Source organism: Pseudomonas sp. NPDC087612, assembly GCF_044743505.1.
Taxonomy (GTDB): domain Bacteria; phylum Pseudomonadota; class Gammaproteobacteria; order Pseudomonadales; family Pseudomonadaceae; genus Aquipseudomonas.
On record NZ_JBIUWO010000001.1, the window covers coordinates 489,451 to 543,977 of the forward strand.

General features: G+C 63.3%; 58 protein-coding genes and 1 tRNA gene (2 of these 59 only partly in view). 26 read left to right on the top strand and 33 right to left on the bottom strand.

The features are described 5' to 3' along the window. The 3 genes from ACIOVF_RS02075 to ACIOVF_RS02085 all read left to right on the top strand — a co-directional run. On the top strand, positions 1–17 hold the final stretch of the coding sequence (locus ACIOVF_RS02075) for a low molecular weight protein tyrosine phosphatase family protein (RefSeq protein WP_401287090.1). The gene continues 316 nt to the left of window position 1, outside the view; 17 of the gene's 333 nt are visible here — the last part of the coding sequence; the start codon falls outside the window, past its left edge; its stop codon occupies positions 15–17. Positions 18–106: 89 nt separating this feature from the next. After that, on the top strand, positions 107–997 hold the full coding sequence (locus tag ACIOVF_RS02080; protein WP_401287093.1) for a diguanylate cyclase domain-containing protein: 891 nt from the start codon (positions 107–109) through the stop codon (positions 995–997). A gap of 4 nt (positions 998–1,001) precedes the next feature. Continuing rightward, entirely contained in the window at positions 1,002–1,160 is a 159-nt protein-coding gene (locus ACIOVF_RS02085; protein WP_082075383.1) for a DUF2986 domain-containing protein, read from the top strand. 44 nt (positions 1,161–1,204) lie between these two features. Here the strand turns inward: ACIOVF_RS02085 and ACIOVF_RS02090 are convergent, their stop codons facing one another. Further along, positions 1,205–1,684 (bottom strand): isochorismatase family protein, encoded by a 480-nt coding sequence (locus ACIOVF_RS02090; RefSeq protein WP_045194144.1) that lies wholly within the window; start codon positions 1,682–1,684, stop codon positions 1,205–1,207. 16 nt (positions 1,685–1,700) lie between these two features. Then, positions 1,701–2,168, bottom strand: a complete 468-nt coding sequence (locus ACIOVF_RS02095) for an NUDIX domain-containing protein (RefSeq protein ID WP_093381448.1) — start codon at positions 2,166–2,168, stop codon at positions 1,701–1,703. 131 nt (positions 2,169–2,299) lie between these two features. On the opposite strand from ACIOVF_RS02095, the gene ACIOVF_RS02100 reads away from it, so the two are divergent. The 3 genes from ACIOVF_RS02100 to ACIOVF_RS02110 all read left to right on the top strand — a co-directional run bounded on the left by ACIOVF_RS02100 (position 2,300) and on the right by ACIOVF_RS02110 (position 5,466). Next, entirely contained in the window at positions 2,300–2,686 is a 387-nt protein-coding gene (locus ACIOVF_RS02100) for a hypothetical protein (protein ID WP_123566267.1), read from the top strand. Between the two features lie 115 nt (positions 2,687–2,801). After that, positions 2,802–4,388 (top strand): hypothetical protein, encoded by a 1,587-nt coding sequence (locus ACIOVF_RS02105; RefSeq protein WP_401287098.1) that lies wholly within the window; start codon positions 2,802–2,804, stop codon positions 4,386–4,388. 169 nt (positions 4,389–4,557) lie between these two features. Continuing rightward, positions 4,558–5,466 (top strand): YncE family protein, encoded by a 909-nt coding sequence (locus ACIOVF_RS02110; protein WP_401287101.1) that lies wholly within the window; start codon positions 4,558–4,560, stop codon positions 5,464–5,466. Between the two features lie 7 nt (positions 5,467–5,473). Here the strand turns inward: ACIOVF_RS02110 and ACIOVF_RS02115 are convergent, their stop codons facing one another. The 8 genes from ACIOVF_RS02115 to ACIOVF_RS02150 all read right to left on the bottom strand — a co-directional run bounded on the left by ACIOVF_RS02115 (position 5,474) and on the right by ACIOVF_RS02150 (position 15,022). Further along, the gene (locus ACIOVF_RS02115) at positions 5,474–7,909 is read right to left on the bottom strand and encodes a TonB-dependent siderophore receptor (protein WP_401287105.1); all 2,436 of its coding nucleotides are present in this window, start codon (positions 7,907–7,909) and stop codon (positions 5,474–5,476) included. A 108-nt stretch (positions 7,910–8,017) separates the two neighbouring features. Then, positions 8,018–8,986, bottom strand: a complete 969-nt coding sequence (locus ACIOVF_RS02120) for a DUF4880 domain-containing protein (RefSeq protein WP_401287108.1) — start codon at positions 8,984–8,986, stop codon at positions 8,018–8,020. Beyond that, positions 8,983–9,486: a sigma-70 family RNA polymerase sigma factor gene (locus ACIOVF_RS02125; protein WP_045194157.1), complete on the bottom strand. Its 504-nt coding sequence runs from the start codon at positions 9,484–9,486 to the stop codon at positions 8,983–8,985. The genes ACIOVF_RS02120 and ACIOVF_RS02125 overlap by 4 nt, the downstream gene beginning before the upstream one ends. A gap of 160 nt (positions 9,487–9,646) precedes the next feature. Next, positions 9,647–10,459, bottom strand: coding sequence for a class I SAM-dependent methyltransferase (locus ACIOVF_RS02130; RefSeq protein WP_045194159.1), 813 nt, complete (start codon positions 10,457–10,459; stop codon positions 9,647–9,649). A 164-nt stretch (positions 10,460–10,623) separates the two neighbouring features. Then, complete coding sequence (locus tag ACIOVF_RS02135; RefSeq protein WP_045194161.1) at positions 10,624–12,828, bottom strand: OsmC domain/YcaO domain-containing protein; 2,205 nt, start codon at positions 12,826–12,828, stop codon at positions 10,624–10,626. 149 nt (positions 12,829–12,977) lie between these two features. Further along, on the bottom strand, positions 12,978–13,808 hold the full coding sequence (gene dapF, locus ACIOVF_RS02140) for a diaminopimelate epimerase (protein ID WP_045194163.1): 831 nt from the start codon (positions 13,806–13,808) through the stop codon (positions 12,978–12,980). Between the two features lie 115 nt (positions 13,809–13,923). Then, the gene (locus tag ACIOVF_RS02145; RefSeq protein WP_052676466.1) at positions 13,924–14,403 is read right to left on the bottom strand and encodes a DUF1842 domain-containing protein; all 480 of its coding nucleotides are present in this window, start codon (positions 14,401–14,403) and stop codon (positions 13,924–13,926) included. Positions 14,404–14,422: 19 nt separating this feature from the next. Beyond that, the gene (locus tag ACIOVF_RS02150; RefSeq protein ID WP_045194165.1) at positions 14,423–15,022 is read right to left on the bottom strand and encodes a DUF1842 domain-containing protein; all 600 of its coding nucleotides are present in this window, start codon (positions 15,020–15,022) and stop codon (positions 14,423–14,425) included. A gap of 449 nt (positions 15,023–15,471) precedes the next feature. On the opposite strand from ACIOVF_RS02150, the gene ACIOVF_RS02155 reads away from it, so the two are divergent. Further along, positions 15,472–16,467 carry an AraC family transcriptional regulator gene (locus tag ACIOVF_RS02155; protein ID WP_401287115.1) on the top strand — a complete coding sequence of 332 codons (996 nt, stop codon included), beginning with the start codon at positions 15,472–15,474 and terminating at the stop codon, positions 16,465–16,467. On the opposite strand, the gene ACIOVF_RS02160 is transcribed toward ACIOVF_RS02155, so the two are convergent. Further along, on the bottom strand, positions 16,455–18,374 hold the full coding sequence (locus ACIOVF_RS02160; RefSeq protein WP_401287118.1) for a tyrosine-protein phosphatase: 1,920 nt from the start codon (positions 18,372–18,374) through the stop codon (positions 16,455–16,457). The two genes, ACIOVF_RS02155 and ACIOVF_RS02160, sit on opposite strands and share 13 nt — an antisense overlap. A gap of 11 nt (positions 18,375–18,385) precedes the next feature. Here ACIOVF_RS02160 and ACIOVF_RS02165 point away from each other — a divergent pair, with 11 nt between their 5' ends. From ACIOVF_RS02165 to ACIOVF_RS02205, 9 genes are all read left to right on the top strand, one after another. Beyond that, entirely contained in the window at positions 18,386–19,216 is an 831-nt protein-coding gene (locus ACIOVF_RS02165; RefSeq protein WP_401287120.1) for a histidine phosphatase family protein, read from the top strand. Between the two features lie 135 nt (positions 19,217–19,351). Further along, positions 19,352–20,416, top strand: coding sequence for a hypothetical protein (locus ACIOVF_RS02170; protein ID WP_401287123.1), 1,065 nt, complete (start codon positions 19,352–19,354; stop codon positions 20,414–20,416). Beyond that, the gene (locus ACIOVF_RS02175) at positions 20,413–20,814 is read left to right on the top strand and encodes a hypothetical protein (protein ID WP_195884497.1); all 402 of its coding nucleotides are present in this window, start codon (positions 20,413–20,415) and stop codon (positions 20,812–20,814) included. The genes ACIOVF_RS02170 and ACIOVF_RS02175 overlap by 4 nt, the downstream gene beginning before the upstream one ends. Before the next feature lie 54 nt (positions 20,815–20,868). Beyond that, positions 20,869–21,282: a hypothetical protein gene (locus tag ACIOVF_RS02180; RefSeq protein WP_401287126.1), complete on the top strand. Its 414-nt coding sequence runs from the start codon at positions 20,869–20,871 to the stop codon at positions 21,280–21,282. 11 nt (positions 21,283–21,293) lie between these two features. Continuing rightward, positions 21,294–21,566 carry a barstar family protein gene (locus tag ACIOVF_RS02185; RefSeq protein WP_309475670.1) on the top strand — a complete coding sequence of 91 codons (273 nt, stop codon included), beginning with the start codon at positions 21,294–21,296 and terminating at the stop codon, positions 21,564–21,566. A 193-nt stretch (positions 21,567–21,759) separates the two neighbouring features. Beyond that, complete coding sequence (locus ACIOVF_RS02190) at positions 21,760–23,436, top strand: MFS transporter (protein WP_093381417.1); 1,677 nt, start codon at positions 21,760–21,762, stop codon at positions 23,434–23,436. A 149-nt stretch (positions 23,437–23,585) separates the two neighbouring features. Continuing rightward, positions 23,586–26,003 (top strand): glucose/quinate/shikimate family membrane-bound PQQ-dependent dehydrogenase, encoded by a 2,418-nt coding sequence (locus ACIOVF_RS02195; RefSeq protein WP_401287131.1) that lies wholly within the window; start codon positions 23,586–23,588, stop codon positions 26,001–26,003. Positions 26,004–26,107: 104 nt separating this feature from the next. Further along, complete coding sequence (locus tag ACIOVF_RS02200) at positions 26,108–27,373, top strand: carbohydrate porin (protein ID WP_401287134.1); 1,266 nt, start codon at positions 26,108–26,110, stop codon at positions 27,371–27,373. A gap of 89 nt (positions 27,374–27,462) precedes the next feature. Then, the gene (locus ACIOVF_RS02205; protein ID WP_045194187.1) at positions 27,463–27,894 is read left to right on the top strand and encodes an MAPEG family protein; all 432 of its coding nucleotides are present in this window, start codon (positions 27,463–27,465) and stop codon (positions 27,892–27,894) included. Positions 27,895–27,943: 49 nt separating this feature from the next. On the opposite strand, the gene ACIOVF_RS02210 is transcribed toward ACIOVF_RS02205, so the two are convergent. The 4 genes from ACIOVF_RS02210 to ACIOVF_RS02225 form a co-directional block, all read right to left on the bottom strand. Next, positions 27,944–28,018, bottom strand: a tRNA-Gln gene (locus ACIOVF_RS02210). A gap of 270 nt (positions 28,019–28,288) precedes the next feature. Then, positions 28,289–29,524, bottom strand: coding sequence for a saccharopine dehydrogenase family protein (locus ACIOVF_RS02215; RefSeq protein WP_045194188.1), 1,236 nt, complete (start codon positions 29,522–29,524; stop codon positions 28,289–28,291). Positions 29,525–29,551: 27 nt separating this feature from the next. Continuing rightward, positions 29,552–30,649, bottom strand: a complete 1,098-nt coding sequence (gene nspC / locus ACIOVF_RS02220; RefSeq protein ID WP_045195650.1) for a carboxynorspermidine decarboxylase — start codon at positions 30,647–30,649, stop codon at positions 29,552–29,554. A 114-nt stretch (positions 30,650–30,763) separates the two neighbouring features. Further along, the gene (locus ACIOVF_RS02225) at positions 30,764–31,387 is read right to left on the bottom strand and encodes a LysE family translocator (protein ID WP_401287139.1); all 624 of its coding nucleotides are present in this window, start codon (positions 31,385–31,387) and stop codon (positions 30,764–30,766) included. A 154-nt stretch (positions 31,388–31,541) separates the two neighbouring features. On the opposite strand from ACIOVF_RS02225, the gene ACIOVF_RS02230 reads away from it, so the two are divergent. Both ACIOVF_RS02230 and ACIOVF_RS02235 read left to right on the top strand, forming a co-directional pair. Next, positions 31,542–31,997, top strand: a complete 456-nt coding sequence (locus tag ACIOVF_RS02230; protein WP_045194191.1) for an Lrp/AsnC family transcriptional regulator — start codon at positions 31,542–31,544, stop codon at positions 31,995–31,997. 196 nt (positions 31,998–32,193) lie between these two features. Further along, on the top strand, positions 32,194–34,029 hold the full coding sequence (locus tag ACIOVF_RS02235) for a di-heme-cytochrome C peroxidase (RefSeq protein WP_401287143.1): 1,836 nt from the start codon (positions 32,194–32,196) through the stop codon (positions 34,027–34,029). 39 nt (positions 34,030–34,068) lie between these two features. Here ACIOVF_RS02235 and gltS read toward each other — a convergent pair whose 3' ends face one another. The 7 genes from gltS to ACIOVF_RS02270 form a co-directional block, all read right to left on the bottom strand. Further along, complete coding sequence (gene gltS / locus ACIOVF_RS02240) at positions 34,069–35,277, bottom strand: sodium/glutamate symporter (protein ID WP_401287145.1); 1,209 nt, start codon at positions 35,275–35,277, stop codon at positions 34,069–34,071. 43 nt (positions 35,278–35,320) lie between these two features. After that, positions 35,321–36,259, bottom strand: coding sequence for a formimidoylglutamase (gene hutG / locus ACIOVF_RS02245; protein ID WP_401287148.1), 939 nt, complete (start codon positions 36,257–36,259; stop codon positions 35,321–35,323). A gap of 18 nt (positions 36,260–36,277) precedes the next feature. Further along, positions 36,278–37,003: an IclR family transcriptional regulator gene (locus ACIOVF_RS02250; protein WP_038995818.1), complete on the bottom strand. Its 726-nt coding sequence runs from the start codon at positions 37,001–37,003 to the stop codon at positions 36,278–36,280. A 78-nt stretch (positions 37,004–37,081) separates the two neighbouring features. Continuing rightward, a complete protein-coding gene (locus tag ACIOVF_RS02255) occupies positions 37,082–37,990 on the bottom strand; it encodes a LysR family transcriptional regulator (protein ID WP_401287151.1) in 909 nt (302 codons plus the stop codon). Then, positions 37,990–38,301 carry an NIPSNAP family protein gene (locus ACIOVF_RS02260; RefSeq protein WP_038995821.1) on the bottom strand — a complete coding sequence of 104 codons (312 nt, stop codon included), beginning with the start codon at positions 38,299–38,301 and terminating at the stop codon, positions 37,990–37,992. Before ACIOVF_RS02260 ends, ACIOVF_RS02255 begins: the two co-directional genes overlap by 1 nt. A gap of 60 nt (positions 38,302–38,361) precedes the next feature. Continuing rightward, the gene (locus tag ACIOVF_RS02265) at positions 38,362–39,021 is read right to left on the bottom strand and encodes an HD domain-containing protein (RefSeq protein ID WP_401287155.1); all 660 of its coding nucleotides are present in this window, start codon (positions 39,019–39,021) and stop codon (positions 38,362–38,364) included. A gap of 112 nt (positions 39,022–39,133) precedes the next feature. Continuing rightward, positions 39,134–39,706, bottom strand: coding sequence for a TetR/AcrR family transcriptional regulator (locus tag ACIOVF_RS02270; RefSeq protein WP_045194206.1), 573 nt, complete (start codon positions 39,704–39,706; stop codon positions 39,134–39,136). A 147-nt stretch (positions 39,707–39,853) separates the two neighbouring features. Between ACIOVF_RS02270 and ACIOVF_RS02275 the strand changes: the two genes are divergently transcribed. Both ACIOVF_RS02275 and ACIOVF_RS02280 read left to right on the top strand, forming a co-directional pair. Continuing rightward, positions 39,854–40,651 carry a crotonase/enoyl-CoA hydratase family protein gene (locus ACIOVF_RS02275; protein WP_045194208.1) on the top strand — a complete coding sequence of 266 codons (798 nt, stop codon included), beginning with the start codon at positions 39,854–39,856 and terminating at the stop codon, positions 40,649–40,651. A 14-nt stretch (positions 40,652–40,665) separates the two neighbouring features. Next, on the top strand, positions 40,666–41,526 hold the full coding sequence (locus ACIOVF_RS02280; protein ID WP_401287582.1) for an alpha/beta fold hydrolase: 861 nt from the start codon (positions 40,666–40,668) through the stop codon (positions 41,524–41,526). Here the strand turns inward: ACIOVF_RS02280 and ACIOVF_RS02285 are convergent. The 3 genes from ACIOVF_RS02285 to ACIOVF_RS02295 all read right to left on the bottom strand — a co-directional run bounded on the left by ACIOVF_RS02285 (position 41,511) and on the right by ACIOVF_RS02295 (position 42,863). Continuing rightward, positions 41,511–42,059: a hypothetical protein gene (locus ACIOVF_RS02285; protein WP_195884509.1), complete on the bottom strand. Its 549-nt coding sequence runs from the start codon at positions 42,057–42,059 to the stop codon at positions 41,511–41,513. The genes ACIOVF_RS02280 and ACIOVF_RS02285 overlap by 16 nt on opposite strands. Then, entirely contained in the window at positions 42,056–42,577 is a 522-nt protein-coding gene (locus tag ACIOVF_RS02290; protein WP_401287160.1) for a GNAT family N-acetyltransferase, read from the bottom strand. Before ACIOVF_RS02290 ends, ACIOVF_RS02285 begins: the two co-directional genes overlap by 4 nt. Before the next feature lie 73 nt (positions 42,578–42,650). Then, positions 42,651–42,863 (bottom strand): PLD nuclease N-terminal domain-containing protein, encoded by a 213-nt coding sequence (locus ACIOVF_RS02295; RefSeq protein WP_038995826.1) that lies wholly within the window; start codon positions 42,861–42,863, stop codon positions 42,651–42,653. Positions 42,864–42,990: 127 nt separating this feature from the next. On the opposite strand from ACIOVF_RS02295, the gene ACIOVF_RS02300 reads away from it, so the two are divergent. Next, positions 42,991–43,998: a GlxA family transcriptional regulator gene (locus ACIOVF_RS02300; protein ID WP_258593987.1), complete on the top strand. Its 1,008-nt coding sequence runs from the start codon at positions 42,991–42,993 to the stop codon at positions 43,996–43,998. Here the strand turns inward: ACIOVF_RS02300 and rarD are convergent. Then, positions 43,962–44,891 carry an EamA family transporter RarD gene (gene rarD, locus ACIOVF_RS02305; protein ID WP_093381383.1) on the bottom strand — a complete coding sequence of 310 codons (930 nt, stop codon included), beginning with the start codon at positions 44,889–44,891 and terminating at the stop codon, positions 43,962–43,964. The genes ACIOVF_RS02300 and rarD overlap by 37 nt on opposite strands. A 98-nt stretch (positions 44,892–44,989) precedes the next feature. Here rarD and ACIOVF_RS02310 point away from each other — a divergent pair, with 98 nt between their 5' ends. Next, positions 44,990–45,445 (top strand): Lrp/AsnC family transcriptional regulator, encoded by a 456-nt coding sequence (locus tag ACIOVF_RS02310; RefSeq protein ID WP_401287165.1) that lies wholly within the window; start codon positions 44,990–44,992, stop codon positions 45,443–45,445. Positions 45,446–46,082: 637 nt separating this feature from the next. Here ACIOVF_RS02310 and ACIOVF_RS02315 read toward each other — a convergent pair. After that, positions 46,083–46,553, bottom strand: a complete 471-nt coding sequence (locus ACIOVF_RS02315; protein WP_401287168.1) for an FAD/FMN-containing dehydrogenase — start codon at positions 46,551–46,553, stop codon at positions 46,083–46,085. A 100-nt stretch (positions 46,554–46,653) separates the two neighbouring features. Here ACIOVF_RS02315 and ACIOVF_RS02320 point away from each other — a divergent pair, with 100 nt between their 5' ends. Further along, entirely contained in the window at positions 46,654–47,187 is a 534-nt protein-coding gene (locus ACIOVF_RS02320; protein WP_401287585.1) for a hypothetical protein, read from the top strand. Between the two features lie 8 nt (positions 47,188–47,195). Here the strand turns inward: ACIOVF_RS02320 and ACIOVF_RS02325 are convergent, their stop codons facing one another. Beyond that, positions 47,196–48,416, bottom strand: a complete 1,221-nt coding sequence (locus ACIOVF_RS02325; RefSeq protein WP_093381377.1) for a benzoate/H(+) symporter BenE family transporter — start codon at positions 48,414–48,416, stop codon at positions 47,196–47,198. 100 nt (positions 48,417–48,516) lie between these two features. Between ACIOVF_RS02325 and ACIOVF_RS02330 the strand changes: the two genes are divergently transcribed. Next, complete coding sequence (locus ACIOVF_RS02330) at positions 48,517–50,031, top strand: PLP-dependent aminotransferase family protein (protein WP_401287171.1); 1,515 nt, start codon at positions 48,517–48,519, stop codon at positions 50,029–50,031. A 22-nt stretch (positions 50,032–50,053) separates the two neighbouring features. Here the strand turns inward: ACIOVF_RS02330 and ACIOVF_RS02335 are convergent, their stop codons facing one another. Then, the gene (locus ACIOVF_RS02335; protein ID WP_401287174.1) at positions 50,054–50,632 is read right to left on the bottom strand and encodes a thioredoxin family protein; all 579 of its coding nucleotides are present in this window, start codon (positions 50,630–50,632) and stop codon (positions 50,054–50,056) included. A gap of 24 nt (positions 50,633–50,656) precedes the next feature. Further along, positions 50,657–50,920 (bottom strand): DUF2790 domain-containing protein, encoded by a 264-nt coding sequence (locus tag ACIOVF_RS02340; protein WP_093381371.1) that lies wholly within the window; start codon positions 50,918–50,920, stop codon positions 50,657–50,659. A 215-nt stretch (positions 50,921–51,135) separates the two neighbouring features. On the opposite strand from ACIOVF_RS02340, the gene ACIOVF_RS02345 reads away from it, so the two are divergent. After that, a complete protein-coding gene (locus ACIOVF_RS02345) occupies positions 51,136–51,870 on the top strand; it encodes a response regulator (protein ID WP_093381369.1) in 735 nt (244 codons plus the stop codon). A 14-nt stretch (positions 51,871–51,884) separates the two neighbouring features. Continuing rightward, on the top strand, positions 51,885–53,174 hold the full coding sequence (locus tag ACIOVF_RS02350) for a sensor histidine kinase (protein ID WP_401287588.1): 1,290 nt from the start codon (positions 51,885–51,887) through the stop codon (positions 53,172–53,174). 7 nt (positions 53,175–53,181) lie between these two features. On the opposite strand, the gene ACIOVF_RS02355 is transcribed toward ACIOVF_RS02350, so the two are convergent. From ACIOVF_RS02355 to ACIOVF_RS02365, 3 genes are all read right to left on the bottom strand, one after another. Then, positions 53,182–53,433: a hypothetical protein gene (locus ACIOVF_RS02355; RefSeq protein WP_093381367.1), complete on the bottom strand. Its 252-nt coding sequence runs from the start codon at positions 53,431–53,433 to the stop codon at positions 53,182–53,184. A gap of 96 nt (positions 53,434–53,529) precedes the next feature. Further along, the gene (locus ACIOVF_RS02360) at positions 53,530–54,477 is read right to left on the bottom strand and encodes a FecR domain-containing protein (RefSeq protein WP_401287178.1); all 948 of its coding nucleotides are present in this window, start codon (positions 54,475–54,477) and stop codon (positions 53,530–53,532) included. After that, positions 54,474–54,527, bottom strand: the 3' end of a protein-coding gene (locus ACIOVF_RS02365; protein WP_045194228.1) for a sigma-70 family RNA polymerase sigma factor. 456 nt of this gene lie beyond the right edge of the window; 54 of the gene's 510 nt are visible here — the last part of the coding sequence; the start codon falls outside the window, past its right edge; its stop codon occupies positions 54,474–54,476. Before ACIOVF_RS02365 ends, ACIOVF_RS02360 begins: the two co-directional genes overlap by 4 nt.

Sequence of the window (54,527 nt, forward strand, 5' to 3'; positions counted from 1 at the left end):
TAGCCGCCCAGGGTTGATGTACAAACGCTGGCAAGCGCAGCGTAACTGCACTAGCAATGCGGCGATCGCGCTACGATTCACCGACACCCACCGGACGTGCCAGCCTATGCCCGTTGACCTCCAAGCGCTGTACCCGAAACTGATCCACCTGATGCTGGACACGGTCTTCGTGGTCGACAGGGATCACCAGATTGTCTTTGTCAGTGATGCCTGCGAGGCGCTGCTGGGTTACCGCGCTGGCGAGCTGACCGGCACGCCGATCACCGACTACATTCATCCTGATGACCTTGCTGTGACAAAGGCCTCCATTGTCCGGGTCATGAACGGCCAATCCCACGTCGATTTTCGTAACCGCTACATCCGCAAGGATGGCGGCATCGTGCACATCCTCTGGGCGGCGTTCTGGTCCGAGGAGGTGGGTGCGCGCATCGGTGTGGCGCGGGACGTGACAGCGCTGCACGAGGCCGAAGCGGAGTTACGCTTTCTGGCCCATCATGATTCGTTGACGGCACTGAGCAACCGCGCGCTGTTCAATGATCGGCTGGAGTCGGCCGTTCGCACGGCGCAGTGCCAGCAAAGCGCACTGGCGTTGCTGTTTCTCGACGTCAATGATTTCAAGGGGATCAATGATGTTCATGGGCATGCCATGGGTGACCGCATCCTCTGCATGATTGCCCGGCGCCTGGAAGACTGTGTGCGCGAGGTTGGCACGGTGGCGCGGATTGGTGGCGATGAATTCACCGTGCTGTTGCCGGGTATCGCATCGCAGGATGCCGTCTACGCCAAGGTGGGGCAGATTCTCGCGGCCATGGCCGAGCCGCTGGGCGCCGGGTTCGGCGCTGTCTCGATGCCGTCGTGCAGTGTCGGCGTAGCCTTTTACCCTCAGGACGCGGAGAATGCCGATACCCTGCTCAGCCATGCCGATGGCGATATGTACCGGATCAAGAAGCACCGCGCCGCGCAGCGGGTAGCTCTCAAGCAATTACCAGTCGAGTGACAACGTGAACCGTCAAAAGAAAATCAAGCAGCTGTTAAAGGCCCACGCGAAAAAGGCCAGCGCCAAACTGGCGCCCAAGAGCAAGCCTAAATACATCAGCAAGGCTGACCGGTTGAAACTGGAAGCTGAGGCCAGTGAAGCTATTGTCACGCCTTCAGAGTGAGAGCTGCGTATCCCGAAGCATAGGCAACGACTACTGCTACAGACTCAAGCATCAAGCTCAGCAATCACCTCTGCCCGGGTCGTAACCTGACGAAAGTGATGCTTCCACAGACTGATGCCCAACTGCCCCGAGCGGTCCAGCGATGAGCCCACCGTAAGGTCGGTCACCAACGTCGGCGAGAGCCCGGCATCGAACAGCGCAAAGCCGGCGGCGAGCACGCAGGTTTCGGTCTGGATGCCGCACACCAGCACGCGCTCGACGCCGAGTTGCTTGATGTACTCGATGGTTTCAGCGGTCTGCCCGTAACCGTGCTTGATAAACACTTTATCGGCCTCGACCAGGCTTTCGTCTTCGGCCGCAGGATGCCAGCCGAGTTGCTGTTCAAACGGCGTCACCTGCTCATCGTGCAACTCGACCGAGGCAATCGTCAGGATCCGTTCTGACAACGCCCGCACGCCATCGACCAGCCACTCGGGCGGGCTGAAGGTGGACTGGACATCTACGATAAGCAAAACCTGGCGCATAACGTTCTCTTGAGCATCAATCAATGGCGCGGAGTATATCGTCCTGCAACGGCTGTTCGCCTGCCCAATGACCGCGCGCTTTCAGGCTTGCCGATAAAAACTGCAGCGCGCGCTGAAAGACCGGATGGCAATCGGCAAGGGGCAAATGCTCGAGCGCAGCCCAGAAGAATTCGAACCTGTGGCCGTGGTCGTCAAGCGTCTGATGCGTCCATTGCTCCGGCAAAGGTCCGCTCGCCTGGCACAGGTGGAACGACCAGACCTGCCCCAGATGCCCGGCGTCCCAACAGCCAAGATCATCGGCAAGGGTCGCGGCATTGATGCCAGACTCTTCGGCCAGTTCCCGCAGCGCTGCCTGGCCCGCCGTTTCGCCTTGTTCAATCGTGCCCTTTACTAGCTGCACACCCGCCAGCGGATGACGAAACAAGAGGATTCTGGGGTTCGGGGTGGCGGCAACAACCACGGCGCAAGCCTTGTTGGGGAGCATGGCGATATCCTTGTCGGCAAAGAGGGCTGCGCATCATACGCCAGCGCTTTAGCCGCGCAGCCATAGAACTTTTCTCTGTTTACCGGTCTATTGGGATACGTTCAATGGTCATTCAGAGGTTGTCTTCGCTCATGAAACTCCATGCCCCACGGATGCTGCTCGCTGCCCTGTTCGCACTCGCGGCAGCGGGCTCGGCATCAGCCACTCAGATGAAGACGTCCACCCCGCTGCTGGCCCCCGAAGCCCGCGCTGTGCAACCTGCACCAAGCCCCTGGCCGAGCCTGGCGAGCATGACCGAGCAACAGCCTGGGCCATTGCTGGCCCATGACGACCGCTACCGCGATGACCACCGCTGGCACGACCGCAGGGATGATTGGCGCCGGGAAAACTGGCGCAGAGAACAATGGCGCAGGGAGCAAGCCCGACGCGAGGCCGAGCGCCATCGTTATTGGGAGCGCCACCATGACCGGGCCATGCGTTACCGTTACGAGGACGACCGCCGCTACTATCGTCGTTAACGTGCCGGGCGACAACTGAACGGGATTGCGGGCCAGGCTCGCTCCTACACGCGCTCAAGCTTGGGAGTTCACCGCCGATACCCTTGAACAAGAATGGAATCTACGGGTACCGAGCATGACCACAATCAACGCAGGACTGCGCATTGCCCCTGCATACGCCGCCCCCCAGGCGACACCGGCCAACGCTGTCAGCAGTCGCACCGATCAGCTCGCGACGCCGCCCAGTACCTCCGTCAACCTGGGCCAAAGCCCTCGTAGCGAAGATACAGCGACTTATTCGTCGCGCGGGACCCTCGCGGTGCCGTTGCGCTATGTGCTGGAAAACGACAACCTGAACAAGCTGAGCATGAACATGATGGTGGGTGTTCAGGCCAGCGCTATCGGTTCGCGCTTCCACGGGCTCGGCGCAGCCTTGGTAAATCAACTGGTAGCCAACGGCGGCCAGTCGTTTACGCAATCGGTGTTCGCCTTCGCCGACGGCGCCCAGCCAAGCGCCGAAGCACTCAAGGTGCAGAGCAACAACCTGCGCCAGCACCCGGCCAATGCGGTAAACCTGAGCTTGACCACCGCTTCCGGTGCCACCGTGAACCTGTCCCTGGCCAGCAATGAGCAAGGCCTGGCGGTCAGCGCCGACGTACAGGGCGGCCAGCTCAGCAGCGATGAGCTCAAGGGCCTGGCGTCGCTGGCCGAAAGTTTCCAGGGCGCCATCAACGGCCTGAGCGAGCAACCACCACGCCTGCAACTGGGCAAGCTGGCCACGCTCGACCCGACCCTGTTCAGCGCGCTGCAGATGAACGCCAAGCTGGACACGGTAAATGGCCAGCAGCTGACGTTCGACCTGACCCTGGATGACAGCGCGCGCAAGCTCAGCCTGCAGGGCCCGGCCGGTAACGTGCAACTGAACCTCGATACCCGTGACACTTCGCTGCTGGGTAAAAGCGCCCAGCGCCAGGCGGCGATCAGTAATTACCTGAGCCAGTTCGATGCGGCGCAGAGCCGCGGCAAAGGCGACGAGAACCTGGTGGGCCTGCTCAAGGACGCCTTCGTTCAGCTCAACAGCGCCGACGATATCGCCAGGCCAGCGACCGGCAGCATCCCGCTGCTGGCAGCCAAAGACACCGCCCTGCTCAGTGGCCTGGCCGACTTCAGTGCCTCGATCAGCCAGACCAGCCAGCAGCCCAACCCGCTGCGCCCCACCGAGCTGGATCGCTTCGACTACAAAGTGTCCCAGTCAACCACGATCAGTGGTGCGTCGCCGGCGAACCGCGCGGTGCAACAGGATCAGCAAGCGAACCTGTCGGCCGCCTACCACACCAGCCTCAACCCGCAGATGGCGCTGGTCGACGCCCTGGCGACGCAGAACTACCGTTACCACGAGGTCAGCGACCAATCGAGCACCAGCACGCGCTTGCGCTACGACAAAAACAGCCTGGTCGAAGCCAGCGTCAGCCAGCAGGCTAGTCGCAATGAACGTGTGCGCTCTTACGCCGATGGCGTGCTGCAAAGCGACGTGAGCACACCGGCGTCGGTCTCCGAATCACGCAACCTGCTTGGCCTGCTCACTGACCTGTTCGAACGCGAGCGCATCTCCCAGCGTGACCGCGGCGTATCGATCCTGGAGGCACAGCTGCAGTCGCAACGCAGCCAGTGGCAGTTGCAGTCCGATCCGGCGCTGATCCGCCCGCAGGATCCCCAGCAATAGCCGTGACATCACTGGCCTCATCGCCGGCAAAACCGGCTCCCACAATGGATCTGTGCACCCCGGACCAGTGGGAGCGGGCTCGACCCGCGATCGAGTGCACAGCGCTCGCCATACAGCCGGCACACGCTTTATCCTTGCGCCTCTTTGCCCAATGGCCTTCGGAGTTGCAATGTACATTGATGTACCCCGCCGCCTGGTGTTCTTCGATAAAAGCGACAGTATTCGCCCCGCCTGCCTGACCCAGTACGATCCGGACACCGGTGCATTGACCCACCCCGTCGGTACCCAGGCCGACGACAGGGTTTGCGACATCTCCCACGATGGCCGGCGCATGGCCCTGCAAGGCACCGATTGGCGGGTGGTGCGTGGCGCCAGTCGCTCGCGCCTGAGCTTTCTTGAAGATCGCACGGCGCTGCATGAAACCGACAGGTTCCTGGCGTACTGGTCGCACCTGGACCCCAGCGGCCGGTACGCGCTGGTCGGTGTCGGCAACGAGAAAAAACGCCCGGTGATCATCGACCTCGACAGCGGTGAATGCAGCGAGCCGATCGCCCGTGATGTCGATGCCAGGTTTGGCTCTATCGACCCTGTGCAAGGCAAACTCTGGGCGCCCGACGAGCGTGCCGGCAATACGCTGCTGACCGTCGACTGCGCCACTGGCGAAATTGCCAAGGTCACCCTGAAGCTGGACGCCAAGGTCAAAAGCCTGCGCTTTTCCCGTGATGGCCAGTACCTGTTCGTCACCGGCGAAAACAACCGGCTGCTGTGCTGCGATCGCAACGGCGCAACAGTGTGGTCCCGGGACATCGGCGAATACGGCCAGATAGGGGCCGGGAACATCCTGTTCAATGAATCCGCCAGCCACCTGTGCCTGCCGATCGCCTCGACCCAGCGTTCGAACTGGGGCGAAGACATCGTCTTCGCCGCCGACAGCGGCCTGACCGAAACCACAGTGGTCCGCCACAAAGGCCCGCCCGGCCGGCTTGCTGCCGACTGGTTTGGTGATCGGCTGTTGACCCATCGGCTGGAGATCGTGGACTTCTTCAGCGGCGCGGTCGTCGATACGATCAGGCTGTAAGGGCAGGCTAGAAGTCGTAACGCACATTCATCATCACATTGCGCGGCGGCCCGTAGTGCCCGTAGCTGCCGGAAAACCCGGCGTAGTACTTCTCGTCCAGCAGGTTGTTGAGGTTGAGGGTGGTGGAAAGATGATCGCTGAGCCGGTAGCGCGCCATCAGGTTGAACACCGCGTAGTCATCCTGGCTGACGCGGCTGTTGTAGCGGCTGAAGTACAGCGAGTTGCTGGAGTTCCAGCTGGCGCCGCCGCCGAGGGTCAGGCGCTGCCATTGGCCGGGTAGCTGGTAGGTAGTCCACAGCCGGAAGGTGTCCAGCGGCAGCTGGCTGGTCAGGCGCTGGCCTTCGGCGTCTTCGGTGCGCGAGTGGCTGAAGCCCGCTTGCAGCTCCCAGCCCGGGGCGAGCTCGCCGGCCAGTTCCAGGTCAACGCCCTTGGTCTTGGCCCCGCTGACCGCGCGGTAGGCGTCCTGGTCGGTGCCCGGCACGGTGTAGCCGGCATCCAGCTCGGCGACGTTATCGCGCTTGATCACGTAGGCGGCGACGTTGGCGTTGAGGCGGCCGTCGTAGAACTCGCCCTTCCAGCCCAGTTCATAGTTTTTGCCGACCACCGGCTCCAGCACCTTGCCGCTGCGGTCCTGGCTCGACTGTGGCTTGAAGATATCGGTGTAGCTGACATAGATCGACTGCTCGGGCGTCAGGTCATAGACCACCCCGGCGTAGGGCGTGACTTCGCCGCGTTCGGTCATGCTGTAGTCCAGCACGTAACCGGAAGCCAGGCTCTTGGAATAGTAGTGATAGCGGTAGTTGCTGGCCCGGGCGCCGAGGATCAGGTGCAGGCTGTCGCTGAGGTTGAAGCGCCCGGCAACGAAGTAGCCGCTCTGGCGGGTGTCGACGTCGTAGTCCAGCGCCGGGGCGAAGCTGTCCTTGTCGGGCTTGGGCAGTTCGTTGTTCCAGGTATTGAAGTCGACGATGGCCGAACGCCCGCTGGTGGCGTAGTGGTGGTTGACGTAGTCGAGGTAGTTGGCACCGACGATCAGTTCATGGGTTTGCCCGAACAGCTCGAATGGCCCCTGCAAGGTGGCATCGACGGCTTTCTGGTGCTGGGTGGCTTCGGACCAGCCCTGGCTGATGGTGGCATTGCCCTCGGGGGTGATGTACGACATGCCGGTAGAGCTCTGGTAGGAGCCGCTACGGGTGTCGCGATCGACATCCATGAAGGTACCCGCGACCTTCAACTGCCAGTCGTTGGCCAACTGCTGTTCGAGCGCCAGGCTGTAGTTGTTGGTGTCGAAGCGATCTGACGCCCAGCGCGCGCCGGAACTGGCATCACGGGAGAAATCCGTTGGCTGGCCGTTGCTGAACAGGATCGGCACCCCCTGGCCGCCGGTGGGCCGGTAGCGCTGGTGATCGATGCTCAGGCGCACCAGGGTGGTGTCGCTGAGGTCGGCTTCGAGCGCTGTGTAAAGAATGTCGCGGTCCTGCTGGTACCAGTCCATGAACGTGTCGTTGAGCTGCTTGGCCGCCACCATGCGCCCACGCAGGTTGCCGGTGGGGGTCAGCGGCCCGGAGACATCTGCCTCCAGGCGCTTGAAATCCCACGACCCGATGCCGCCTTGCACATAACCCTGAAACTCGCGGGTCGGGCGCTTGCGGATGACGTTGACCACGCCGCTGGGGTCGCCCGCCCCGGTCATCAGCCCGGTGGCACCGCGCACCACCTCTACCCGGTCGTAGATGGCCATGTCCAGCAGGGTGCTGGGCATGGTGCGGGTCTGGTTTTCCTGGTAGGTGGTGACGCCGTCGAACTGATAGGTGTTGATGGCGCTGCCGCGCGAATAGATGTTGAAGCGCTCGCCGCCGTCCTGGGACATGGTCACGCCGGGGGTCTGGTTGAGCACATCGGACATGTTGCGCAGCTGCTGGTCGTCCATGCGCTGGCGGGTGACGACACTGATCGATTGCGGTGTTTCGCGGATCGACAGGTTCATCTTGGTTGCCGTGCTGGTCGAGCCGCTGGTGTAGGAGCCCGTGCCTTCGGTGGTGGCGCCCAGGCCGGCGGCGCTGACACTGGTCGCTCCCAGCTCAAGGGCACCGGCATCCGCGGCGCGGGGTATCAACCGGTAACGTCCCTGGCCCATGACCACAGGTTGCAGGCCGGTGCCGGCCAGCACTTGCGCCAGTGCCTGGTCGACGGCGAACTGGCCGCGCAGCCCGGGGCTGTGCAGGCCGTTGGACACCTGCGAGTCCACCGCGACCATCACCCCGGCCTGCTGGCCAAACTGGCCGAGCACGCTGTCCAGGCTCCCCGGGGCGATGTCATAACTGCGCATACCGGCCTGCTCCGCGCTCGCTTGGGCAGCCATTACGGTTGGGTTGAAGGTGACCAGGGTAACACCTAGCATCAGGGCGCGAACGGCAGTGGCAAGGGGGGTAAGGCGACAACGCATCGAGACAGTCCTTGGAGAGCAGAGGTGGGCATGGCGCTGGCTGTTCAGCGCTTTCCCTTGTCTTGATGCGCGAAGCAAGAAAACCTGCCAACGCCAATGAACATTATTTCAGGCCGGTACAACGCTGGCCCAGTAACCCAGCAGCCGCTGCACGCGAACCGGCAACACCTGGGTGATCAGCTCAAGGCTGGCATCGGGTTGATCAAGGGAGAACGAGCCGCTGACCTGCAGCCCGGCAACCTGCGGATCGCAACGCAGCACGCCGGGGCGGTAGCGGTCGAGCTCGGCCAGCAGTTCGGCCAGCGGCATGCGCTGCGCCACCAGCAGGCCCTGGGTCCAGGCCTGCGCGCCCGCTGCCAGTGGCAGCAACGGCCCGGCCCGGGTGCTGCTGTAAAGCTGTTGCCAGCCGGCCTGCAGGGTCAAGCCTGAGCCCTGCCCATGCTCGACCTGCGCTGTGCCCTTGAGCATCTGCACCAGCGTCGCGCTGGATTGTCGGCTGACCACCAGGCGCGACAGTGCCGCTGGCCGTACTCGGGCCTCGCCCGTGCGCAGGCTGACGCTGGTGCCCTGCCCCACCTCCAGCAATACCCGCCCACGGTTCAAAGTCAGCACCCGGACGCCATCGAGCAAATCACTGTCCAGGGCGCTACGGGTATCCAGTTGCAGCGCCAGCCCCGAGGCCAGGGTCCAGTTGCGGCGCTCGCCGGTGGCAGTGGCGTAATCGCTGAACAGGCCCGGCAGCACACTGCGCTGCTGTACCCCGTAGCCACTGGCGATCAGTACGCCACCGGCGACAAGGCTCTTGAGGACGGCCCTGCGCGAAGGCAGCGAACGCGCCTCAAGCAGGCTGCGCGCCCCCGCCGCCGACATACCGCAGGTGCCTTCTCGCAGGCCTTGGCCGATACCACTGAGCCGCTGCCAGGCCAGTTCATGGGCCGCGCTTTCCTGGCGCCAGCGCTGGCAGGCGAGTTGCTCGGCATCGCAGCTCAGCCCCGATTGCAGGCGCACCATCCACAGCATCGCCTGTTCCAGAACGTGCGGGTCAAGGCGCGGCTCGGCTGCGGGCATCGGCTTCATTCGCCGTGCACGGCAGCGTAGCAATGCCGATAGGCCTTGAGCATGGCCTTCTGCACGACATTGACGCTCAGGCCCAGGCGCTCGGCAATCTGCGGGTAGGTCAGGCCATCGAGCTGGGACAGCAAAAACACCTCCCGCACCCGGCTGGCCAGGCCATCGAGCACCTGGCCGACGGCGTCCAGCGCCTCGAGCACCAGCACCCGGGTTTCTTCCGAGGGCTGATGCTGCGGCTCAAGCTGAGCCAGGCTTTGCAGGTAGGCACGTTCCAGCGCCTGGCGGCGAAAATGCTGCAGGCACAGGCGGCTGGCGATGGTGCCAAGGTACGCCCGCGGCTCGCGCAGCAGTGGCGGCACCTCGCTGCGCAGAAGCTTTACGAAGGTGTCCTGGGCCAGGTCCAGCGCCTGCTCGCGATTGCCCAGCTTGCGCCGCAGCATGGCCACCACCCAGCTGTGATGCTGCAGATACAGCGCGCCAACATCGTGAGGGCTGGACGGGGGCATGGACGGGATCTCCTGGCAGCTAAGGAAAGCCGTGCATGGTAATACTTCTCATTCATTTACTACTACTGGTTTTGCTTTGCTCGGCCATGAAACAACACAACCGACCGTTTCGCGGGGCAAGGCCCGCTCCCACAGCTTGCGCGCAGGACCCGCGATGATTTCAGCGGCGGCTGATGACCACCTCAAGGTACTCGCTCGGTACCACCAGCGATGCACCTCCCGCCACGTTGTTGTCGTTCAGCAGTTGGGTCAAGTCGCTTTCCAGCGCGCGGGCCTGGTCGCTGTCGAGCGAGGCAAACGCCTTGTGCACCGGCCCGTACCAGGTTCTGAATACGTCGATGAAGTGCGCCGGCGAACGATAGCGAAAGTTGAAGTGTTCGCGGCTGACCTTGATCGCACCGATGTCGTCGCCGAACAAATTGTGCAACTGCTCTTCATCGCCCCAGCGCGACGGCGGTTGTGCACCGGCCGGTGGCGGCACGTGACGGCCGAGGGTCTTGAACATCTGCCCGATAAAACCTTGCGGGGTCCAGTTGGCCAGGCCGATGCGCCCGCCCGAACGACATACGCGACCCAGTTCCCTGGCCGCCTGCGCCTGGTCGGGGGCGAACATCACGCCAAAGGTCGAGACCACGGCGTCGAAGGCGCCATCGGCAAACGGCAAGGCTTCGACATCGGCCACTTGGAAGGCCACGTTGAGGTGCTCGGCCCGGGCGCGCTCCTCGCCGCGCTTGAGCAGTTCGGGCACGTAGTCGGTGGAGGTCACCTGGCAGCCACGGCGGGCGGCGGCCAGGGTGACATTGCCGTTGCCGGCGGCGACATCCAGGACCTTTTCGTCCCAGCGCAGGTCGCAGGCTTCGGCCAGGCGCTCGCCAACCAGTTGCAAGGTGGTGCCAATCACCGCGTAGTCGCCGCTGGCCCACGCCGCCTGCTGGCGCGCCTTTAACGCATGCAAATCCAGGGGTGTGCTCATGGTCTGCACCTGATGAGGTTGTTCACACGAACGCTCAGCTAAACGCCAACCCTCGCCTGCGGCAAGCGCCGGCGTTTGAGCGGCAAGACCGGTTGGCTACATGGCTATAACCTGTGCGCATAAACCAAAACAGCACCCGAAGGTGCTGTTTTTGCTGGCGCCTTTTAGCGCGACAAATTGGCCACTTTGGCCCGCGCCGCGTGCAGTTTCTTGTAGCTGTCGATCAGACGCTGGTGACGGTCTAGGCCTTCGAGCTTCATGCTGGTCGGCGTCAGGCCATGGAAGCGCACGCTGCCGTCCACCGAGCCGAGCACCGCGTCCATGCGCGGGTTGCCAAACATACGGCGGAAGTTGGCTTCGTAATCGGCCAGCTCCAGCTCGTCGTCCATGGCCACTTCGAGCACCACGTTCACCGCCTGGTAGAACAGGCCGCGCTCGACGGTGTTGTCGTTGAACTGCAGGAAGGTTTCGACCAGCTCCTTGGCCGGCTCGAACTGCTGCAGGGCCAGGTGGATCAGCAGCTTCAGCTCGAGGATGGTCAGCTGGCCCCAGGCGGTGTTGTCGTCGAACTCGACGCCGATCAGGGTGGTGATGTCGGTGTAATCATCAAGCTCGCTTTCTTCCAGGCGCTCGACCAGCGACTGCAGTTGCTCGTCATCCAGGCGGTGCAGGTTGAGGATGTCCTCACGGAAGAACAGCGCCTTGTTGGTGTTGTCCCAGATCAGGTCGTCCACCGGGTAGATTTCCGAATAGTCCGGCACCAGGATGCGGCAGGCGGTGGCACCCAGGTGCTGGTACACCGCCATGTACACCTCTTTGCCCATGTCTTCGAGGATGCCGAACAGCGCCGCGGCTTCTTCGGCGTTGGCGTTTTCACCCTCGGCAGAGAAGTCCCATTCGACGAACTCGAAGTCGGCCTTGGCGCTGAAGAAGCGCCACGAGACCACACCGCTGGAGTCGATGAAGTGCTCGACAAAGTTGTTCGGCTCGGTCACCGCGTGGCTTTCGAAGGTGGGCTGCGGCAGGTCGTTGAGGCCTTCGAAACTGCGGCCCTGCAGCAGCTCGGTGAGGCTGCGCTCCAGCGCCACTTCAAAGCTTGGGTGGGCGCCGAACGAGGCGAACACGCCGCCAGTGCGCGGGTTCATCAAGGTCACGCACATCACCGGGAAGGCGCCACCGAGCGAGGCATCCTTGACCAGCACCGGGAAGCCCTGCTCTTCCAGGCCCTGGATACCGGCGAGAATGCCCGGGTACTTGGCCAGCACCTCCTGCGGTACGTCCGGCAGGGCCAGCTCGCCTTCGAGGATTTCACGCTTGACCGCGCGCTCGAAGATCTCCGACAGGCATTGCACCTGGGCCTCGGCCAGGGTGTTGCCGGCGCTCATACCGTTGCTCAGGTACAGGTTCTCGATCAGGTTGGAGGGGAAGTACACCACCTCGCCGTCGGACTGGCGCACAAACGGCAGCGAGCAGATGCCACGCTCGATATTGCCCGAGTTGGTGTCGTACAGGTGCGAACCGCACAGCTCGCCGTCAGGGTTGTAGATCTCGCGGCAGTATTCGTCGAGGATCTCCGTCGGCAGCGCATCTTTACGGCCTGGCTTGAACCAGCGCTCGTCGGGGTAATGGACGAATTCGGCATTGGCGATGTCTTCGCCCCAGAACTGATCGTTGTAGAAGAAGTTGCAGTTGAGCCGCTCGATGAACTCGCCCAGCGCCGAGGCCAGCGCGCCCTCCTTGGTGGCGCCCTTGCCGTTGGTGAAGCACATCGGCGACTGCGCATCGCGAATGTGCAGCGACCAGACATTGGGCACGATGTTGCGCCACGAGGCGATCTCGATCTTCATCCCGAGGCCGGCGAGAATCCCCGACATGTTGGCGATGGTCTGCTCCAGTGGCAGGTCCTTGCCGGCGATGAAGGTGCTGGTGTCCGAGGACGGGTCGAGCATCAGCAGGGCCTGGGCGTTGGCGTCGAGGTTTTCCACTTCTTCGATGACGAAGTCGGGGCCGGTCTGCACCACCTTTTTCACCGTGCAGCGGTCGATGGAACGCAGGATGCCCTGGCGGTCCTTCTCGCTGATATCGGCCGGCAGCTCGACCTGGATCTTGAAGATCTGCTTGTAGCGGTTCTCCGGGTCGACAATGTTGTTTTGCGACAGGCGGATGTTGTCGGTGGGGATATCGCGGGTCTGGCAGTACAGCTTGACGAAGTACGCCGCGCACAGGGCCGACGAAGCCAGGAAGTAGTCGAACGGCCCCGGTGCCGAGCCATCGCCCTTGTAGCGGATCGGTTGATCGGCCACCACCGTGAAGTCATCGAACTTGGCTTCAAGTCGAAGGTTGTCGAGAAAGTTAACCTTGATTTCCATGCGGGAATACCATACGAGCAAAACGATTTGGCCGCCATTATCCGGGTTTTCGCCGGGAAGTCTTGTGCCTGACGCAATTACTCGGGCAAACCCGCCAGGCGCAGGCCCTGGGCAAAGTGTTCAAAACGCTATTCGGAATTGGCTGAAGCTCAGCTACCGTCGCGGCAGGCCGCCAAAATGCCCTCTGCAACTACGCCCGAATAGCTCAAGGTGACCGGCCCGGTGAGAATAACCGGGCCGGCGCCCTCCCATTGCACGGTGACCGTCCCGCCATCACACTCCACCTCCACGCAAGGGTCCAGCAGACCGCGACGGATGCCGTTGACCACCGCGCCACAGGAACAGGACCCAGACCCCAACGGGATGCCGCCCCAACGCTCCCAGATACGCAAGCGAATGTGCCTGCGGTCAATGACCCGGACGAAATGCACATTGGTCCGTTGCGGGAACAGCGCGTGGGTTTCGATGCTCGGGCCGCGGGCCACGAGGTCGATGGCCGCCAGGTCATCGATAAAAAAACTGCAGTGCGGGTTGCCCATGCTGCAGGCACTGGGGGCCCCAGCCAGAGGCAATTCAAGCGTGTCCATTGCTTCGCTCAGAGGAACATCCGCCCAGCCGAACAGAGGCACACCCATGCTGACGGCAATGGCGCCCGTTGCCGTTCGCTCGCATGTCAGTAGCCCACGGTTGGTACGCAAGGTGATCGAGGTAGTGTTCGCTTCGCGCATCAACATCTGCGCAGCGCCCCGTGTTGCGCTGCCGCAAACGTCCAGCGTGGAGCCATCGGCATTCCAGAACATCAGGCGCGCCGCAGCGTCCTCACAATCGAGCAGCAGCGCAAGCTGATTGAAGCCGATACCGCGACTGCGGTCCCCCAGTCGTCGGGCAATGTCGCCGGTAATCGGGTTGGCTGCGTTTCGCCCGTCGACGATAACGAAGTCATCGCCATTGGCGTGCATCTTGTGGAAGCTCAGCGGCATGGACCAACCCTGTCAGTGAAACAGATTCAACGTCGATCTAGCCTAAATCCCACAACCATTGCAAGCGCGAGAAAGGCAGCCCGGGCTCCCGGACCACCTCCTTTCTCACACGGGTTTACGCATTTTCCAGCTGACCAATCGCCGCCTGCAGGCGGCTGCGGCTACGTTCGCTGACGTCCTTCTGGCTCTGGTGGGTCTCGGTCGGTGCCTGGCGTACGTTGGCATGCGCTACCACTTGCCAGCCGCCGCCATCCAGGCGCAGGTAGCGATAGCTGGCGGTGCCGCTGGCCCACTTGGCGTCGAGGATTGCGTGCAGATGGAAAGTCTGCTCCAGGGTACTGAACGGGCCGCTGGGGCTGCCGGTGAGGTTGATAACAATATGGCCCTCACCTTTGAGGCCGAGCTTGAGGTCCGAATAATCCCCCCAGACATCGGCATGGAAGTTCAGCGGCGGGTAGGTGGCAGCAAAGATGCTGGCCACGCCGGTGATCTTCTTGTGCACGGTATTGACCAACAGATCGAGGGTCAGCACGGGGGCGCCGAGCAGGCCGGTGCGTACGTTGAGACGAGTGTGGAACAGTCCGATTGCGGGCATGGTACGACTCCTTGTCTGGTCAGGCGCGGCTGGACTTGCCGGCTTTGCCGGAAGCGCTCTTGGTCGAATCGATGGCGGTGTTCAGGGCTGCGCCCGCATCACCGGCCGCCAGGGCCTTGAGGTGGGCGACATCGCCGGTGGCAATGGCCGCCTCCAGGGTCGCGGTGTGCAATAGCGCCTGGATGTCCTGATTTCCGAAGGCCTTGATACGGGTGTCTTCGCGGTGCGCTGGCGCCTCGACCACGATCCATTGCCCCTGGTTATTCAGGTAGCGGTAACCGGCCTGGCCTTTCTGCCAGTCCGAGCCCACTGCCAGGTGCAGGCTGAAGATGATCGGCGAATTAGCCGTCGGGCCGCCGTGGTTACCTTGCAGGGTGATGAGGATATTGCTCGGGCTCGGCGGCAGGAACAGCTGATAGCTGTAGGTGCCCCAGACGTCCAGGTGCAGGTCCAGCGGCGGGTTGGTGGCCTGGGTAAGCTGGGCGCTGCCGCGCAGGGTACGGTCAGACGGATGCACCAGCAGGTCGAGAATCAGGCGCTGAGCGCCGGGTGCATCGCTGCCGATGACGTAGGACAGGGGGAAGAGTCCTATTACGGGTGCTTGTAGTGAGTCAGTCATGGTGCCTCCATTGCAAACAATGAGTGGAAACAAGCGCGTGGGCTGTTTCTGGCGGGCGACTTCCTTGGCGCACAGTTGGATGCAGGCGAACGGCGTTGCGACCTCCGCGCTGGCGTCACGCGCAGATTGCCTGCGGCGAAGACGCTGCGGTCCGGCACGGCCATGCCCGGTTGGGCAAGGTTTACCGAGGTGCAACGGGTATGAAACCCTCCCTGGGCGCATAACTGCCTGCCTGGCAGCCCAGATCAGTTAAGCAGGGAAAAACGGGCTGGCCAGAGCGTGGTGGCAAAAGTGCATTATGTCCGACAAATGGTTGGCCAGCCCTGAGTAAAGCGCCCTGATATCCCCCATATGGGTCACGCCGCTGTCACGTTCAGCTGCTAGCCTGTTGATGTTTTGCTGCCCCGAAACCTCTCGCACGCCAGGTGACCCAGAAGGTGTACTCAAGCATGACCCGCAAACAGATCATCCTGCGCTCAGACAGCATGCACAGCGACGACTTCGGTGCAGTGTTCAGCAGCCTGTTCGGCAACCTGTACGCCGATACCCCACCGCTGCCCGGTAACATCAGCATCGGTGGCGTCTATGGCCGCCATGACGGCGTGAGCTTTCGGCGCATGCACTACCGCGGTGACTTCACCTTCCGTTTTCCCGAGTCCCAGGATGAAATCACCTTCGTCATTCCCTCCTCCGGCACCCTGATCCTTAACCCCGATCGTCACGCGGCGGGTTTTCGGCACATGGGCCTGGCGATCGACAAGGCCCATGTGCGCGCGATGCGCTTGATGGATGATCACGACCAGTGCGGCATCTCGATCCGCCGGGCGTTGTTTACCGAGCGGCTGGCAACGCTGCTGGGCAAGCCGATTCTCGGCAGCTTGTATTTTGAGCCTGTGGTGCCGCTGACCCACCTGCAGGGCATCAGGGCCCTGGTGGAGCTGGCCACCGGCAGCCAGTTCGACCTGCTGCTGCACGCCGGGGCGCTGATGCCGGCGCGCCTGCAGGAAATGCTCGTCGATGCGCTGCTCGAAATCTGGCCGCACAACTTCAGCCAGGCCCTGCAGCGCCCGGCGCCGATGATCGCGCCGCGACATGTGAAGCTGGCCATCGAGTACCTTCAGGCCCATCCGCACAGCCAGGTCAGCGGCACCGAGCTTGCGCGAATGTGCAACGTCAGCCTGCGTGCCTTGCAGGACGGTTTTCGGCGTTTCATGGGTTTGTCGATCGTCGCCTACCAGCGCCAACTGCGCCTGGAACACGCGCACCATGCACTGCGCCAACGCGGCGCGGCGTCGGTCACCGAGGTGGCGCTGGCGTTTGGCTTCAGCAATGTCGGCAGGTTCTGTCAGTACTTTCACAGTGCCTTCGGCGTCAGCCCTGCCGAGGTGCGCAACGGCGCGGGCCAGCGGCGCAGGGCTGGCCCGGCTGGCAGTCAGAACAAGTAGCTGGCCTTGAGGCTGCCACTGGCGCCGTGGCTGTCACCGCCGCTGCTGGCGCCGGCTTCGGCAGCGAAGCTCAGCGCCCCCAGGCTGACCATCAGGTTGACCCCGGCAGTGAACTGGTCGCGGTTGTCGAAGGCGGCGCGCTGTTCGATGTCAAGGCCCAGCAGGTGGCCCTGGCTGTCGACCTGGTGATCGCCCAGCACATGCTCGTAGCCCAGCTGCACGCCCGGCACCAGTTGCCAGCCCGCCAGGTCAATGGCGCCGAGTGCAACATCGAGGTTGGCGAATGCGCTGCGCCGGGTTTGCTGGATGCCATCGACCTCAAGGGCCAGTTCGCTGCCTTTTTCGTTAAAGCCCGAGAGGTCCAGGTGACTGATGCGCAGGCCCAGGCTTGGCTCCAGCGTGATGGCACTGGATGGCATGCGATAGCCCAGGGCCAGGCTGGCGCCGCTGAGGGTGCCATGGCTGTCGCCCTTGGCCGCGCCCAGCCCACCGCCAAGCTCGCGCTTACTGGTGTAATCGAGCCAGCCGGCACTGAGGCCGGCATCGACGAACAGGCCACGCTCAAGCCCCGCCGGAGCGTAGCGCGCACCGGCCTTGAAGAAGGTCAGGTCGGTGTCCGCCTCGCCACCCGCGCCGCCGACATTGCCACGGCTGTAGCCAAAACCGGCGTGGCCGCTGAGCTGCTCGGAAAAGCGCTGGGTCAGGCCGATCATCAGGCCCTGGCTGTGCTCGTTGCTGCTGGCGGCATGGCTTGAACCGTCGGTGCCCAGGTAGCTGGCCAGGGCAGTACTCCACAAGCGGTACTGGCCAACCTTAAGCTCAGTGCCGCGGCTGTAAGGCGCGGCGGCGCGGTCGATCAGCGCGCCCTGGCGCAACAGGTAGCTGGCGGCGTCGGCATGCACCTGGCCGCCGACGGTCGACTCGACGCCAGCCAGGTCACCGGCATCGATGGCCGACTGCAAGTAATAGTTGTAGGCACTGTAGGTGCCCGACAGGCTGCTGTCCTGCAACTGCTGCAACAGCTGCGCGCCGGCCGCGGCGTTGCCGAGCAAGCCCAACTGGCCGGGCAGGCTGTTGTAGGAAACCATCTTGGCCCGCAGTACGTAGAGGGTCTCCTGAGACAAGCCCAGGCCCTCCTTGAGGTAGTTGTCCATGCTGCCGTACTGCGCAATGACCTGGTCGAGGCCGGCTTGCAGGTAGCTGGCGTCCACTGCCAGCAGCGGCGCATAGATCGCCGCCATGCTCGCCGGCATGTGCGCCAGTGTCGCCGCCACACGTGCGGCGGTGTAGTCGTTGGTGGCCAGGTAGTTGTCCATGATCGTCGCGCTGTCGACCCCGGCAATGCTCAGCAATACTGCGGCGGTCCAACCGGTGCGGTCCTTGCCGGCGGTGCAGTGGAACAGCGCCGCACCATCGCCCGCCGCCAGCTCATTGAACAGCGTGGTGAACTGCCCACGCATACCGGCATCGTTGACGAAGGCGCGGTTGGTCTCCTGCATCATGGCAATGGCATCGGCAGCACTGGTGAAGCTGACGCGGGTGATGTCGGCGCCGGAGGTGTTGTTGCCGATGATGTCGATGTTGCGATAGCGCGCGCCCTCGATCAGGGTGTCGGGGGTGGCGGCAATCTCATCCGGCGTGCGCAGGTCGTAAATCGCCTTGATGCCCAGGCCGTTGAGCGTGGCCAGGTCTGCGGCCGACGGCGTCAGGGCGTTGGAGCGGTAGAACACGCCGCTGCGCATCGTGCCGTCGTGGGCAGTGGAATAGGCATGGGTGGTGCCGGCGATATCGCGAAAGTTGTCGATACGCGCCAGGCGCGGGGTATCCAGCGGCACACCTTCTGCGGCCTGGGCGGCGGCGATGGACAGGCTCAAAACGGACAGCGAACACAACAGTCGTTGATACACGATGCAGCCTCATGGAAGTCACGTTGGGCTGGCTACTATTGCGGGCTGATCTGCGACTTAATATTGCAAAAAGCCCGGATTGGCGAATCGCTGCGCGATCTGTCCGGGGCATGCGTTTTTTGTCCGTGTTGCGTCGTACTTGCGTCGCTTTATCGCTGCAAACTGCCTGTTCTGGCACAATCGCCGGCCTGTCAGCGAACACTTACGAATGGAAGAAAAGTGAACTACCTATGAAGCGGTATTACATTGTTACCCACGGACAGGCGCAACATCACATCGATAACCTTGTCGGCGGCTGGTTTGATTCCAGGCTAACCCCTAAAGGCATTGAACAGGCCCAGGCTCTGGCCAGTTTTTTTTCCGCTCAGGGGTTTGCAAAAAGCCCGGCAATTTACTCTTCTGACCTGCTGCGTTGTAAAGAGACCGCAACAATAGTTGCCGATGCCCTGGGGCTTGAGCCAAGCCTCGACGCACGGTTGCGCGAGATGTCGTTCGGCAGTCATGAGGGCATGGACCAGGCGCTGCATGACAGCATCATGAAACCTTGCGCCGAGAAACCCGGCGAGCGCATGGACCATGCCATCTGCGACGGGGCTGAAACCCGTCGGCAATTCGCACGTCGAATTTACGACTTTGTCGCAACGCTGGATGCTGAGGTTGTATGCGCAATTATCGTAACCCACGGCTTTGCCGCCAGTTTCCTGATTAGCGCGTTACAACGCGTGCCGGTCGAGAGCATGGCGTTTATCTCGTTCAAAATGTCTGCAGGCGGTGTGTCGGAATTGATAGAGGATGATCTGTTCAAGAACGTCACCCTGACAAAGTTGAATATGCAGGTTTAGTTGTTGGCCAGACATTTTCGTTGGCTTTAGGTGAATCCGATTTTACCGTGGGACGTTTCCGATTCCGTCCAGCGGTGCATCAAGGCGTGAATGCCAGTGCTAGGTTCCGGGCCTCTTTGCCCAAGGAACCTGCGCATGACAAGGACGCCCTCTTCCGTTTTATCCCCTGCTCCGGCGATAACCGCCACCAGTTCCACCTTGCAGCCAGGCTTCTACATCGTGCCGCGCAGCATGTCAGGCACCCAGGTGCTGGCCCTGCTGACGGCGCAACAAGGGCCTCAACTGATCGCTCGATTGCAGCGGCTTAACCCGACCTTTGCCACAGGCTTTAAAGCCGGGGAAATCTTCGTCATCGGTGACCCGGACATCACCAGCGCCTGCACCCGCGAAGAGGCCGAACTGATGACAGCCGCCGCGCAGGTGCGCGAAAGCCTGGCTGCGCTGAGTGCTGAGGAAGCCAATTTCATGATGCGTCATCAGGCCGAGATTGCCGGGCTGTCCGCCGGGGCGAGCCAGGCCATGGGCGTGGGCAAGGACATGCTGGAAAAAGGCTTGCGCCAGGTCGAAGCAACCTTGCGCAGCCTCGAGCAACTGCACCAGCGCGAGTTCAGCCGCACAGGCAGGTTGAACAACACGGATTTTTTCAATGCCCGCCGGCGGCTGTACTTGCAGCTTGATACGCAGCTCAAGAGTGCCTTTTTGAACAAGCAACTGAACCTTGGCAGCTACGACAGTTTGCGCAAGGACCTGGGCATCTCAACCCGCAGCCTGGTGCACCACTGGAGCCGTGCCGGCGGGCCCGGGCAGATTCCCGGCTATGCGACGCATCTGGAGCAGGTGGCGAAGACAGCCAAGTACCTCAAGTATGGTGGGTATGTCGGGATTGGTCTGGGTGGGACGGCGTCATGGCTGACGGTGCGCGATGCTTGTCGGGTTGGGGAGACGGATGAGTGCAAAAGAATCCGCTTTACCGCGTCGGGTAGTTTTGCCGGTGGGCTTATTGGTGGAACCTTCGGCGCCAAAGCTGGAATCGCTACTGCCGCCGCCGTATGCGGTGCGTTTGCCGTAGCAAGCGCCGGATCGGGTGTACCCGTTTGTGGGATAGTTCTGGTCGGGGGTGGGTCGCTAATTGGGGGGTTGGGCTTAAGTAAAGGTGGTGAGCTAATGGGCGATTTGATTTACGACTGGACACAACCATGACAGAAGATCCGCGAACCTGGATGCCCGGCGTGCAACTGGTGTTTTTATCAACGCCTTTTCTGTTGATGCTATCTGCAATGGCGATGAATGCCTACGTCGCCTTGAGCCGTGATTTCGACCTTTTGATTGAGGCAATACAAGGCAACCCCTGGTTCGAGCGCCAGAAGAACCTATGGGGCACTGCAAGCTTCAAGTCGCGTTGTTACTTGGTATGGTCGGCCTGCGGCGTGGTGATCTGGCCAAAGCTGCATGTTCGCAGGGGCCATCTCGATGCAGACACGATGGATAATTTGCCGCCAGGGCTCAGGCGCCGGATGATCATTGCAATCTGGCTGGGGTTTACCGGCTTTGCATTTATGCTCTTGGCCATCGGTGCCTACGAACTCGGCAAAAATTAACTACCGATCACTGGTAACCTGCAGCCCCTTTCCGGCCAGCCCGCAAGGCAGATTATGGACAATCCAGACTACTACCCCTTCCACCTCTTCGCCGCCACCTTCGAAAGCGAAACGCACGCCCGCCAGTTCGCTTTCGAGCAATGGCAACCCGAGCCGCCCGCCAGCGCGAGTGCTGCCGAATTCGCCGCCTGGGAAGATCGCAATCCGTCCTGGCAGCTTGCCCAGGAGCTTGAGTGGTTCATGGATTCGGACTTCGTCGAGCTGGATGCGTCGCTGGAATATGTGCAGAGCCTGATGGCCGACGAGGCGCAGAAAGCGCAATTGTGTTCCCGGTCTCTGGACGCTTTCAGCCACTTCATCATCGTCGGCGACAACGCCATTTACGGCGACCGCCGCTCAGCAGATCACTCCCATTCGCGCCAGCCACAAAGCACCGCCACGCTCACCTACCTGGGGCATTTCAATTGAGCCGGGTGCGGGTGGTAAGGATTGATCTGGGCCAGGTGACCAGCGCCAGGCAATTGCATCACCTGTTAAGGGACTCCCTCGGTTTTCCCGAATGGTATGGCTGTAACTGGGATGCCTTCTGGGATGCGATCACCGGACTTGTACAGATGCCTCGACAGTTGCAGCTCAGTGGCTGGGAGGCTTTTGCCAGGCGCTTGCCCAGAGACGCCGAACTGATGCAGAAGTGCCTGGCCACGCTGCAGGCCGAGTATCCGCAGATGGCCTCTGAAGTGCTGTTCGAGTGAGTGATCCCCACACTCGCTGATGCTGGCGAGTGGATATCCAGACAAACCTGATTATGCTTCAAGAAACCTTGCAGCAATGCGAGGCCGTCAGTCTGTGTTCATGATTTGCGCAATCCGATGACATCACCCTAAGGCCTGGGTGCGGCAAGGACAGTGGGAACTCCGGCCTACAAGCACAAGACGGAGAAGACTCATGGCGGCAATCGACAATACAACCACGGGCAGCGCGCCCAAACGCGGGATCACCAAGGAAGAGCGCAAGGTGATTTTCGCCTCCTCCCTGGGCACGGTGTTCGAGTGGTATGACTTCTACCTCTACGGCTCGCTCGCCGCGATCATCGCCAAGCACTTCTTCGCCGGGGTCAACGAGACCACGTCGTTCATCTTCGCCCTCCTCGCCTTCGCCGCAGGCTTTGCCGTACGGCCGTTCGGCGCGATTGTGTTCGGCCGGCTGGGGGACATGATCGGGCGCAAGTACACCTTTTTGATCACCATCGTGATCATGGGTATCTCCACCGCCGTGGTTGGTTTGCTACCCGACTACGCCACCATCGGCGTGGCCGCGCCGGTCATCCTGATCACCCTGCGCCTGCTCCAGGGCCTGGCCCTGGGCGGTGAGTATGGCGGTGCGGCAACCTACGTCGCCGAGCATGCGCCCAAGGGCAAGCGCGGTTACTTCACCTCGTGGATTCAGACCACCGCCACCCTGGGGCTGTTTCTGTCGCTGCTGGTGATCCTCGCCTGCCGAACCATTCTCGGCACCGAGGCGTTCGAGGCCTGGGGCTGGCGGATCCCGTTTTTGCTGTCGATCCTGCTGCTGATCGTCTCGGTGTACATCCGCCTGCAACTGAGCGAGTCGCCGGTGTTCCAGAAGATGAAGGCCGAGGGCAAGGCCTCGAAGGCGCCGCTGACCGAGTCATTCGCCCGCTGGGACAACCTCAAGATCGTCATCATGGCCCTGCTCGGCGGCACCGCCGGCCAGGCGGTGGTGTGGTACACCGGGCAGTTCTACGCGCTGTTCTTCCTGTTGCAGATGCTCAAGATCGACCCGCAGACCGCCAACCTGCTGATTGCCGGCTCACTGCTGATCGGTACGCCGTTCTTCATCCTGTTCGGCAGCCTCTCGGACCGCATCGGCCGCAAGGGCATCATCATGGCCGGCTGCATCATCGCCGCGCTGACCTACTTCCCGATCTTCAAGGCGCTGACCGAATACGGTAACCCCGACGTGTTCATCGCCCAGGAGAAGAACCCGGTGACGGTGGTGGCCGACCCCAACCAGTGCTCGTTCCAGTTCGACCCGGTGGGCAAGGCCAAATTCACCAGCTCCTGCGACCTGGCCAAGAGCGTGCTGGCGAAAAAAGCCATCCCCTACGCCAACGTCAAGGCAGAGCCGGGCAGCGTCGCGCAGATCCATATCGGCGACAAGGTGCTGCAAAGCTTTGAAGGCACCGGCATGCCGGCCGCCGATTTCAAGGCGCAGAACGACGCCTTCATCGCCACCCTGGGCACGGCCCTGAAAGATGCCGGCTACCCGGAAAAAGCCGACCCGGCCAAGACCAACTACCCGATGGTGTTGCTGCTGCTGACCATCCTGGTGATCTACGTGACCATGGTCTACGGGCCGATCGCCGCCTGGCTGGTGGAGCTGTTCCCCACGCGCATCCGCTACACCTCGATGTCACTGCCCTACCACATCGGCAACGGCTGGTTCGGCGGCTTCCTGCCAACCGTGGCCTTTGCCATGGTCGCCGCCACTGGCGACATCTACTACGGGCTCTGGTACCCGATCGTCATCGCGGTGATGACGGCAATTCTCGGCACCTTTTTCCTGCCGGAAACCAAGGACCGCGACATCACTGATACTTAAGTCTGATACCCGCCCTCTCCCCCAGCGGGAGAGGGCATTTGCCCTGATTTCAGCGCCAATGCAGCCCTGGCCAAATTATGTACCAACTTGTTAATTAGCTTGCTAAGGGTATAAAATTCGGCCACTCCCCCCTTCGAGTTCTTTTCGATATGACGCACTCACCGCGCGCCACTGGCGCCTCAACATTCATCCTGGTTGGCCTGGGCGTGATCATCGCCCTGCTCGGCCTTGCGCTCGCCGCCGGTGGCGTGAAGCTGGTCAGCCTCGGTGGTTCCTGGTACTTCCTGCTCGGCGGCCTGTTGATGGCCCTCTCCGGGCTGCTGATCGCCCGCCGCAAGCTGGCCGGCGCCTGGTTGTTCGCCGCCTTTTTGGTGGCTACCGCGATCTGGGCTGTGGCCGATGTCGGCCTGGTGTTCTGGCCGCTGTTCTCGCGCCTGTTCATGTTCGCCGCGATGGGCCTGGCGGTGACGCTGGTGTACCCGCTGCTCAAGCGTGCCGCCGGCGCCACGCCAGGCCGTGGTGCCTATGGCCTGGCCGCAGTGCTGGCAATCGCCCTGGCGGTGGCGGCCGGCAATATGTTCGTCGCCCACCCAAGCGTTGCCCCCACCGGTGACGGCCCGGGCCTGACTGCGGTCGACCCGGCCAACGCGCAAAAAGACTGGGCCCATTACGGCAACAGCGAAGGCGGCAGCCGCTTCGCTGCCCTGGACCAGATCAACCGCAGCAACGTCGACAAACTGAAAGTGGCCTGGACCTACCACACCGGTGACGTCGCCATCAGCGACGGCAACGGTGCCGAAGACCAGCTGACGCCGCTGCAGGTTGGCAACAAGGTGTTCATCTGCACCCCGCACAACAACCTGATCGCCCTCGATGCCGACACCGGCAAAGAGCTGTGGAAGAACCCGATCAACGCCAAGTCGGCAGTCTGGCAGCGTTGCCGCGGCATGGCCTATTTCGATGCCAGCGCGCCGATCGCCCAACCGACCCAGCCCAACAGCACCCCGATCATCGCCGCCAGCGTGCCGGCCGGTGCCAACTGCCAGCGCCGCCTGCTGACCAACACCATTGACGCCCGCCTGATCGCGGTCGACGCCGACACCGGTGAGTTCTGCCAGGGCTTTGGCAACAATGGCCAGGTCGACCTCAAGGCCGGCCTGGGCAATGTCCCGGACGCGTTCTACCAATTGTCCTCGGCGCCGCTGATGGCCGGCACCACGGTGGTGGTCGGCGGCCGGGTTGCCGACAACGTCCAGACCGACATGCCAGGCGGCGTGATCCGCGGCTTTGACGTGATCAGCGGGCAGATGCGCTGGGCCTTCGACCCGGGCAACCCGCAAGATCGCAATGCGCCGACTGGCGACAACACCTACGTGCGCAGCACCCCCAACAGCTGGGCACCGATGTCCTATGACCCGGCGATGAACACCCTGTTCCTGCCGATGGGCAGCTCGTCCACCGACATCTATGGCGTCGAGCGTACCGAGCTGAACCACAAGTACGGCGCTTCGGTGCTGGCCCTGGACGCGACCAGCGGCGAAGAGAAGTGGGTGTACCAGACCGTGCACAACGACCTCTGGGACTTCGACCTGCCGATGCAGCCAAGCCTGATCGACTTCACCAAGGCCGACGGTCAGTCGGTGCCGGCGCTGGTCATCGGCACCAAGGCCGGGCAGATCTACGTGCTCGACCGCGCCAGCGGCAAGCCGCTGACCGAAGTAGTCGAGACCCCGGTCAAACCGGGCAACATCCCCGGCGAGCCGTACTCGCCGACCCAGCCTAAATCGGTGGGCATGCCGCAGATCGGCGCCCAGCAACTGACCGAGTCGGACATGTGGGGCGCCACCCCGTATGACCAGCTGCTGTGCCGCATCGACTTCAAGAAGATGCGCTACGACGGCCTGTACACCGCACCGGGCACCGACCTGTCGCTGAGCTTCCCGGGCTCGCTGGGTGGCATGAACTGGGGCAGCATTTCCACCGACCCGGTGCATGGTTTTATCTTCGTCAACGACATGCGCCTGGGCCTGTGGATTCAGATGATCCCGTCGCAGAACAAGGGCCAGGCCGCCTCCGGGGGTGAAGCGCTGAACACCGGCATGGGCGCGGTACCGCTCAAGGGCACGCCGTATGCGGTGAACAAGAACCGCTTCCTGTCGGTGGCCGGCATTCCGTGCCAGGCGCCGCCCTTCGGCACCCTCACTGCCATCGACATGAAGACCCGCAAGGTTGCCTGGCAAGTGCCGGTCGGCACCGTCGAAGACACCGGCCCACTGGGCATCCGCATGCACCTGCCGATCAAGGTTGGCCTGCCGACCCTCGGCGGCACCCTGTCGACCCAGGGCGGCCTGGTGTTTATCGCCGGCACCCAGGACTTCTACCTGCGCGCCTTCAACAGCGCCAACGGTGAAGAAGTGTGGAAAGCCCGCCTGCCGGTCGGCAGCCAGGGCGGCCCGATGACCTATGTGTCACCGAAAACCGGCAAACAGTATGTGGTCATCACCGCCGGTGGTGCGCGTCAGTCGACGGACCGTGGCGACTATGTAATGGCCTACGCGCTGCCGTAAATCGCATCGCCCCCATCGCGGGTCAAGCCCACTCTCACAGGCCTTTGTGGGAGCGGGCTTGACCCGCGATGAGACTTTTACCGACCTCCCAGGAATACCCCGCAATGCCCCGCGCTTCTCGCATCACCCCTGCCCTGCTCCTGGCCCTGGCCAGCACCACGGCCCTGGCCGACGACCTGATGACCCGCAACACCCTGACCGGCGACTGGGGCGGCCTGCGCCGTCAGCTCGACGAACAGGGCATCAAGTTCACTGGCGACTACAGCGGCGAAACCGCCTACAACGCCGATGGCGGCCTGCACCGCTCGGCGCGTTACTCGCAGAACCTCAAGCTGGGCGTGCAGTTCGACCTGGGCAAGCTGTACGGCCTGGACAACGGCGGCAAAGTCCAGCTGACGATCAACGACCGCCGCGGCAACAGCGCCTCCGAAGACCTGGTGGGCAACCGCCTGCCGATCCAGGAAAACTACGGCGGCCTCTACACCCGCCTGACTGAACTGAGCTACGAGCGCAGCCTGTTCACCCCGGCGCTGAACGTCAAGCTCGGCTACATGGCCATGGGCAACGACCTCGGCGGCCTCGACAGCGGCATCCTCTGCAACTTCATGAACGCCGGTTTCTGCGGCCATCCGCTGAACATGTCCGGCGGCAGCGGCTGGACCAACTACCCCAACGCGCACCTGGGCGTGCGGGTCAAATACGACCTGTCGCCGGCCTGGCAACTGCGTGTGGCGGCGTTCAACGTCGACCCCGAAAGCAACGGCAACTCCAGCCGCGCCTGGCACCTGGGCCCCAAGCACACCACCGGCACCGTGGTTCCGGTGGAGCTGGTGTACAAGCTTGCCGGCGAACTGCCGGGTGAGTACAAGCTCGGTTATTACTACGACAGCTCCGATGTGAAACGCATCGGCAGCGACAAAGAGGTGTCCGGCCGCAGCGGCCATTACCTGCTGGTGGACCAGGCCGTCTGGGCCTCGCAGAGCTCCGAGGGCCGCAGCCTGCATGCCTTCGGCCAGTACTCGGCCGCCAGCGCCGCCGCCTCGCCGTTCAGCAAGTGGTATGGCGCAGGCGTGGTGCTGTACAAGCCGTTCGAAGGCCGCCCGCGTGACACGCTTGCCTTCGGCTATGGCCGCGCCGTGCCCAACCCGCGCAGCCGTGATGTGCAGCAAGACGCCGCCGTGGCCGCAGGCGTTGCCTACCCCAACCTGGACAGCGCCGAGCAGTTGATTGAGCTGAGCTACGGCTACCAGGCCACCCCGTGGCTGACCCTGCGCCCGGATGTGCAATACATCATCGAGCCGGGGGCGTTTTCCGCTGACAACATCGACAACGCGCTGGTGTTCGGCCTGCAGGTCAAAGCCACGTTCTGAGCCTTGCTGACACCGATGAGCGCCGGTTGGTCTATACGCGCCCGGGCAATCCGGGCGATGATCGCGCTCCCGGTTTTCAAGGATTGAAGATGAATACGCTGCTTTCCATCTACGCGCTGTGCGTGGTCGTGCTGTTTGTGAAGATGCTGGCGATCTCCTGCTACCAGGGCTTCTATCGCATCAGCCGCCTGACCTTCAAGAACCCCGAAGACGCCGGCCTGGTCGGCCGCCCGCCGAGTGCCGAGGAACTGCCGCAGGTCGCCCGTGCGGCTCAGGCCTGGGCCAACGATCTGGAGAACATTCCGCTGTTTTTCGTGCTCGGCGCGCTGTGCCTGGTATTCAACCCACCGCTCATGCTCACGGCCGGGCTGATGCTGTTGTTCACCGTCGCCCGCCTGCTGCACACGCTGTGCTTTCTGGCCCGCTGGCAACCGTGGCGCACGATCGCCTACGCCGTGGCAATCGTCTGCCTGTTGGCGATGGCGGCGCTGGTCAGCATGGGCGCCCTGCGGCATTTCTGATCGGGCTTGCCAGGAAGTTCTTAAGTATTGGGAATTTGCAACGAGAAAATGGCAGGGGCGGCTGGATTCGAACCAACGCATGGCAGGATCAAAACCTGCTGCCTTACCGCTTGGCGACGCCCCTGTAGCTGTAGCGATGAGTGCCTGGCACTCGCTTGCGATGATGCAGCGTGGTGCAACCTGAGAAGTTGCGGGCCTGCGCTGCCAGCCGGTGAAGGCCGTTGCAAGAATGGCCGGCAATTTAACAAACTTGATTGCATCTGGGAAGCCCCCAGGCAAACAAATTGTTGTTAAAACAGCCACTTACTCTGAATCGAGGCGCCAGGTCGGCGCCTCGAGCGTTCACCGGCTACGCCCGACAAGGCGCAACCGGTGTTTTACCGCCGCAAGAAACTCAGTTCCACGGACGGTCGCCGTTCTCGTCTTTAACCCGAGTCGGTAGGCCCATTACGTCCAGCGCCTTGAGGAACGGCTCGGCTGGCAGCTCCTCGACGTTGACCATGCGCTGCACGTCCCACTCGCCACGGGCAACCAGCAGCGCCGCGGCCACAGGCGGTACGCCTGCGGTGTAGGAAATGCCCTGGCTGTCGGTTTCGGCGTAAGCCTCTTCGTGGTCCGCTACGTTGTAGATGAACACTTCACGCGGCTGGCCGTCCTTGGTGCCCTTGACCAGGTCGCCGATGCAGGTCTTGCCGGTGTAACCCGGCGCCAGCGAGGCAGGATCCGGCAGCACCGCCTTGACCACTTTGAGCGGTACCACTTCAAGGCCTTCGGCGGTCTTGACCGGTTGCTCGCTGAGCAGGCCAAGGTTTTTCAGCACGGTGAAGACGTTGATGTAGTGCTCGCCGAAGCTCATCCAGAAACGCACGTTCGGCACGTCGAGGTTCTTCGACAGCGAGTGCACTTCGTCGTGGCCGGTCAGGTACAGGTTCTGCGAGCCGACTACCGGCAGGTCGTCGGTACGCTTGACTTCGAACATGGTGTTGCTGGTCCACTGGCTGTTCTGCCAGCTCCACACCTGCCCGGTGAACTCGCGGAAGTTGATTTCCGGGTCGAAGTTGGTGGCAAAGTACTTGCCATGGGATCCGGCATTGACGTCGAGGATGTCGATCGAATCAATGCTGTCGAAATACTGTTGCTTGGCCAGGGCGGCATAGGCGTTGACCACGCCCGGATCGAAGCCCACGCCAAGAATGGCGGTAACGTTCTTTTGTTGGCACTCTTCGAGGTGTTTCCACTCGTAGTTGCCATACCAGGGCGGCGTCTCGCAGATCTTGCCCGGTTCTTCATGAATGGCGGTGTCCAGGTAGGCCACGCCAGTATCGATGCAGGCACGCAGCACCGACATGTTGAGGAAAGCGGAACCGACGTTAATGACGATTTGCGATTCGGTTTCGCGGATCAGCGCTTTGGTCGCTTCGACGTCCAGCGCATTCAGCGCGAAGGCCTTGATTTCTGCGGGCTGCTTGAGGCTACCCTTGGCCTTGACGCTGTCGATGATGGCCTGGCATTTGGAGATGTTGCGCGACGCGATAGCAATACGACCGAGTTCGTCGTTGTGCTGCGCGCACTTGTGGGCCACCACCTTGGCGACACCTCCTGCACCAATGATAAGAACGTTCTTCTTCAATTTCTCTTGCTCTCCTTTACTGCCAGCTTACGACAGGCTGGACAAGTAGTCTTCGAAACCAAACTCACGAACCAGCTCGACACTACCGTCGAGTTGTTTCACTACGATGGACGGCATTTTCAGGCCGTTGAACCAGTTTTTCTTGACCATGGTGTAACCCGCTGCGTCAACAAACGACAGCCGATCGCCGATGGCCAGCGGACGATCGAATTGGTATTCGCCGAAAATGTCACCGGCGAGGCAGGATTTGCCGCATACCATGTAGGTGTGTTCGCCCTCGCTTGGCGCCAGCTTGGCGTTCAGGCGGTAGATCAGCAGGTCGAGCATGTGCGCTTCGATCGAGCTGTCGACCACGGCCAGGTGCTTGCCGTTGTAGAGGGTGTCGAGCACGGTAACTTCCAGCGAGGCGCTCTGGGTGATCGCCGCTTCGCCCGGCTCCAGGTAAACCTGCACGCCGTACTTCTCGGAGAAGGCTTTCAGGCGCGCGCAGAAGGCGTCGATTGCATAGCCTTCGCCGGTGAAGTGGATACCGCCGCCAAGGCTGACCCACTCGACCTTGTGCAGCAGGTGACCGAAGCGCTCTTCGATGGTGCACAGCATCTGGTCGAACAGGCCAAAGTCGCCGTTCTCGCAGTTGTTGTGGAACATGAAACCGGAGATCTTCTCGATGACGGCCTCGACCTTCACCGGGTCCCACTCGCCCAGGCGGCTGAACGGGCGCGCCGGGTCGGCCAGCAGGTAGTCGGAGCTGCTCACCTGCGGGTTGACGCGCAGGCCGCGGACCTTGCCTTCAGACTGTTCGGCAAAACGCTCGAGCTGGCCGATGGAGTTGAAGATGATCTTGTCGCAGTTGTCGAGCATCTCTTCGATTTCATCGTCGGCCCAGGCCACGCTGTAGGCGTGGGCTTCGCCGGCGAACTTCTGGCGGCCGAGCTTGAGCTCGTACAGCGACGACGAGGTAGTGCCGTCCATGTACTGCTCCATCAGGTCGAACACCGACCAGGTGGCGAAGCACTTGAGTGCCAGCAGGGCCTTGGCCCCGGACTGCTCGCGCACGTAGGCGATCTTTTCCATGTTGCGCAGCAGCTTGGTTTTGTCGATGAGGTAGTACGGCGTTTTGATCATTTCGAGGCCCCCGGCCAGGCCGGCCAAAAAAAGGACACGCATTGTGCCTTCCCTTGCCCCAAGTCGAAAGAGCAAAAGCGCTTTTCCCTGGATCGGCGGTCAATTTCGGTGTATTCACCCGTGACCGAGCCATTGCTCGATGAGTAAAACCGCAGCAATCACCACCATCGCCAGCCCCGACACCCGGCTGATCACCTGCGCCGCCGCTGGCCGCGCCTGCAGCACCGCCTGCGAGCTAAAGCCCACCAGCAGGTAAACCACCGCGCAACTGCCGGCATGCACCAGGCCCAGGGTGACGATCTGCACCGGCACGGGCCAGGCGGCCATGGCATCGGTGAACTGCGGCAGCAAGGCCAGAAACAGCAGGAACACCTTGGGGTTCAGACCACTGACGCAGACGCCCTTGAACGCCCAGCGTGCCCACGACGCCGACTGCTGCGCCAGCCCGGCCTGCGGCGCTGAAGGATGAACAAGCATGTTGATGCCCAACCACAGCAAGTAACCGCAACCGGCCACAGTCAGCAGGGTCAGGGCCATGGGGTTGCTGGCCACCAGCCCTCCTACCCCGGCGGCGACAATCAGGGTTGCCAGCAGATGGCCGAGCAGCAACCCGGCCACTGCCGGCACCACCACCCGCCCGCGCAACCCGGCGGAAATCGCGTAGGCCCAGTCCGCCCCCGGGGTAATCACCAACAATAACGACACCGCCCAGAACGCGGCCAGCATGTTCAAGGTCATGGCCACAGCTCCGGGCGCTGAATCTGGAATTTTCTTGCCTGCATGCTTGCCTCCGCTCGCTGATCTGACGTTGAGCGGAAGATTAGAGAAAAGCTGATAGGATTATCTTTCTAATATTCCAGAACTAACGGTCAGAACAGAAAGGTTCTTCCCCATGGACAGGATTGACCGCAAGATCCTTGCGCAGCTGCAAAACGACGGGCGCCTGTCGCTGACCGAACTGGCCGACCGGGTGGGCCTGAGCCTGTCGCCCTGTCACCGCCGGGTGCGCGCGCTGGAGCAATCCGGGGTGATTCAGGGCTACCGCGCGCAGTTGGCGCCGGGCGCCCTGGGGCTGAATTTTTCGGCCATGGTCTTCGTCACCTTGCGCGAAGGTGATCGCCAGGCGGTCAGCGCCTTTGAGGCGGCGCTGCAGGAGATTGCCCAGATCGTCGAAGCGCAGCGGCTGTTTGGCGATCCGGACTACCTGCTGCAGGTGGTCACCCGCGACCTGCCAGCCTTCCAGCAGTTGTACGACGAGCGACTGTCGGCACTGCCCAATGTGCAGCGCCTGACCTCGACCCTGGTGATGAAGCGGGTAATCGAGAACCGCTCGTTACCGATAAGCTGAGCGCACTGCGCCTGGCCGCCGCGCAATACCATGACAAAACGCCACCACGGCGCTGAAAACCTTCTACGCTGCACAACAAGATCCAGCCTGAATGACCGCGGCGCCGCGAGGCGCCAACGCAAACGCTAACAGAGGTAATGCCCCTTGACCTGATGTCCTAACAACACCGTTGGCTAAGCCACGAAGGATCGCAGCAATGACAATGAAGTCTGTGTTGGCAGCAGTCAGCATCAGCGTCGGGTGCCTGGCATCGATCGGTGCCCAGGCCGATGAGCCCGTTCTGGACCAGAACTGGAGCCCCAAGGACCTGGCGCTCTGGCAGAACACCTCCCAGGGTTCACGCCTGGTGCCCTTGAGCTGGTTGATGGCGCTGGAGGTCGCCGGCCAGCCCGAAAGGTTTCTAAGCGATAAAAACATCACGACGTACGGTTACACCCCCCACCTTCTGCCCTTCAACGGCGAGGTCTACCGATTGCCTCGCGGTTTTGTCATCGATCAGGGCGACGACCGCACGCTGACCTTCTCGCGGCTGCGCTGGTACACCGATCAACGCGACCAGGAGCCTTGGGTCGGCTTGAACTGCGCGGCGTGCCACACCGCCAACATTACCCACGGCGACAACACCTGGGTGATCCAGGGGGGGCCGACCAATGCCGATTTTCAGGCCTTCCTCGACGCCTTTCGCGCAGCCCTGTATGCCACCGCCGACAACGAAGAAACCTTCGACCGTTTTGCCCGAAAGGTCCTCAAAGACGGCTACACACCGGCCAACCGACTGCAATTGCACACAGCGCTCAACAGCCTCGCCCAGTTCCTCAAGACCGGTGCCTCGCTCAACGCCACCAACCTTGAATACGGCCCCGGCCGCGTCGATGCAGTGGGACATATCCTCAACCGGGTGGCGCAACTAAACGGCGCCATGGCCCAGACGCCCAACCCCTCGGACGCACCAGTCAGCTACCCGTTCCTGTGGAATACCCCGCAGCACGATGTGGTGCAATGGAACGGCGTGGCGCCGAACAAGCGCCTGGGCAAGAACGGCCTGGATATCGGTGCCCTGGCCCGTAACGCCTCGGAAGTGGTCGGCGTGTTCGGCGATGTGGCGATGCAACAGGGGCCTCTGCTCAAGGGGTTCATTTCGAGTGTGCGGGTCAAGAACCTTGACCAGCTGGAGCGAACCCTGCAAAAGCTCAAGCCACCCAAATGGCCGGAGAAACTGGGGGCAATCGATCGCAGCAAGGCCAGCCTGGGCGCTGAACTGTTCAAACAAAAGTGCGTGAGCTGTCATCTACCGTTGGCACGCGACAACCTGACAGCCCCGATCACGGCCCAGATGATTGCCATCGCCGCAGAGGAGTCACCCTCCACTATCGCTAGCGATCCGTGGATGGCCTGCAATGCCGTGCAGTTCACCAGCGCCCCAGGCAACCTGCTGGGCGAGCACCTGAATGCCAAAAAAGGCCATATCGACCACAGCTCGCCGCTGGTCACGCAATTGGGTGTCGCCGCGCGGGAAATACTGCTGAACCAGAAAAGTGAAATCATCGACCTCGCGCTGCGCGGGGCCTTTCATGTCGAACCGCTCGTGCAACTGCAGGCAAGCAAAGACAAGCAGTTGAGCATGGTAGAAACACTGCTCCCGGCAGATAAAGCCTACCGCCTCGATCAGTGCTACACGCTGGCGAAAATGACCACGGTCGAGGACGGCAAAACCGTGCAGAAGTACCCGTTGGCCTACAAGGCCCGCCCACTGACCGGCATCTGGGCAACTGCGCCCTACCTGCACAACGGCTCGGTGCCCACGCTGTACGACCTGCTGCTGCCCGCCGAGCAACGGCCCTCGCGCTTCAAGACGGGCTCGACCCGCTTCGACCCGCAAAAGGTCGGGTTTATCGATGCCTTCGGGCCCGGCAGTCCGTTCACCTATGACACGTCCTTGCCCGGCAACTTCAACGTCGGCCACGACTACGGCGCATCATCGTTCAGCGATGACGAGCGCTATGCCCTGGTCGAATACATGAAGACCCTCTAGCCCGATCGAAGGCGGGGCCTTGCGCCCCGCCCCGCACCCTCAACTGAAGGCGTTGATGAACCAGGTAATCAGCGGCAAGGCGACGATGTCGATCAGCACCGCCCCGCACAGCGGCACGATGATGAAGGCCTTGTACGAGAACACCTTGTAGTGGTCGCAGATCGCGCCCATGTTGGCCACCGCGTTCGGCGTCGCGCCCAGGCCATGGCCCATGTAGCCGGCGCACAGTACCGCCGCGTCGTAGTTGCCGCCGAACAGGCGGAACAAGACGAAGATGCACATCAGCACCATGATCAGCACTTGCACCACCAGGATCACCAGCAGCGGCAGGCCCAGTTGCTCCAGCTCCCAGAACTTCAGGCTCATCATCGCCATGGTCAGGAACATGCCCAGGCTGATGTCGCCCAGGGTGCTGACGGCATTGTCGGGAATCTCGATGACCCGTGCGCGATCGTTGAAGTTACGCGCCAGGATGGCGACGAACATGGCGCCGACGTACACCGGCAGGACGATGCCCAGGTGCGCCTTCAGCGCATCGCCGATCCAGAAGCCGAGCACCATGATCACCAACATGCAGGTCAGCAAGCGCAGCAGCACCGGCGTATCAATGCTGACAACGGGGGTTTCATTGGCTTTTTCCAGGGCTTGCAGGGCATCGACCTGGTCTGCCTGTACCACCAGTTTCTTGCGTTCGATCAGGTAACGCGCCACCGGGCTGCCGAGCAGGCCACCGGCAACCATGCCGAAGGTCGCCGAGGCCAGCGCGGCTGTAGTGGCGCCGACCGTGCCGAGGCTCTCGGCGATCGGGCCAAAGGCTGCGGCGGCGCCAAAGCCACCTTCCAGCGACACGGCGCCGGCCATGATCCCCAGCAGCGGGTCGATGCCCAAGGCCTTGGCCATGCCCACGCCGACCAGGTTCTGCAGCAGCGCCAGGCCCCAGCAGGCACCCAGGTAGATGAACAGGATCTTGCCGCCCTGGCGCAGCAGGCCAAGGCTGCCGCCCAGGCCGACGGTGGTGAAGAACGCCACCATCAGCGGCGTTTGCATGGCGGTGTCGAGCTTGATGTCCAGCCACTGCTGGTCACGCAGCAGCCACACCACCAGGGCAAAGCCAAAACCGCCGATGACCGGCGCCGGAACACAGAGCTGGCGCAGCCAGTAGCTGTGCTTCTTCAGTTGCGCACCCATCGCCAGCAGCAGGAGCGCCAGGGCGACGGTGGTCAGAGCATCGAGTTGCAGGGTCAGCATGGTTAACACTCTTCTTTTTATAGTTGGAGAGGGGTTGTGGATTTCAGTCGACCAGGCTGGCCAGCAGCCGCGCAGCGATGCGCGCGGTGCGTTGGTCCTGGTCAAGACCGGGGTTGAGTTCGGCGATGTCGGCCATGCGCAACTTGCCGCTGGCCTTGGCGCGCCGCGCCAGGTGCTCGACCACCATCAGCTCGACGCCATGGGCCGAGGGCGCACTGACGCCGGGCGCCTGGCTGGCCGGCAGGACGTCCAGGCAGAGGGTCAGGTACAGGTGGTCGATGCCGCTGAGAAAGTCATCGACGAAGGTTTCCAGCGCGGCGATATTCCACGGCTGCATCTGCCGGTCGAGGCGGTAACGCACGTTCAGGCGCTGGGCCTGGTCGAACAGGGCCTGGGTGTTGTTCAGCTCGCTGACGCCCAGGCAGCAGTATTCAAAGGCCATGCCGGCCTGCTGGCAGTACTCGGCAACCTGCCGGAACGGCGTGCCGGAGCTGCTCTGGGCGCTGTGGCGCAGGTCGAAGTGGGCATCGAAATTGAGAATGCCGATGCGCGGCTGCGCCTCTTGCTGGCGTAAATGGCCAGCCAGGCCGAGAAAACTGGCATAGGCGATTTCGTGCCCGCCGCCCAGGCCCAACGGCAGATGCCCTTGCCCCAGCAGTTGCGTCACCCGCTTGGCATAGGCCTGCTGGGCACCTTCCAGGTCAGTACCGAGGCAGACGAAGTCGCCGCTGTCATAAACCGGGCGCTGGCCACGCCAGGCCAGGTTGGCCAAGGCCTTGCGCAGGGCCGGCGGCCCCTGGCGGGCGCCGCTGCGGCCCTGGTTGCGGATCACCCCTTCGTCACAGGCCAGGCCCACCAGGGCATTGCCAGCCGGTTGATCATCAGCCCAGGGCTGCACCCATTGGTGCCAGCGCAGGGCCGCCGCGCCTTCTGCGGCGTCGACGCGGCCCTGCCAGAGCGGCAGTGCGGTAGTGCTGTTCATGCGGGTACTCCAGTAGATTCAGTCCAGCCGCGCACCGATGCGCAGGGCCACGTCGCAGGTCCAGCGGGTCAGGCGCTCGCTGTTCTGACGGGCGCGAATGGCCGGGGCCATCAGGCTGATTGCGCCATGCAGGCGGTTGCGGCTGTCGAGCACCGGGGCACTGACGCCCCAGATGCCGTCGTCGATTTCACCGAGGCTGATGGCATAGCCCTGGTCACGGATCTGCACGAAGCTCTGGCGGTAACTGTCCAGTGCTTCGGCTTCCAGGCCCTGCTCTTCAAGAATCGCCAGGCTGCGCGCCGGCTCCATGTGCGCCAACAGCACCCGCGCCGACGCGCCGACCCGCAGCGGTTGCGCCAGGCCCTTCTGGTAACAGCAGCGCAGCGGCTGCGGGCTGTCGATCAGTTCGATGCAAATGGCCTGGCCGTTGCTCGGCACCATCAGTGCCACGCTTTCCTGGCTGAGTTCGGCCAGGCGCTTGAGCTCGGGCTTGGCCAGCGACACCAGCAGTGCTTCGCGGTCGAACTTCTTCGCCAGTTGCAGGCAGGCCGGGCCCGGCAGGTAGCGACCATGGCCATTGTCTTCGGCCAGGCCCCAACGCAGCAGGGTCTTCAGGTGCCGATAGGTGCTGCTCAGGGGCTGGTCCAGTTGCAGGCTCAGCTCCTTGGCCGACACGGCCTCGTTGGCCTGGCCGAGGGCGACGAGGATCTGCAGCAGGCGATCGGTGGGCGTGGTGTAGGTCATATGTGCTCCTTGGCGCCATGGTGCACAGTCTTTCTCAATAGGTGAAACTCGATTCCCATTGAGTGGGAAATATCCTACTTATAGCCCCTTGGCCGCCCACTGCAGGCAGCGTGTTTGCAAAAAGCCCTGCAACGCCTTGACCCGCTCGGTCACCTGCGCCCGGTGCGGGCACATCAGGTACACCGGGGCGTACTCGCCCTGCCAGTCGCCGAACAAGCGCTGCAAACGCCCGGCCGCGACGTCCGCGGCCACGTCCAGCCAGGCCTTGTAGACCACGCCATGCCCGGCCAGGGCCCAGCGCCGGGCCACTTCACCGTCATCGCAGCGGTATTCGCCGTGCACCCGCACTTCGTTCACTTCACTGCCACGCGCAAAGCGCCACAGGTCATAGGGCCGGCCGTTGCGCTGGTAGATCACGCACTGATGGTCAGCCAGCTCCTGGGGCATAGAGGGCGTGCCGTGGCGCGCCAGGTACTCGGGGCTGGCGCAGGCCACGCGGTGGTGATCGAGCAGAATCGGCAAGGCGACCATGTCGGAATCGGCCGGCACGCCAAAACGCAGGGCGACGTCGACTGGTTCGCGGTACAGGTCGCTGGCCTGGTCGTTGAGCATCAGTTGCAGCTGGACCCGCGGGTATTCGCGCTTGAACGCATCGAGCCAGGCCAGCAGCACGCTGCGGCCAAAATCCGAAGGCGCCGCCAGTTGCAGCAGCCCGCCCATCTGCAGCGCCTGATCGCGCAAGGCTTGCTCGCCCTCGGCCAGCGCGCCCAGGGCCAGGCGCACGCTGTCGAGGTAGCGCCGGCCTTCGTCGGTCAACCGTTGCTGGCGAGTGGAGCGGGCAAACAACCGTACTTGCAGGCGCGTCTCCAGGCGCTTGAGTGCAAGGCTGGCGGCTGCCGGAGTGATGTCGAGGCTGCGCGCAGCGGCAGACAGGCTGCCCTCGTCGGCCACCCGCACGAACAGTTCCAGGTCGAAAAGCGTGCTCATCAGTCCTGCCCGAACACCGGGCGCAAGAACGAGCGCTCATAGCTGAGGATGCAACGGGTGTCCTGGGCGTACTGGAAGGCGGCCAGGCACTCGGGGTCGTTCATCGAGTCCTGGCGGTAGCGTTCGTACGCGGCAAGGCTTGGAAAGGTGAACATCGCCATGGCGATATTGTTGGCACCTTCCGAAGGCAGGAAGTAGCCGTGGTGCTGGCCGCCGAAGCGCTCCACCAGCGGGATCCAGAGTTTGCCGTAGTGTTCGAACTCGGCGAGTTTGTAAGGGTCGAGGACGTAGCGCAGGTAGCAGGTGATCATCGGTGGCACTCGCTGAAGTTGCTCGGCAGCCGAGAATGCACGATTCCAGCGCTGCCCGCATCAGTCTTGAGGGCCGCCAATCTCTTCCATGAAACCTTGCACAAACAGCTCAAGCCGCCGATGCCGCTCGGCCGCCAGACGTGCGCCCTCCCCGGTTTGAAAGCCCGAGGCCAGTTTCAGCAATTTGGTGTGAAAGTGCTCGAGGCTGAACTGGTGGTCCAGGTAGTCGCGGCCTGCCGCGCTGGGATTAGTGAAATCGTACAGGGCCGAGCCCATGCGCCCACCGACGTAGAAGCAGCGAGCCACACCGACCATACCGATGGCGTCCAGACGGTCACTGTCCTGAAGGATTTTTGCCTCGAGGGTTTCCGGCGCCAGGCCGGCTGAAAAACTGTGCGTAGCGACGGCATGAGCGACAGCGCTGATGCGCTCGCCGGGCCAGCCAAGATCGGCGAGTATCCGGGCAGCTTTTTCCGCAGACAGGGTCGAGGCCTGGGCGCGCAGCGGCGAGTTCTTTTCGACCGCGACGCAATCGTGCAGCAGCGTGGCGGCCAGCAGGATGGACAGATCGCCGCCCTCCCGGGCCTGAATCCGCCGGGCATTGCTCCAGACCCGGTGGATATGCGTCAGGTCGTGAGAGCCATCGCCGTTGTCCGCCGGCAGGTGCGGCAACAGCAGGTCAGCGAGGGCTTGGCAGGGATGGAAAGGTTGGGTAGTCATCAGCAGTGGCGCCTTGGAACAGGTCATTGAAAATACGCCAGCGATGCCCGTATTGCGACCGCTGCGCGCTCGATCGCGGGCAAGCCGGCTGCCACAGGGACCACAGGCGCCTTCAACCCTTGTGAGTTCCCTGCAATTCGCCCAGGGCCCGCTGGGTCACCGCCTTGAAGTAGCTCATGTCGTCATGGATCCGTGCCAATAGAATCGCCCCTTCGTAATCCGCTACCAATTGCCGCCCCCGGGCCTGCGCCTGTTCATCATCCAGCAGGCCCTGATAGAGCCGGGCAAACGCCTTGGCCCAGGCGGCAAAGAATTCGCGAATCGGCACCATCAGCTCATTCTTGCCGTAACTGGCATCGATGGCCACCACCGCCATCAGGCAGCCGATGGCATCGGCCTCAAACACCCGACCTGCCTTGCGACCCATTTCCTCCAGACGTTGAACAGGGCTCAGGCTCAAGTCGTCGGCAATACTGAACAGGTGCTTCGCAAGCCCTTCATGGGTCCAGGCCAGCACGTCGCGCAGCAGCGCTTCCTTGTTCGGGTAGTGATGATAGAAGGACGCCTTGGTCAGGCCGCAGGCCGCCGAAAGCATGTCCATGGTGGTGCCGTGATAGCCGTAGCGCTTGAAGGTGTTGGCGCAGCGCTGCAGCAGTTGGTCTCGGGGAATTTTCAGCGGTCGCACGGCCAGTCCTGCAGTCGATCAATGGCGCTGATTCTATGCCATAAGCCTGGCCAGCTCCACTTGATAGTTACCGAACGTTTGGTTAGCTTCATCAAACCGAACGAACGGTAAGTAACCCTTCTAACCTCTTTGCCGGAGTGCAAGTCGATGAGCGAAGCCAATAGCGGCCCCGATCGAGTCAGCCGCGAACAGCGTGGCCACCTATGGCTGGTGGGCCTGGACCGCGCCGCCAAGCGCAACGCCATGGACAGCGCGCTGCTGATGGACCTGGCGCTGGCCCTCGGTGAATACGAGGGCAATGACGAACTGCGCTGCATGGTGCTGTTTGCCCATGGCGAGCATTTCACCGCCGGGCTCGACCTTATGGAGTTGGCACCGAAGCTGGCCAGCGGTGGCTTGCACTACCCAGAGGGCAGCATCGACCCCTGGGGCACCCGCCTGCCTCGCCGGAGCAAGCCGGTAGTGGTCGCGGTCGAGGGCATCTGCTGGACCGCGGGCATCGAATTGCTGCTCAACGCCGATATCGCCATCGCTGCCAGCAATGCGCGCTTCGCTCACCTGGAGGTGCTGCGCGGCATCCCGCCATCAGGCGGCTCTACTGTGCGCTTCACCCAGGCCGCAGGCTGGGCCAACGCCATGCGCTACATGCTCACTGGCGATGAGTTCGATGCCGATCAAGCGCGGGCGATGAATCTGGTCAATGAGGTGGTGGCTCCAGGCCAAGCCCTGGCCCGCGCCATCGACTATGCCGAACGCATTGCCAGGGCTGCGCCGCTGGCGATCAAGGCTACCCTGCAATCGGCCTTCCTGGCCCGGGACGAAGGCGATGCTGCGGCATTGGCCAGGCTCGAGGAAACGTTGCTGGAGCTGATCGGCAGCGCCGATGTGCGTGAAGGGGTGATGGCGATGATGCAAAAGCGCGCCCCGCAGTTCACCGGGCGCTGACCACCATGACCCAGATGATCTCCCCGGCCCCGCCGCACGCCTTCACCTTGCATGCCCGCGACGGTTACCCGTTGTCGGCGTACCGCTACCCGGCTGTGGGCGAAGCCCGTGGCAACCTGATCCTGGCCGGCGCCACCGGCGTGCAGCAACGCTTCTACCGGCGCTTTGCCGAGCATGCGGCAGCTCAGGGTTTCAACGTGCTGACTGTCGATTACCGCGGCGTCGGCGAGTCGCGGCCGGCGTCGCTCAAAGGCTTTGAGATGTCCTACCTGGACTGGGCTTACCTGGACTTGGCCGCGGCCGTCGACCTGCTCGGCGCCGAGCCATTACCCTTGTACTGGGTCGGCCATTCCTTCGGCGGCCATGCCATTGGCCTGCTGCCCAATCATGCCTGTATCAGCGCCTGTTACAGCCTCGGCAGCGGCGCCGGCTGGGCCGGCTGGATGCCCTGGCCGGAGGCGCTGAAGGTGCGCCTATTGTGGCGCTGGGTCCTGCCGCCGCTGGTAGCCCTCAAGGGTTACATGGCCTGGAGCCTGCTTGGCATGGGCGATGATCTGCCGCGCGGGGTCTACCGTGACTGGAAGCGCTGGTGCGCCTACCCGCACTACTACTTCGACGACCCGCGCATGGCCCATCTGGCCGAGCAGTACGCCCAGGTGCGCATGCCTTGCGTGTTCGCCACCTCGCTGGATGACCCCTGGGCGCCACCGCGCTCGCGGGATGCCTTCGTCAAGGCTTACTGCAATGCGCCAGTGACTCGCCGTGACCTGCAACCGGGCAATGGTGCCATTGGCCACATGGGGTACTTCAAGGCTCAGGCACAACCGCTATGGGACGAGATACTGACCTGGCTCGGCCACTACCCTCGCCCATAAACCAGCAACTCGCCGCTGGTGGCGATCACCAGGCTCAAACCGGTATAGGAAAACCCGAAGGCACGCACTTCGGTCTCGATTGCCAGGGTATGAAACCTGGCGGGCCGGTTGTAGCGCGCGCCATGCAGCCAGGAACCCGGCTCGACCAGCAGCAGGTGCTGCTCAGGCCAGGCCAGGGTGATGTTCTCAACCACCCAGCCATCGCTGGTGCTGATCGGCAGGCCGCCGCCCTGGATGCCGGACATGCGGATCACCCGCTCGTTGAGCGGGCCGATGCCGCGGGTTTCCAGATAATGGTCGCTGCCCAGGTTGTCGGTGCGGTCGCGGGCGATTTTCTCGCCGCTGCGACAGTCGATCACACTGCGGCCTGAACTCGAAGCCACCAGCAGCCGCTCGCTGTCACGGTCGAAGCCGATTTCCAGCAGGCCGGCGACGGTGAACTGGCCAGTCAACCGCCACGGCGCAGGTGCGGGTGCAACCGCTTGTTGGCGGATGACCTGGCGCAACGGGTCGAGGTGTCTGCTGCTGGTCATGGGGCCTTCCAGTGCGGATGCGTCAGCCGATACACCCGCACCGGCCGCTCGTGAAACTGCACAGTATCGAAGGCATTGAAGCCGGCTTTTTGCGCCACGCGCCAGGAGGCAATGTTGGCCGCGTCAATAATTGCAATCACTGCCGCCAGCCGGTGCTCGTTGAACGCATGCTCAAGCACGCCGCGCACCGCTTCGCTGGCCAGTCCCTGACCCCAATAGCGTGTAGCCAGACGATAGCCCAGGCTGGCCTGCTCTACCCCTTCGACCTGCTCCGGGCTGACGCCGCAAAAACCGACCAGCTCGCCGTTGGCCTTGTCGACCAGCGCCCATTGGCCCATGCCGTAGCTGGCGTAGCACTGCACGCACCAGTCGATAAAAGCCCCGGTCATCTGTTCGTCGCAGACACCGCGCACCGAGAATTTCATCACCTCAGGGTCGCTGAGAATGGCGGTCAAGGCGGGCAGGTCTTGACGCGAGAGTTCGCGCACGAGCAGGCGTGGGGTTTCAAACAGCGGCATGAAGTGCTTCCTTGGGTCATGCAGGCGCGACGATGCGCCGTCGCCCCTACAATCCCTGTCGCCAGCCGCCGGGTCAACCCTCCCGCGAAATCGGCACCCCCGCGCTGGCTTTCGGCCCGGCCACGGCCCAGGCAATCAGGCCCAGCACGGGTACAAAGACGATAAACACGATCCACAACATCTTGCGATCCGCCCGGCTCTTGCTGCCGATGATGCGTTTGATGGCCCAGAGTTCGACCAGGGTGAGCAATACGGCAAGGGTGATCCAGATATGACCGTTTTCCATGGGTAGCCTCCAGAGGGGTTCTGAAGGTTAGGTGTGCGCAGCCAGCCGGGGTTCATTCTGATTGCCATTGCGGGCCGGGCAATATCTGGCATCATCGCCTCAACCTGCCAGTTCGCGGAGCCGCGCCTTGCCCACCCCACGCCAGTTCAGCAAGAAATCCAGCACCAGTAACATGCTCAACCTCAAGCACCCCGAGGCTGCCTCGACCCCGGCGTACCAGGTGGGCTTTTTGCTGCTGGAGAACTTCTCCATGGCCAGCTTTACCGTGGCCATGGATGTACTGGTGACGGCCAACCTGCTCAAGAGCAACCTGTTTCTGAGCACGCCGTTCTCCCTGGGCAGCGAGCGGGTCACCAGTGACCTGGGCCTGGAGATTTATGCCGCGCACCTGGACCGCGCAGCGCTGGACAACCTCGACATGCTGATTGTTTGTGGCGGCCTGCGTACCCCACTCAAGTACCCGCAGCTGGACAAGCTGCTGTGCGATGCTGCCGCCCACCAACTGGCCCTCGGCGGCCTGTGGAACGGCGCCTGGTTTCTCGGCCGCGCCGGGGTGCTGGAGGGCTACAACTGCACCATCCACCCTGAACAACGGGCAAGCCTGGCCGAGCGCAGCCCGCAGTGCACCATCACCCCGGCAAGCTTTGTGCTCGACCGCGAACGCCTGACCGCCGCCAGCCCCAACGGCGCGCTAGAAATGATGCTGGCGCTGCTCAAGCTGCAACATGGCGAAGCGCTGGCCGAGGGCGTCGAGGAGATCCTGGCGTTTTCCAGCGCGCGCTTTCGCCGGGTCGACAGCAGCCAGAAGAAAACCATGAGCGCGCCACTGCGCACCATCGTCGAGCTGATGGAAAGCAACCTTGAAGAAACCCTCAGCCTCGATCAACTGGCGGCCTACAGCGGCCGTTCGCGCCGGCAGATCGACCGCCTGTTCCAGGCGCAACTGGGCACCTCGCCAAGCCGCTACTACATGGAACTGCGCATCACCAAAAGCCGGCGTCTGTTGCAGTATTCCGACCTGCCGCTGATGGACGTGGCGATTGCCTGCGGTTTTGTCTCGGTCTCGCACTTCAGCAAGTGCTACTGCGCCTACTTCGGCTACCCGCCTTCACGCGAGCAGCGGCTGGGCGAGTAAGCGCGGCGGTTGCCGTTGAGGCTCAAACCGCCCTCCACCACCAGCACCAGCACCGCCAGCCAGATCGCAATATAGGTCGGCCACTGCGCCGGGGCGATGCTGTCGCCCAGCAGCACCGCGGCGACCACCAGCAGCACTGGCTCGACATAAATCAGCAGGCCAAACAGGGTCAGGTTCAGCCGTGGTGCCGACAGCGCCTGCAGGCCCAGGGCTGCGGCGCTGATCGCGCCGAGGCCGAGCACCAGCCAGGGCAAGCTTGAGGCTGCGCCGGCAAGGCCGAGCACTACCCCGCCCTTGAGCACGAAATACAGGCTCACCGGCAGGCTCAGGCTCATGTCGAACCACAAGCCGCCCATGTTGTTGGTGTCGGTCACCCGGCGCAGCCAGAAGTACAGCGGATAGCCCAGTGACACCACCAGCACCGGCCAGGAAATCGCCTTGGCGATGGCGATCTGGTTAATGATGCCCAGCGCCGCCAAGGCACAGGCCAGCAGTTGCAGGCGGCTGATCGAATCCTTGAACGCCAGGCGGCCGACAATCACCATCACCAGCGGCATCAGGAAGTAGCCCAGCGACACGTCCAGGCCATAGCCGTTGATCGGTGCCCACATGAACAGCCACAACTGCGCGCCGAGCAACACCGCCGAAACCAGGCGAATCGCCCAGAACCAGCGCTCTTCGAACAGGCGCAGGAATATCCGCCGCACCTGCGGCCAGTGCCCGCTGGCGATCACCATCAGGGTCAGGCACGGCACGGTCAGAAGGATCCGCCAGCCATAGATTTCGGCGCCGTCCAGGGGCGCGAGCAGGCTGGTGTAGGCGTACATCACCGCGAACAGCACCGAGGCGAGAACATTGAGCACGACGCCCAACGTGGAGTTATGCGCGGTCATTGCAAATTCCTTAATGAGGACCAGCAGAGGGTGATAATTTATTCCGCAGCCACTGATAAGTGCCCTCGTTTTCACCCCTCAAGATGAGAAATTTTTGCATGGACCTGGATGAATTCGACCTTGCCCTGCTTGCCGCCCTGCAGCGCGATAACAGCCAGCCCCTGCGTGAGCTGGCCGAGCAGGTGCACTTGTCTAGCGCCTCGGTGCAGCGGCGGATCCAGCGCTTGAAAAAGACCGGGGTAATCCAGGCCAATGCCGCGGTGATCAACCCGGACAAAGTCGGCCAGGTGATTACCCTGATGGTCGAGGTGCACGCCGACCGCACCCAGTCGGCGGACCTGGAAGTCATGAAGCGTGCGTTCTCGGGACCTGAAATTCAGCAGTGCTACTACGTCACCGGCGACGCCGACTTTTTGCTGGTGCTGACGGTAGCGAGCATGACCGTATTCCAGGACATCGCCCAGCGACTGTTTCATGACAACCCGAACGTGAAGTGGTTTCGTACCATCGTGGTGCTGGATCGGGTCAAGGCGACCTTGCAGGTGCCGCTGTAAGATCTGCGCCTGCCTGCACTGCCCATGTGGGAGCAACTGTCTTAAGCAGCTTGCAAGTATTGGGGCAGCCAGGCTGTGTTTGAGCTGATCCATTTGATGATGAGGCGCTGCCGGCGCCTTCCGCCCTTACGGCGGGTCACTTTTGCTTGGCGGCAAAAGTAACCAAAAACGCCCTGTCCCTTCATCGGCCCTGCGCTGCGCTCCGGGTTCCCTCCTTCCACCCTTGCTCCCGTGGGGTCGCGCCGAAGGGCCGTCCCTGGCCCTGCGGCGCTCGCCGGCCATCCATGGCCGTCGCCCCACTACGCAAGGGTTCCACTCGGCCTTCTGCAAGGGACGATCGGTGGCGTCTGCAATTACATACATCTAGAAGCAGAGCGCTTTTTTGCTTTCGCTACTCGTGCATCGCCGGTCCATTCGCCGACAAGGCGCAAAGGTGAAGTGTGAGCAGCATCGCCAATGGATCAGCTCGCGCCTCTAAAGGCCTACGCTACCTGTGGGAGCGGCCGTGCGGCGACCCGACTTGCCCCGCGATGGGGTCAGTACAGCCTCCCCATCAGGTGGCGTCTGGATTGCGACCGCTTCGCGCTCGATCGCGGGTCCAGCCCGCTCCCACAGCGTTGCGCTGCATTCAAATCCACTATGGCTGCGGCAACGCCTTGAGCGCTGTGGCCAACGCCTCGGCACTGGCATATTCCTTCTGCCCCGCCACAACCCCCTGCTCCAACTGAATCCACAGCACCTGGCCTTCAGCCCCCGGATAGCGCGCAACCACCTCGCCGTCGCGGTCCAGCAGCACCCGGTAGCTGTAGTCACGCATGGCCGGGATGGCGAACAGTTTGCTGATCAGCGCCGGCATGCGCTGGATGTCGGCGACGAACACCGCCTCGCGTGCTTGCAGGTAGCCCTTGGGCTGCTCACCGACGGCGGCCTGGACCAGCTTGGCAGCGTCCATGTTGCGCGCCACCAGCAGTACGCGGGTCTGCGCGTTGAGGCTGTAGGGCTGGTCGTGCTGGTCAAGCAAGGTAAAGGGCGCCAGGCGTTCGCCGACTTCGGCGGCGCCAGCCAGCAACGGCATCAGGCTCAGTAGCAGGGCAATGGCGTATTTCACAGGTGACCTCATTGTCAGTGCAGGACTGCTGATCCTAGCGCGGATGCGAGGGCTGCAGTACCCTTTGCGCTCATTTCAAGGAGGACCCCGCGTGCCAAGGATGCTGACATTGTTGCTCTGCTGTGCCCTGTTCCCGACCACCGCCTGGTCGGCGCTGAGCCTTGGCGAGTTCACGCTGGGCATGCCGCGCGCGCAGGTCGTGGAGGTAATGGAGCGGCATTTCACCCGGGTCTGGCTGATCAACGGCGTGCACTACAACGTGCCCCGTCAGTACTACCAGGCTGTCGACCCGGTACCGGGCATCGAACCCTACAAACTCGGCGGCGTCGAGGTCAGCCGCATCGAAGCGGCCTTCGACAAGGATGACCGCCTACGCCAGGTTTCGCTGTCACTGGAGACCACCGACAGCGAACGCGCCATGCAACTGGTGCCGTTGATGCGTCAGGCCAAAGAAGCGCCGAACAGCAGTGGCCGCCACGACCTGCTGCTCGAAGACGGTGAACTGACCTACTGGACCAGCGCGTTCTGGGAGTGGACGGTGATCAACATCGCCGACAAGCCCACTTCGCTGGAGAACATCCCGGCACGGGCGCGCAGCGACGAGAATCAGCGCGCCAAGGCGGTCAAGCGCTGATCGCGGCCTTACCCCTCGCCATTGCTGGCACCGATCACCCCTGCCCGCTCCCGGCGCGGCAAGCGGCCATTGAGCACGGCATAAGCGCCCAGGCCGATCACCAGCCCCCAGAACGCCCCGCCGATACCGAGCAAACTGATATTGGCGGCCGCAGCCAGAAAGGTGATCAACGACGCTTCGCGGGTTTTCGCATCGGCCATGGCATTGGCCAGGCTGCTGCCAATGGTGCCCAGCAGCGCAAGCCCCGCCAGGGTGCTGATGAAAGTGGCCGGGAAGGCCATGAACAGCGCGGCCAGGGTTACCCCGAAGACGCCGACAAGAATGTAGAACACGCCCGCCGCCACCCCGGCGATCCAGCGCTTGGCAGGTTCTTCGTGGGCTTCCTTGCCGGTGCAGATCGCCGCGGTGATCGCGGCGATGTTGAAGGCGTGGGAGCCGAACGGCGCCATCAACAACGAGCCCAGCCCGGTAACGGCGACAATAGGGTTGGCACTGGCCTTGAAGCCGTCATTGCGCAGCACCAGCATGCCGGGCATGTACTGGCCGGTCAGGGTAATCAGGAACAGCGGCAGGGCCACGCTGAGCATGGCATTGAATGAAAACGCCGGCGCGGTGAAGACCGGCGTCGCCAGTTGCAAGCGCAGCCCTGACAGCTCGACCTGCCCGCGCATCAGCAAAAAGCCCAGCCCCAGCAGCAGGATGCCGACCACCGCATAGCGCGCACTGAAGCGCTTGAAGAGCAGATAGGCCACGATCAGCAGCGCGGCCAGCAACGGGTCGACGCTGAGCCCGGCAAAGGCACCGATGCCGAACTGCAGCAGGATCCCTGCCAGCAGCCCCGCCGCAATGCCCGGCGGGATCAGGCGGATGAGCTTGTCGAAACAGCCCGATAAGCCCAGCAGCACAAACGCGGCTGCCGAGATCAGGTAGGCGCCCACCGCTTCGGCGTAGGGCGTACTGGCCAGGGCCACCACCAGGAAGGCGGCGGCCGGTGTCGACCAGGCGGTGATGATCGGCTGGCGGCTGAGCCAACTGAGCAACAACCCGGTAACCCCCACGCCGATGGATACCGACCATACCCAGGAAGCCGTGAGGGCCGGGCTCAAACCAGCGACCTTGGCCGCTTGGAAAACCAGGATGAAGGTTCCGCCATAATTGACGATAACCGAGATGAGACCGGCAATGAGCGGGGGCATGAGGTCGCCGGGGCGTAGTGCTGAAGTAGACATGGCGGTAGGGTTCCTTGCGAAGAGGCAGTGACGAGCGACCGAGTGTACGAATAGACTGGCCTGCCCGTTCAGGCCAGTTTCTTCACTTGCGGCAGACCACATGGCAACCACGTTCGAGCTTGAAACCCTGAAGATGCGCGTCAATGACGCCGAGTTCGCAGCGCTGGACCTGCACCAGCGCATCCAGCGTGCGCTGCGCGCGCTGATCCTTGAAGGGGCGCTGTCCGGTGGCGTCAAGCTGCCGGCCAGCCGCGCCCTGGCCAAATCGCTGGGCGTCGCCCGCGACACCGTCGAGAACGCCTACGTGCAGCTGCAGCGCGACGGCTATATCGTCCGCCGCGCAGGCTCGGGCAGTTATGTGCCGGACAACCTCGGCGCGCAACTGCGTGGCAGCGGGCAACGGCGCATCAAGGCCGGGGCGCAAAAACGCAGTGATCTCGAGCCCGGCCAGGGCTTGAGCCTGCGCGGACGGGCACTGTTCGACAACGGCGGCGTCAGCGACCAGCAGGTGATCAAGGCCTTTGCCACCGGCCTGCCAGAAACCCGCTCGTTCCCCCTTGCAGTCTGGGAACGCCTGCAGCGCCAGGCCGTGAAGGACCATCGCGGCAACGTCCTGCTGCACGGCGACCCGCAGGGCAGCGAAGCCCTGCGCAAGGCCATCGCCACCTACCTGAACCTCGAACGTGGCGCCAAGGTGATGCCCGAACAGGTGCTGGTGCTCAGCAGCACCCGCCAGGCGCTGTTCCTGTGCGCACAAATGCTGGTGGATGCCGGCAAGCCGATCCTGCTGGAAAACCCCGGTTACTTCGGCGCGAAGAAGGCCTTTGAAGCGGCGCAGGCGCGGATCGTGCCGATCGACGTCGACGCCCACGGCATCCGCACCGACCTGCTGCGCGCCGACCAAAGCGGCGCCAGTTGCGTCTACGTCACGCCATCGCACCAGTACCCCACAGGCGCGACCCTGAGCCTTGCGCGACGCCTGGAGCTGATCGACTGGGCGGCGCAGAACGGCAAGTGGATCATCGAGGACGACTACGACAGCGAGTTCCACTACGACGGCCTGCCTACTGCCTGCGTGCAGGGCCTGGACAGCCAGCAGCGCACCCTCTACATCGGCACCTTCAGCAAGACCCTCTACCCCGGCCTGCGCATCGGCTACATGGTCTTGCCGCCGGAGCTGGTAGCGCCCTTCAGCGCGGCGCGCAGCATCATCGACGGGCACACCCCGCAGGTGCTGCAACTAACCCTGGCGCGCTTCATGGACGACGGCCACTACAACGCCCACATCCGCGCCATGCGCAAACTCTACGCCGGGCGCCGGGCCTGCCTGCTTGATGCGATTGGCAAGCACCTGGCGGGCGTCGTCACCGCCATGCGCCCGCCGGGAGGCCTGCAGATCCCCTGCGTGCTCGAACCAGGCTGGACAGAGCAACACACCATCCAGCTGGCCGCCCGCGCCGGCGTGCAACTGCCCGGGCTCAGCCGTTTGTATGCCGGTGAACATAAACAGCAGGGCTGGCTGCTGGGCTATTCATCGCTGACAGCCAGTGAAATCGAAACCGCAATCCGGCAACTGGCCAAGGCCCTCTGCAGGAGCGGGCTGGACCCGCGATGAGGCCAGCGCCACCCGAACATCTTCACCCCGCCTGCCCGTCACGCTCCTTGAGCAGTTGCTGGATGACTTGCTCCTGGGTGTCGTAGGCGCCTTCGCCAAAGTGCACATAGCGCACCTGGCCGCTGCCATCGACGATGTAGTGCGCCGGCCAGAACTGGTTGCCGAAGGCGTTCCAGATCGCGTAGTCGTTGTCGATGGCCACCGGGTAGTCGATATCCAGCTTGGCCACTTGCTCGCGCACATTGTCGACCACTCGCTCCTCGGGGTATTCCGGCGTATGCACGCCGATCACCACCAGGCCCTGGTCGGCGTAACGCTTGGCCCAGGTGTTGACGTGCGGCAGGCTGCGCCGGCAATTGATGCACTCGTAGGTCCAGAAGTCCACCAGCACCACCTTGCCCTTGAGCGCTGCGCGGTCCAGTGGCGGCGAGTTGAGCCACTGCACGGCGCCGGCCAGTTCCGGCATCGGCCCCAGTGTCTCAAGGCCTGCCGGCGTGCCGGCGAACAGGCGGTTGCCCAGGCCCGCCAGCGCCAGCAGCACGGCCAGCAGTGCGGCGATGCCCAGGGCCCGACGGCGATTTGTGTTGAAATTGATGTTCATGGACGAACCTCCCTGATCGATGGCTTAACCGCCTTCATGGCAGTCACTGGCAAATTTCTGGTACTGCAGGCGGTGTTCCTTGCCCTGGGAATCAAGGTAGTCCATCTGAGCGTTGACCACGCCGCAGCCCATGCTGCTGTCCTCGTGCAAGGCCAGGACCTTGTGCACATCCAGTTGCTGGCCGTAACGATATTGCTGTACCACCACCGCTTCGCTAGCCTGGGCGGCAACGGTGCCGAGGCTGAACAGGGTCAACAGGCTGGCAGTGGCAAGGGTCTTGAGGTTCATGGCGGTACTCCCGAGTCAGTTTGCACAGAGGTGGCGGCTGCCACCCGTTGCTGGCTATTTCAGGCCCGCCAGGTATCGCCAATGTGTCCGGATCGGCCCGCTTTGCCTCGCCAGGTATCTATGGCCGCAGCAGATACACTGCAATACAAAGCCCGGCAGGCAAGCCCTGCCGGGCTCTGTACACTTGCCGCCACCACCACAGCGGGAGCCGGACGATGGAGCATGTCGATCACATCCTGGTCGTCGACGACGATCGAGAGATCAGGGAGCTGGTAGGCAACTACCTGAAAAAGAACGGGCTGCGCACCACCATCGTCGCCGATGGCCGGCAGATGCGCGCCTTTCTCGAGTCCAATGTGGTCGACCTGATCGTGCTCGACATCATGATGCCCGGTGACGATGGCCTGCTGCTGTGCCGCGAGCTGCGCGCCGGCAAGCACAAGGCCACGCCGGTACTGATGCTGACCGCCCGCAACGATGAAACCGACCGCATCATCGGCCTGGAAATGGGCGCCGACGACTACCTGAGCAAGCCGTTCTCGGCCCGCGAGCTGCTGGCGCGGATCAACGCCGTGCTGCGCCGCACGCGCATGCTGCCGCCAAACCTGAGCATCAGCGAAAGCAGCCGCCTCCTCGGTTTCGGCCACTGGCGCCTGGACACCACCGCGCGCCACCTGCTCGACGCCAACGCCACCCTGGTGGCCCTGAGCGGCGCCGAGTACCGGCTGCTGCGGGTGTTCCTCGACCATCCGCAACGGGTGCTCAGCCGCGAGCAACTGCTCAACCTGACCCAGGGCCGCGAGGCGGATATCTTCGACCGCTCCATCGACCTCTTGGTCAGCCGCCTGCGCCAGCGCCTGCAGGATGACGCCCGCGAGCCGGCCTATATCAAGACGGTACGCAGCGAGGGCTACGTGTTCGCCTTGCCCGTGCAGCGGGTCGAAGCCTGAACATGGGCAGCCTGCTGCGTTGGCCGCGCACCCTCGCCTCGCGCCTGGCGCTGATCTTCTTCACCGGCCTGGTGTTGGCCTACGGTTTGTCGTTCAGCTTCCAGTTCTACGAGCGCTACCAGAGCTCGCGCTCGATGATGCTCAGTAACCTCGAGCAGGACGTCGCTACCTCGGTGGCCATTCTCGACCGCCTGCCGGCCGCCGAACGCGCCGCCTGGCTGCCGCGCCTGGAGCGGCGCACCTATCGCTACCGCCTGGATGCCGGCGAACCCGGCCAGCGGCTGAGCATGGATGACGCGCCCATGGCCGCACTGTCCATCGGCAAGGCCCTGGGCGGCCAGTACGCCCTGGACTACCAGAGCATCCCCGGGCCCACGCCGCACTTCCAGGTGCGCCTGCGCCTGGCCGACGGCGCACCGTTGAGCGTCGACGTCACCCCGGCGCCGGTGCCGATGTCGAGCTGGCTGCCGGTGGTGCTGCTGATCCAGCTGGCGCTGCTGTTGCTGTGCACCTGGCTGGCGGTGAAAACCGCGATCCGCCCGCTGACCCGCCTGGCCGAAGCGGTCGACCAGCTCGACCCCAATGCCCCGGGGCCGCAACTGGACGAAAGCGGCCCGCGAGAAGTGGTGTATGCCGCAGTGGCCTTCAATACCTTGCAGGCACGTATCGGCGCCTACCTGAAAGAGCGCATGCAACTGCTGGCGGCGATCTCCCATGACCTGCAAACGCCGATCACGCGGATGAAGCTGCGGGTCGAGGCCATGGACAGCAGCAGTGATCGCGACAAGCTCTGGAGCGACCTGGAGGCCATGGAACACCTGGTGCGTGAAGGCGTCGCCTACGCCCGCAGCATCGATGGCAACAGCGAGGCACCGTGCCGGGTCAACCTCGATGCCTTGCTCGACAGCCTGGTGTTCGACTACCAGGACAGCGGCCAGCAGGTCGAGCTGCACGACAAGACCGGCGCGCTGCTCGAAACCCGCCCGCAAGCCTTGCGCCGGGTGCTGGTGAACCTGATCGACAACGCCCTGAAGTTTGCCGGCGCGGCGCAGCTCGAGGTGCGCAGCGGCGCCAACAACGGCACGCTGATTCGCGTGCTCGACCAGGGCCCGGGGATACCCGCCGAAGAGCTCGAGGCGGTGCTGCAACCGTTCTACCGGGTAGAGAACTCGCGCAACCGCAGCACCGGCGGTACCGGCCTGGGCCTGGCCATCGCCGCGCAGCTGACCCAGGCCATCGGCGGCCGCCTGACCTTGAGCAACCGCGACGGCGGCGGCCTTTGCGCGCAGATCGAGCTGCCCTGAGGCAAGCTCAGCCTTGATCACCTGCAGCGACGCTGCAACGACCCGGCGCCAGCACCGCAGTGATGCTGGCGAATGGAATGCAGCGGCATTCATCATCGCAGGCGAAGTAAAGCTGCAACTGGTGGGTGCACCAATCGATGCTGCGCACCACGCCTGACTGGGTTTCCATCACCCCGTACTCGGCGGCAAAACAGCCGTACAGCACCACGGTGTCTCCAGGTTGATACAGGCGAAGGCGCTCTTTGTTGTTCTCGTCCATGTCGGCATGGCTCCAGCCTTTGAACCGGCGTCATCACCAACGGCGCGTCGCTGCGCTACTGGTAAAAATGTCAGGTGACCAACAGCACCGCACCGCTCACACGGTTTTCTCGCGGGCCACCAGGGTCACCCAGTAGCGGCTGCGCGCCTGTACCGCTACCGGCAGGCTGGCCGCCAGCAGGGCCAGCACCCGGTCAGTGTCATCCAGGCGAAACGTGCCGGTGACCCTCAGCGACTCCAGCGCCGGGTCCCAGCGCAGCCAGCCCGGGCGGTAACGCGACAGCTCACGCAAAAACTGCGCCAGCGGCTGGTTGTTGACACTCAGAACGCCATCGCGCCAGTCCGGCTGGTGGGGGTCGAAACGGTCCATGGCGCCACTGCCGTCGGCACCGATGGTCAACTGGTCGCCGACCTGCAAGGCCAGCGCCGGGCCCTGGCGCGGCTGCACCTGCACTGCCCCCTGGAGCACGGCGATGCGGCACTGCTCGGCGTCGCGCCGCAGGCACACCTGGGCCTGGCCGACGCTCACCCGGGCTATGCCAAGGTCAACGTGCAGCGCTTGAGCACGGCTGACGCTCAGGGCGATCTCGCCCTCGACTAGGGTCAGGCGCTGGTGAGCAAGGTCAAGGTTGACGGCGGTTGCCGTGTTCAATTGCAGCAGGCTGCCATCGGCCAGGCGCACGCCACGGCGTTCACCCACCGCCGTACGCAGGTCGGCTCGCAGGGCCTGCAGCGGCACCTGCTGGCTGAGCAGCCAGCCGGCGGGCAACAGCAAGGCCAAGGCCAGGCCACGCTTGAGCAGGGTTCGACGGTTGGCTTCGGGACGGTCGAGGCTGGCCATGGCCAGGGTTGGCGGCACGTCCTGGAAACGCTGGCGCAAGCCCTCGGCGCGCTGCCAGATCTGCTCGTGCTGGGCATTGGCCGCGCGCCAGTGCTGCAGACGCTGCAAATCCTCGGCGCTGGCCTGCCCGGAATCGAGCAAGGCCAGCCAGTGCGCGGCGGTGCGCGCCAGTTGCCGGGCTTCGCGGCTGAAGGTGCGGTTCATAGTTCAACCAGCAGGCAATGCTCATACGCCTGGGCCATGTAGCGTTTGAC

Coding starts and splice junctions, on each gene's coding strand:
- ACIOVF_RS02285 (WP_195884509.1), bottom strand. CDS start 42,059: ATGACCAGCAGCAGACACCTCGACCCGTTGCGCCAGGTCATCCGCCAA.
- ACIOVF_RS02320 (WP_401287585.1), top strand. CDS start 46,654: ATGCTGACATTGTTGCTCTGCTGTGCCCTGTTCCCGACCACCGCCTGG.
- ACIOVF_RS02255 (WP_401287151.1), bottom strand. CDS start 37,990: ATGAGCACGCTTTTCGACCTGGAACTGTTCGTGCGGGTGGCCGACGAG.
- ACIOVF_RS02325 (WP_093381377.1), bottom strand. CDS start 48,416: ATGTCTACTTCAGCACTACGCCCCGGCGACCTCATGCCCCCGCTCATT.
- ACIOVF_RS02310 (WP_401287165.1), top strand. CDS start 44,990: ATGGACCTGGATGAATTCGACCTTGCCCTGCTTGCCGCCCTGCAGCGC.
- ACIOVF_RS02275 (WP_045194208.1), top strand. CDS start 39,854: ATGAGCGAAGCCAATAGCGGCCCCGATCGAGTCAGCCGCGAACAGCGT.
- ACIOVF_RS02230 (WP_045194191.1), top strand. CDS start 31,542: ATGGACAGGATTGACCGCAAGATCCTTGCGCAGCTGCAAAACGACGGG.
- ACIOVF_RS02225 (WP_401287139.1), bottom strand. CDS start 31,387: ATGACCTTGAACATGCTGGCCGCGTTCTGGGCGGTGTCGTTATTGTTG.
- gltS (WP_401287145.1), bottom strand. CDS start 35,277: ATGCTGACCCTGCAACTCGATGCTCTGACCACCGTCGCCCTGGCGCTC.
- ACIOVF_RS02105 (WP_401287098.1), top strand. CDS start 2,802: ATGACCACAATCAACGCAGGACTGCGCATTGCCCCTGCATACGCCGCC.
- ACIOVF_RS02345 (WP_093381369.1), top strand. CDS start 51,136: ATGGAGCATGTCGATCACATCCTGGTCGTCGACGACGATCGAGAGATC.
- ACIOVF_RS02335 (WP_401287174.1), bottom strand. CDS start 50,632: ATGAACATCAATTTCAACACAAATCGCCGTCGGGCCCTGGGCATCGCC.
- ACIOVF_RS02260 (WP_038995821.1), bottom strand. CDS start 38,301: ATGATCACCTGCTACCTGCGCTACGTCCTCGACCCTTACAAACTCGCC.
- ACIOVF_RS02340 (WP_093381371.1), bottom strand. CDS start 50,920: ATGAACCTCAAGACCCTTGCCACTGCCAGCCTGTTGACCCTGTTCAGC.
- ACIOVF_RS02120 (WP_401287108.1), bottom strand. CDS start 8,986: ATGAAGCCGATGCCCGCAGCCGAGCCGCGCCTTGACCCGCACGTTCTG.
- ACIOVF_RS02190 (WP_093381417.1), top strand. CDS start 21,760: ATGGCGGCAATCGACAATACAACCACGGGCAGCGCGCCCAAACGCGGG.
- ACIOVF_RS02095 (WP_093381448.1), bottom strand. CDS start 2,168: ATGCTCCCCAACAAGGCTTGCGCCGTGGTTGTTGCCGCCACCCCGAAC.
- ACIOVF_RS02205 (WP_045194187.1), top strand. CDS start 27,463: ATGAATACGCTGCTTTCCATCTACGCGCTGTGCGTGGTCGTGCTGTTT.
- ACIOVF_RS02265 (WP_401287155.1), bottom strand. CDS start 39,021: ATGACTACCCAACCTTTCCATCCCTGCCAAGCCCTCGCTGACCTGCTG.
- ACIOVF_RS02150 (WP_045194165.1), bottom strand. CDS start 15,022: ATGACTGACTCACTACAAGCACCCGTAATAGGACTCTTCCCCCTGTCC.
- dapF (WP_045194163.1), bottom strand. CDS start 13,808: ATGCCGCTGAGCTTCCACAAGATGCACGCCAATGGCGATGACTTCGTT.
- ACIOVF_RS02360 (WP_401287178.1), bottom strand. CDS start 54,477: ATGAACCGCACCTTCAGCCGCGAAGCCCGGCAACTGGCGCGCACCGCC.
- ACIOVF_RS02170 (WP_401287123.1), top strand. CDS start 19,352: ATGACAAGGACGCCCTCTTCCGTTTTATCCCCTGCTCCGGCGATAACC.
- ACIOVF_RS02115 (WP_401287105.1), bottom strand. CDS start 7,909: ATGCGTTGTCGCCTTACCCCCCTTGCCACTGCCGTTCGCGCCCTGATG.
- ACIOVF_RS02330 (WP_401287171.1), top strand. CDS start 48,517: ATGGCAACCACGTTCGAGCTTGAAACCCTGAAGATGCGCGTCAATGAC.
- ACIOVF_RS02145 (WP_052676466.1), bottom strand. CDS start 14,403: ATGCCCGCAATCGGACTGTTCCACACTCGTCTCAACGTACGCACCGGC.
- ACIOVF_RS02195 (WP_401287131.1), top strand. CDS start 23,586: ATGACGCACTCACCGCGCGCCACTGGCGCCTCAACATTCATCCTGGTT.
- nspC (WP_045195650.1), bottom strand. CDS start 30,649: ATGATCAAAACGCCGTACTACCTCATCGACAAAACCAAGCTGCTGCGC.
- ACIOVF_RS02135 (WP_045194161.1), bottom strand. CDS start 12,828: ATGGAAATCAAGGTTAACTTTCTCGACAACCTTCGACTTGAAGCCAAG.
- hutG (WP_401287148.1), bottom strand. CDS start 36,259: ATGAACAGCACTACCGCACTGCCGCTCTGGCAGGGCCGCGTCGACGCC.
- ACIOVF_RS02250 (WP_038995818.1), bottom strand. CDS start 37,003: ATGACCTACACCACGCCCACCGATCGCCTGCTGCAGATCCTCGTCGCC.
- ACIOVF_RS02180 (WP_401287126.1), top strand. CDS start 20,869: ATGGACAATCCAGACTACTACCCCTTCCACCTCTTCGCCGCCACCTTC.
- ACIOVF_RS02355 (WP_093381367.1), bottom strand. CDS start 53,433: ATGGACGAGAACAACAAAGAGCGCCTTCGCCTGTATCAACCTGGAGAC.
- ACIOVF_RS02100 (WP_123566267.1), top strand. CDS start 2,300: ATGAAACTCCATGCCCCACGGATGCTGCTCGCTGCCCTGTTCGCACTC.
- rarD (WP_093381383.1), bottom strand. CDS start 44,891: ATGACCGCGCATAACTCCACGTTGGGCGTCGTGCTCAATGTTCTCGCC.
- ACIOVF_RS02155 (WP_401287115.1), top strand. CDS start 15,472: ATGACCCGCAAACAGATCATCCTGCGCTCAGACAGCATGCACAGCGAC.
- ACIOVF_RS02130 (WP_045194159.1), bottom strand. CDS start 10,459: ATGAGCACACCCCTGGATTTGCATGCGTTAAAGGCGCGCCAGCAGGCG.
- ACIOVF_RS02235 (WP_401287143.1), top strand. CDS start 32,194: ATGACAATGAAGTCTGTGTTGGCAGCAGTCAGCATCAGCGTCGGGTGC.
- ACIOVF_RS02080 (WP_401287093.1), top strand. CDS start 107: ATGCCCGTTGACCTCCAAGCGCTGTACCCGAAACTGATCCACCTGATG.
- ACIOVF_RS02090 (WP_045194144.1), bottom strand. CDS start 1,684: ATGCGCCAGGTTTTGCTTATCGTAGATGTCCAGTCCACCTTCAGCCCG.
- ACIOVF_RS02175 (WP_195884497.1), top strand. CDS start 20,413: ATGACAGAAGATCCGCGAACCTGGATGCCCGGCGTGCAACTGGTGTTT.
- ACIOVF_RS02290 (WP_401287160.1), bottom strand. CDS start 42,577: ATGCCGCTGTTTGAAACCCCACGCCTGCTCGTGCGCGAACTCTCGCGT.
- ACIOVF_RS02295 (WP_038995826.1), bottom strand. CDS start 42,863: ATGGAAAACGGTCATATCTGGATCACCCTTGCCGTATTGCTCACCCTG.
- ACIOVF_RS02200 (WP_401287134.1), top strand. CDS start 26,108: ATGCCCCGCGCTTCTCGCATCACCCCTGCCCTGCTCCTGGCCCTGGCC.
- ACIOVF_RS02280 (WP_401287582.1), top strand. CDS start 40,666: ATGATCTCCCCGGCCCCGCCGCACGCCTTCACCTTGCATGCCCGCGAC.
- ACIOVF_RS02125 (WP_045194157.1), bottom strand. CDS start 9,486: ATGCCCCCGTCCAGCCCTCACGATGTTGGCGCGCTGTATCTGCAGCAT.
- ACIOVF_RS02110 (WP_401287101.1), top strand. CDS start 4,558: ATGTACATTGATGTACCCCGCCGCCTGGTGTTCTTCGATAAAAGCGAC.
- ACIOVF_RS02165 (WP_401287120.1), top strand. CDS start 18,386: ATGGAAGTCACGTTGGGCTGGCTACTATTGCGGGCTGATCTGCGACTT.